Raw genomic sequence first — 57,671 nt, forward strand, 5'->3', positions numbered from 1 at the left:
ACCTTGCCGGCGCCCGCCTTTTCCGAGTGTGTTGTGCCGCTCGGTGTGGTGCCTCCGGCCGTTCACCCGCTGCCCGTGGTGCGGGCGCGTGCGGGCATGCCCGCACGGTGCGGCGCAGCCGTAGGGCGAGCGGGACGTCGGCTCCGGGACGGTCCCCTGCGCCTTGCGCCTGCCGAGAGGAGGCGGCGCGTGGGGCCCCGTCACAGGCGGCCGGCCGCCTTGAGTGCGAGGTAGGCGTCGGCGAGGGCGGGTGCCAGGGCTTCGGGGCCGGCGTCGACGACCGTCGTTCCGTGACGCCGCAGGCGATCGGCCGTGTGGCGGCGTTCCTGCTGGACTCTCGCGGCCGCCGCGGCCTCGTACACGGCGTCCACGGAGCCGCGCGCGCCGGCCATCTCCGCGATGCGCGGGTCGGCGACGGAGGCGACCAGGACGGTGTGCCGCTGCGCGAGCCGCGGCAGCGCGGGCAGCAGGCCGTGTTCGACCGGAGCCGCGTCGAGCCCGGTCAGGAGCACCACGAGCGAGCGTTGGCGAACGTGGTGCAGCACCGCCGAGGCCATGCCCGGGGCGTCCGTCTCCACCAGGCCGGCTTCGAGCGGAGCCATGGCTTCGACCAGGGCGGGCAGCAGGTCGTTGGCCGTGCGTCCCCGCACGCTCGCCCGCACGCGGCGGTCGTAGGCCAGAAAGTCCACCCGGTCCCCGGCGCGCCCGGCGATCGTGGCCAGCAGCAGGGCGGCGTCCATCGCGGCGTCGAGACGGGGCACGTCGCCGACGCGGCCCGCCGCCGTGCGGCCGGTGTCGAGGACCACCAGGATGCGCCGGTCCCGCTCGGGTCGCCAGGTACGGACGGCGAGCGACGACTGGCGTGCCGTGGCCCTCCAGTCGATGGAGCGGGTGTCGTCGCCGGGGATGTAGGCGCGGAGGCTGTCGAACTCGGTGCCCTCGCCGCGGGTGAGCACGCTCGTGCGGCCGTCGAGCTCGCGCAGCCGGGCCAGCTTGGCCGGCACGTGCTTGCGGCTGCGGAAGGCGGGGAGGACCCGTACCGTCCAGGGAGCCAGGTGGTTGCCCTGGCGGGCGGCCAGTCCGAGGGGCCCGTAGGAGCGTACGGTCACGCGGTGTGCGCTGCGGTCGCCGCGGCGGGAGGGCGCGAGCCGGGTGGTGATCCGCCGGCGCTCGCCCGCGGGGATGTCGACGGTGTGGCGGGAGGCGGCGGTGCCGGAGCCGGGGGGCCAGGCACTGGGCGGCCAGGCGTCGCGGACGCGGGCCCGCAGCCGGCGGGCGGCGGGGTTGGCGATCGTGAGGTGCACGGTGGCCTGCTGACCCAGTCGAACTGATGTGTCACCTACACGGGTGAACTGGAGCGTTCGCACTGGCGCGGCGCGCGCGAGGTCGTACAGAATTGCGATGGCGAGGACGAGTTGGACGGTCAGGATGCCGGTCCAACTCGGCAGAAGCAGGCCGACGACGAGCGTGCCCAGGGCAGCGAGGAGTGCCGCGCGTCCGGTGAGAGCCATGGTTACCTCACCGGTCAGCGCGGTACGGGGACACGGGCGAGGATCGAGTTGAGCACGCTGTCGGAGGTGACGCCTTCCATCTCCGCTTCCGGCCGTAGCTGGACGCGGTGGCGGAGGGTGGGAAGCGCCAGGGCTTTGACGTCGTCGGGGATGACGTAGTCGCGGCCGGTGAGCCAGGCCCAGGCGCGGGCGGTGGACAGCAGGGCGGTGGCCCCACGCGGGGAGGCACCGAGGCTCAGGGAGGGGGATTCACGCGTGGCACGGCAGATATCGACGATGTAGCCGGCGATCTCCGAGGAGACGGCGGTTCGGGCGACGGCGTCGCGTGCGGCGTCCAGTTCAGCGGGGCCGGCGACGGCGCGGACGCCCGCCGCGTCGAGGTCGCGCGGGCTGAACCCAGCGGCGTGGCGGGTCAGGACGCTGATCTCGTCCTGCCGTGAGGGCAGGTGCACGGTGAGTTTGAGCAGGAAGCGGTCGAGTTGGGCTTCGGGAAGGGGGTACGTGCCCTCGTACTCGACCGGGTTCTGGGTGGCGGCCACCAGAAAGGGCTCAGGCAGCGTGCGCGGTACGCCGTCGACGGAGACCTGGCGCTCCTCCATCGCCTCCAGGAGCGACGCCTGCGTCTTCGGCGGCGTCCGGTTGATCTCGTCGGCGAGGAGGAGGTTGGTGAAGACCGGTCCGGGCTGGAAGGAGAACTTGGCGCTGCGCGCGTCGTAGACCAGTGAGCCGGTGACGTCACTGGGCATCAGGTCCGGGGTGAACTGCACGCGCTTGGTGTCGAGTTCCAAGCTGGCCGCCAGCGTGCGGACCAGGAGCGTCTTGGCCACCCCGGGTACACCTTCCAACAAGACGTGGCCTCGGCAGAGCAGGGCGACGACCACCCCGGTCACGGCGGCGTCCTGTCCTACGACGGCCTTCGCGATCTCGGCTCGAACGGCCTCCAGGGCCGTGCGCGCGGTGGTTGCTGAGGGGGCGCTCACGAGGTGCCGTCCTTGTCTGTCGGTGCGGTCGTCGGGTCGGTCGGTGCTGTCGTCGGTGGAGGCTGTGCCGAAGTGCCCGGTGGGGCGTCGGTTCGGCCGTGTCCGGGCGGGCGCCCCGCCGGGGCGATCTGCTGTTCCAACCGGTCGAGGTCGTCGGCGAGGCGTACGAGCGCGGCGTCGTCGGTGGGGGCCGGGCCGAAGAGGAGGGCGCGGGTGGCGGCGCTGTCGGCGCCGGCGTACCGGGCGAGGGCGGGAAGGACGGCGTCCTCGGAGTCTGCCAGGGCCGAAGGGAGGCCCAGGGCGGGAGCGAGTCGGCCGCGGGTCGCGGAGCGCAACGCGGCGGCCGCGTGGTCCCGGGCGTTGGCCTGGCGGTACAGCCGGGCCCGGCCTTCGGTGGCCTCCGCGGCGGGCACCGTGACGGGGAGGCGCTCGGGCACGAGGGGGCCGAGGCGGCGGGCTCGCCACAGCGCCGCCAGGCCGAGCGCGATGGCCAGTTGCAGGGACCCGAACAGCCAGCCGTCGGGGAGGAGGTCGGCCAGCCCCTGGTCGCCTTCGCGGTCGGCGGCAGGGTCGGTGGGAGTGGGGAGGTACCAGACGAGGCGGTCGTGGGAGCCGAGGAGTTGCAGTGCCAGCGAGGCGTTGCCCTGCTCGTCGAGGTGCTCGTTGTGCAGAAACTCCGCGGTTCCGGTGATCACCGTGTCGCCGGCGGCGGTCGGTACGCGCAGCAGGGTGGGCAGACCGTCGCTGGGGTAGCAGGCGTCGACGGGCGGGGAGCCGTCCGCCGTCTCGGCGCGGTAGCCGACGCCGCCGAGGCGCGCGGTGCCCGCGCGGCGCGCGTAGTCGGCGTCGCAGCGCGGTGCGAGCGCGTCGGTCGTCGGGGTCGGGCGCACGGCCACGACGCCCGGCGCCAGGTCCGGCACGACGTGTGCGCCGGGGGCGAGCAGCACGGTGCGGCCGGCACCGCCGGACAGCGCGGCGTGCAGCCGGTCGCGCTGGTCGGCGCCGAGCAGCGCGGGGCGGGCGACGAGCACGGTGGTCTCGGCGTCGACCGCCCGGGTCGCCTCGGCCGTGGTGGTGGCCACGGTGACGTGCACACCCCGGTCGCGCAGGAGTTCGGCCACCGCTCGGCTGCCGTTGCGGTCGGCGGAGCGCGGGTCCAGTGCGCCGTGCTGCTCGCCCGAGCGGATCAGGGCGACGGCGGCGGCGGTGAGGAGGAGGATGGTCAGTGCGATCAGAACGCCGCGGGAGCGGAGCCACACCTGCCGGGCGGTGGGCGACACGGACGTGGAGGCGGTGGGGGAGACGCCGTTCACGGGCGGCCTCCCGAGGACGGCGTGGCCAGGTGGGGCCTGGCCCGTTCCAGGGCGGCGTCGAGGTCGGCCAGGTGCCGGTAGGCGGCCGGGGAGGCGGTGCGTTCGGCGTAGGTGACCTCGTCGAAGGCCCGGGCGGCGGCGCGCAGGGCGTCGGCGTGGTGCGGCAGGGCCTGCCCGGCCTCGGCGGCGGCCTCGTCCGCGGTACGGCCGGGGCGGGGTTCGAGCAGGGTGCGCTCCTCCAGCGCCCGTACGACCGCGCGCATGCGCTCCTGCACGGCGGCGTTCCACTGCTCGGCCCCGGCGTGCCGCTCGGCGGCGGCGCGGTGGTCGGCCGCCGAGCGCGGCGCGTCGGGGAAGAGGGTGCCCGTGGCGCCGCGCGCCTCCGGCCGGAGCGCGCCCAGCCGCAGACGCAGCGCCACCACCAGGGCCACGACGAGGCAGACGATGACGACCACCCCGGTCACGCCGCCGGGAGTGAGGTCCACGGCGGAGTTCAGGAGGTCCTCCAGGCGCTCCAGCAGCCACTCCAGCGCCCGCTCCGCCAGGCCCGGCTCATCGGCCTGGTAGCGCGGCTTGGACAGCTCGCGCTCGGCGGCCTCCCGGGCGGCGTCGCGGCCGATGGTGATCGGCACGTCGTCACCGGCGGGCGCCGTACCGGCGTACCACGGTGGGGCCGTCCGCATGGTCACCCCGCCACCCGTCCGTCAGTGCCCCTGGGCGCCGGTGCCCGGCCGGCCCGGGGCGTGGCCGTGGGCGCCGGCGGCGCGGGCGAGTTCGAGGTCGAGTCCCTCGCGGCGGATGCGGGCGTCGATGTAGAGCAGGGCCGTCACTCCGGCGTTGAAGGGGAGCGTGATCGTGGAGGTGAGCACCGAACCGATGCCGAGGACGATCAGGTACGACCAGGTGAGTTCGGTGGGGGCGCCGAACGGTCCGGTCGACGCGCCGCTCACGGCACCCGCGATGAGGGACGTCGGGATGGAGATGACGAAGCCGAGGACCGCGACGATGAGCGCCGCGAGGAGCTGGATGCCGAAGATGCGCCACCACGAGCCGCGCACGAGCCTGGCGGAGCGCTGCAGCGCGGTCAGGACGCCGGAGCGCTCCAGCATGAGCGCGGGCGCGGAGAGGGTGAACCGAATCCACAGCCAGACCACCAGCACCAGGCCGCCCAGCCCGCCCAGCAGGGCCAGGAACGCTCCACCGGCGCCGCCCAGCAGCACGCCGGGCAGCACGCAGACGAGCATCGTGCTGACCAGGATGAGGGTGACCAGCACGGTGAGGCCGAGGAGGCGCAGCAGCCGCGGCCGGGCGTCGTGCCAGGCCTCGCCCATGGTGACCGGGCGGCCGAGCACGGCACGGCTGACCACCATGGTGAGCATGGCGGTGGCGATGACGGTGCCGACCAGGGTGGCGAGTCCACCGACGCCGCTGCTGGCCGCGGTCTGGGTCAGGGCGTCCGAGACCTGGTCCATGCTCGGCGTCGGGTCGTTCTGGAGCTCGACGAGGGCCTGCTGGTCGCTGAACCACAGCCGGGTGAGGACGGTGGTGACGAGCTGGATCACCACGGCCACGCCGAGTGCGATGCCCAGAACGGGCCGCCAGTGGGCCCGCATGGTGGAGATGGCGCCGTCGAGGATCTCGCCGACGCCCAGCGGGCGCAGGGGAATCACGCCGGGCTTGGCGGCCTGCGGAGGGTGCCAGCCCCCGCCCCAGCCGCCGGGCTGCTGCCCGTAGCCGCCCCCGTACTGGTCGTGCTGACCGTACTGGCCGTGGTGTCCTGGCGCTCCCATCTGCGCCGGGCCGCCGGGGTAGGTCGGTGGCGGACCGCCGGGGGCGTTCCAGCCCTGCGGGGGCGGCTGCTGCGCGGCCCAGCCGGTCGGCGGGCGGCCTCCGGGCGGGGGCGGCGCGTCGCCGGACGGCTGCGCGGTGTCGCCGGACGGCGGCCGCTGCTCGTCGCGGTCGCGGTCCTCCCCTCGGGGCTCGCGGTCGCCGGAGGACCCGGGCGAGGCCCAGCCCGGAGCGTCGTTCACGGGTGCTCACCTTCGCTCGCGTGTCACGGTTGTGGCAGCCATCGTGCCATGGGGGTCTTCCCCGTGTGCGGGGCCCTGCCCCTGACCGCCGGCAGCGGGCAGACTGGGCGGATGGCTGATCACGACGCGAACCCGCCTCCCGTCCTGCGCTGGGAGGACTCGCCCGACGGTCCGGTGGTGGTGCTGCTGGACCAGACGCGCCTCCCGCACGAGGAGCGCGAGCACGTCTGTACGGACGTTCCCGCGCTGGTCGGGGCGGTACGCGAGCTGAAGGTGCGCGGGGCGCCGCTGCTGGGCGTCGCGGGCGCCTACGGGGTCGCGCTGGCGGCGGCCCGGGGGTACGACGTGGAGGACGCCGCCGTGCGGCTCGCCCGGGCCCGGCCCACCGCCGTCAACCTCGGCTACGGGGTGCGGCGCGCGCTGGCGGCCCACCGGCGGGCGGTGGCCGCCGGGGCGGACGCGGCGGGGGCCGCCGCCGAGGCGCTGGCGGAGGCCCGCGCGGTGCACCGGCAGGAGATCGCCGCGGGCGCGGCGATGGGCGAGCACGGCTGGGCGCTGCTGCGGGAGCTGCTGCCCGGTGGCGGCCTGCGCGTCCTGACGCACTGCAACACCGGCACCCTGGTCTCCGGCGGCGACGGCACGGCGCTCGCCGTGGTCCGGGCGGCGCACCGGGCGGGTGAGCTGCGCCGCCTGTGGGTGGACGAGACGCGCCCGCTGCTCCAGGGCTCGCGGCTGACGGCGTGGGAGGCGGCCCGCGAGGGCATGGCCTACTCGGTGCTGCCGGACGGTGCGGCCGGTTCGCTGTTCGCGGCCGGCGAGGTGGACGCCGTGCTGATCGGCGCCGACCGCATAGCCGCCGACGGCTCGGTGGCCAACAAGGTCGGGAGTTATCCGCTGGCGGTGCTGGCCCGCTACCATCACGTGCCGTTCGTCGTGGTGGCGCCGCTGAGTACGGTGGACCTGGCCACGGCGGACGGTGCCGGGGTCGAAGTGGAGCAGCGTGCCGGTCACGAGGTGACGGAACTGGCGCCCGGTGCGCCGGCGGCGCCGCTGGGGGCGCAGGTGTACAACCCGGCGTTCGACGTCACTCCGGCGGACCTGGTCACGGCCGTCGTCACGGAGGCGGGCGTGGTCTCCCCGGTGACCGGTGAGGGGCTCGCCGAGCTGTGTTCCCGCTCACGCACCACGGCATCAGGAACGGGTGATGGGATGATGAACGCATGAAAGGACGCGTCCTCGTCGTCGACGACGACACCGCGCTGGCGGAGATGCTCGGCATCGTGCTGCGCGGCGAAGGCTTCGAACCGTCGTTCGTCTCGGACGGCGACAAGGCGCTGGCCGCCTTCCGCGAGACCAAGCCGGACCTGGTCCTGCTGGACCTGATGCTGCCGGGCCGCGACGGCATCGAGGTGTGCCGGCTGATCCGCGCCGAGTCCGGCGTGCCGGTGGTGATGCTGACCGCCAAGAGCGACACGGTCGACGTCGTCGTCGGGCTGGAGTCCGGCGCGGACGACTACATCGTCAAGCCCTTCAAGCCCAAGGAGCTGGTGGCCCGCATCCGGGCGCGGCTGCGCCGTTCGGAGGAACCGGCGCCCGAACAGCTCACCATCGGTGACCTGGTGATCGACGTCGCCGGGCACTCCGTGAAGCGGGAGGGCACCTCCATCGCGCTCACCCCGCTGGAGTTCGACCTGCTCGTCGCGCTGGCCCGCAAGCCGTGGCAGGTCTTCACCCGCGAGGTGCTGCTGGAGCAGGTCTGGGGCTACCGGCACGCGGCCGACACCCGGCTGGTGAACGTGCACGTGCAGCGCCTGCGCTCGAAGGTGGAGAAGGACCCCGAGCGCCCGGAGATCGTGGTGACCGTCCGTGGCGTGGGCTACAAGGCGGGGCCGGGCTGACATGGCCGGCAACGGCGCCGTGCCGCCGGAGACGGAGCCGGAGGCCCAGGCCGACCGGCCCGCCGGGGCCCGGTCCCGTGCCGGTGTCCTCGGCCCCGTCCGGCGGGCCGGCCAGCTCCTGCCCGACGGGCTGATCCCCGAGGGGGCGACGGGGAGCCGGGCGCACCCGCTGTTCCGCATGTTCGTGCGCTGGATCCGGCGTCCGCTGCTGCCGGTGATGCGGCTGTGGCGGCGCAACATCCAGCTCCGCGTGGTGACGGCGACGCTGCTGCTGTCGGTGGGCGTCGTGCTGGTACTGGGCGTGGTGGTCATAGGGCAGGTCCGCAACGGCCTGCTGGACGCCAAGCTCCAGGCCGCGCAGAGCCAGGCCGCGGGCGGTTTCGCGGTGGCCCGGGACGAGGCGGACAACGCGGCGTCCGGCGGTGACTCCGAGAGCGGCCGCAGCGTCCTGGGCGCGGGCGCCTGGCTGACGCAGCTCGTCCAGCAGCTCGCCAGCGGCGGTCAGGGCGTGTACTCGGTGGTGGCGCTCAGCTCGCACGACGCCTCCCCGCCCTCCGGCGCCGACGCCACCGCCAACACCCGCGGGCCCCGCGCGTTCGGCGACGTACAGCCCGAGGCGTCGATCTCGCTGGAGCTGCGCCAGACGCTGGACGCCAGCCCGGAGACGCACCGGCAGTACGGCGAGATCGTCCGCACCGACGGATCGGAGCAGCCCGCGCTGATCATCGGCAAGCGGCTCAACGACGCCGAAGGCAACCCGTACCAGCTCTACTACCTCTTCCCCTTCACGCAGGAGGAGAAGTCGCTCGACTTGGTCAAGGGCACGCTCGCCACGGCCGGGATCTTCCTGGTCGTCCTGCTGGGCGCGATCGCCTGGGTGGTGGTGCGGCAGGTGGTCACGCCGGTGCGGATGGCGGCCGGCATCTCCGAGCGGCTGGCGGCCGGGCGGCTGCAGGAGCGGATGAAGGTCTCCGGCGAGGACGACATCGCCCGCCTCGGAGAGTCGTTCAACAAGATGGCGCAGAGCCTCCAGCTCAAGATCCAGCAGCTCGAGGAGCTGTCGCGCATGCAGCGCCGCTTCGTCTCCGACGTCTCGCACGAGCTGCGCACGCCGCTGACGACGGTGCGGATGGCCGCCGACGTCATCCACGAGGCGCGCGAGGACTTCGACCCGGTGACGGGGCGCTCCGCGGAACTGCTGCTCAGCCAGCTCGACCGCTTCGAGTCGCTGCTCGCCGAGCTGCTGGAGATCAGCCGGTTCGACGCCGGGGCGGCCGCGCTGGAGGCCGCGCCGACGGACCTGCGCGAAGTCGTCCACCGCGTGGTGGAGGGTGCCGAGCCGCTGGCCGACGCCAAGGGCAGCCGCCTGCTGGTGCGCGGTGCCGGACGGGAGGTCGTCGCCGAGGTGGACACCCGCCGGGTCGAGCGGGTGCTGCGCAACCTGGTCGTCAACGCGGTCGAGCACGGTGAGGGGCGGGACGTGGTCATCCGGCTCGCCGAGGCCGACGGCGCGGTGGCCGTGGCCGTGCGGGACTACGGAGTGGGGCTCAGGCCCGGGGAGGCACAGCGCGTGTTCAACCGTTTCTGGCGGGCGGACCCGGCCCGCGCCCGGACCACGGGCGGTACCGGGCTCGGCCTGTCCATAGCCATCGAGGACGCCCGGCTGCACGGCGGCTGGCTCCAGGCCTGGGGTGAGCCGGGCGGCGGCTCCCAGTTCCGCCTGACGCTGCCCGCCGTCGCCGGCGAGGCGCTGCGCGGCTCGCCCATACCCCTGGAGCCCTCCGACTCCCGCCGCCGCCGTGGCACGGGCGGGACGCCGACGGGCCGGGAGAGCGCGCCCGCGGACGCCGGTCGAGAGGCGCTGTCGGCCCCCGGCGCGGGAGAGCGCCATGAGGGCTGACCGCACGACGGCCGGCGCGCTGCTGGCCGCCTGCCTGGCACTGCTCACGGGCTGCGCCTCCATGCCCTCCAACGGCGAGGTCAAGCCGATCGAGGGGCGGCAGCCGACCGAGGCCGACGCACACGTGCGCGTGTTCGGTGTGCCGCCGGACCCCGGGGAGCACCCGCTGCAGATCGTGCGGGGCTTCCTGGAGGCCACCACCAGTGACGAGGCCGAGTTCGAGACCGCCCGCAAGTACCTGACCGAGCAGACCGCGCGGGAGTGGGACCCGTTCGCCGGGACGACCGTCGTCTCGGCCGGTCCCGAGGTGCCGCCCGGCGGCGCGCTGCCGGACACCGACGGCGACGGCTACACCGTCGAGGTCACCGGCGAGCGGACCGCCCGGGTGGACGAGAAGAGCGCCTACACCCCCAAGGACGGCTCCTACCTGGGCAACTTCCACCTCACCCAGGAGGACGGGCAGTGGCGGATCGACCGCCTGCCCGACGGCCTGGTGCTGGGCGAGGCCGACTTCGAGCGCATCTACCGCTCGGTCAACACCTACTACTTCGCCGCGCTCGGCCCCGAGGCGGGGGGCGTGCGCGGGGGGCGCAACCTGCTGGTGGCCGACCCGGTGTACCTGCGGCGGCACGTCGACCCGGTCACCGAGACGGTGCGCGCCCTGCTGCGCGGACCGACCGACTGGCTGCACCCGGTGGTGACCTCCGCGTTCCCCACCGGCGTCCGGCTGGCCCCCAAGCAGCGCCTGGCGCTGGACGACTCCGGCGCCCTGCGGCTCCGGCTGACCGGCGCCGACGCGGAGCGGTCGCTGGGCGTCGAGCGGGCGCAGTGCGTGCGGATGGCGGCGCAGCTCCTGCACACCGTGGACCACCAGTCCTCGTCCCCCGTCAAGTCCGTCACGCTGCGCGACGAGGGCGGCGGCAAGATGTGCGACCTGGGCCGCGAGGCCGCGCAGCGGTTCGCGCCCGGCCTGCTCAACGGCCGTGCGGCCCACTCCTACTACCTCGACGGCGACCGACGCCTGGTCGCGCTCGACGAGGACGAGGAGTCCGGGTCCGCGGTGGACGGCCCGTTCGGCACCGGCCAGCTCCCCCTGCGCGACGTCGCGGTCAGCCGGGACGAGGAGAGCGCCGCGGGAGTCTCGCTGGACGGTGCCGCGCTCTACGTCGCCCCGCTGGACACGAAGGCGCCCTACGACCCGCCGGTGGTCTCCAGTTCCGGGCAGTCCGAGTCCGAGGGGCGGCTGACCGCGCCGAGCTGGGACGGGCTCGGGGACCTGTGGGTCGCCGACCGGAATCCGCGCGACGCCCGGCTGCTGCGGCTGCGCTCCGGCGCCGGGGAGCCCCAGGAGGTGCGGGTGCAGGGCCTGGGGGACGGTCGCATCGAGGCGATCAAGGTGGCCGCCGACGGGGTCCGCGTCGCCCTGCTGGTGCGCGAGGGCGACCGTACGACGCTCCAACTCGGCCGCGTCGAGCGGGAGAGCGACGCGGAGGGCCGCCCCAGCGCCACCGTCACCGGGCTGCGCGGCATCGCGCCGCACATGGAGAACGTCACCACGGTCTCCTGGGCCGGGGGCAGCCGGCTGGTGGTCGTCGGCAAGGAGTTCGGCGGGGTGCAGAAGGTGCGGGTGATGTCCACGGACGGTTCCCCCGGCGCGCCCGCGAAGCTCCCGGGCGTCAACGAGATCGAGAGCATCGCCGCTTCGGAGGACGAGAGCAAGCCGCTGCTGGCGGACTCGGCGGAGGGCATCGTGCGGCTGCCGCCCGACGGTGACTGGCAGGAGGTCGCCGAAGAGGGCTCCGCCCCCGCCTATCCGGGCTGACGCCGCTGTCCGTGGCCCGCGCTACGTTCCGTAGTGATGGGCGCACAGGGAGCGGCGCCCGCGGAGACGGAGCGGATCGGGGTGGCGCGGATGCCGGTGACCGGGTGGTGGCAGGAGCTGGCGGACCTGGTGCTGGCCGCACGGTGCGCGGGCTGCGGCGCCCCGCGCGGCGGGCTGTGCGGCCGGTGCCGAGGGGGACTGGCGGAGCTGCGCGCACGCCGCGCGGACCCGCTGCCGGGGCTGCCGCGCGCGTACGCGGCGGGGGCGTACTCCGACGAGCTGCGCGCCCTGCTGCTGGCGCACAAGGAGCGCGGGGCGCTGCGGCTGGCGCGCCCGCTGGGGCGGGCCCTGGCCGTCGCCGTCCGGGCCGTGCTGGCCGACCCGGGCTCCGCCGCCCGCGCGGGCACGGAGGCCGGGGCCGCGGAGTCCGGCCCGGTCGCCCTGGTGCCGGTGCCCTCGGCGCGGCGCACCGTGGCGGCGCGCGGGCACGACCCCGTGCGCCGCCTGGCCCGCGCCGCGGCGGCCGGACTGTCCCGCGCGGGCGCGCCGACGCGGGCGTCCGCCGTGCTGCGGCAGCGCCGCCCCGTGGCCGACCAGGCCGGGCTTACGCGGCACGAGCGTCACCGCAACCTCGCCGGGGCGCTCGGTGTGGCCCCGGGCGCGGCCCGGCTGCTGGGCGGTGCGAGGGCCGTGGTCGTCGTCGACGACCTGCTGACCACCGGTGCCTCGCTGACCGAGGCCGTACGGGCTCTGGGGGACGCCGGCGTGCGGTGCGCGGGCGCCGCCGTGGTCGCCCTCGCCCCGCGGCCCGGGACCGCGCCGTGGGACGGCGGGGGCGGGCGCCGTGCATGACCGGGCGGAGAACGGGGCAGGGAACCGCTTACCAGCGCGAAACGTTGTGCGGGTGACAACTGGAGAAAGTCTCGCAGAGGGGTACGCATTGGTAGGGGGTGCCGACAGTCCCCCGGTCGGGGTACGTTCGGTAATGAGGGCCCCGCCGGTCATCTCGGGCCGGCGCCCCGGCGAACGGAGTCTGCGCGGCCTGGCCCGCGCACACCGGTCCTCACCGGTCGCCTCTCTGCGCGAGCGGGTGGCGATCTTCCCCCTGGGGAGAAGGAGGTGAAGTCGCAACCCGACGTAGCGCCGGAGAGTGACCGGTCGGTCCGGGTACCTCCGGCTCAGTGCACCAAGGACGCTCCGTCCTCGCCGACGGAGCGATCCGGGAACGGAGTTCTGCGTGGACATCGTCGTCAAGGGCCGAAAGACTCAGGTACCCGAGCGGTTCCGCAAGCACGTGACCGAGAAGCTGAAGCTGGACAAGCTGCAGAAACTCGATGGCAAGGTGACCCGCTTGGACGTTGAGGTGTCCAAGGAGCCCAACCCCCGTCAGGCCGACCGTTCCGACCGAGTGGAGATCACCCTCCGGCACCGTGGCCCGGTCATCCGCGCCGAGGCGGCGGCGGCGGACCCGTACGTGGCGCTCGACCTCGCCACGGAGAAGCTGGAGTCCAGGCTCCGTCGGCGGCACGACAAGAGGATCTCCCGCCGGGGCAGCGCCCGCATCCCCGCCAGCGACGTCGCGGCCTCCGTGCCCGACGCCGCCACGCTCAACGGCAACGGGGAGCTGGGGGCGTTCGACGCGGAAGTGACCGAGGAACCGGCCGTGCGCAAGGTCGGTCCGCTCGAAGTCCAGGGCGAAGGCCCGCTGGTGTGCCGCGAGAAGACGCACCGGGCCGCGCCGATGACGCTTGACCAGGCTCTGTACGAGATGGAGCTGGTCGGGCACGACTTCTACCTCTTCGTCGACTCCGACACCAAGCAGCCGAGCGTCGTCTACCGGCGGCACGCCTACGACTACGGCGTGATCCACCTCGACCCCGACCCGTTCGCGGACGAGACGCCCCCGGACGCGGGCGGCACGCTCGCCGGCTGACCGGCTGACCGGCTGACCGGCTGACCGGCTGACCGGCTGACCGGCTGACCGGCTGACCGGGCCCGGCTCGGCTCCGCCCCCGGATCGTCCCGCCCGGGCACCGCGCGTCGCTGTTCACGGCGCGCGCCGTGGGCAGGGCAGGACCCGGCCGCGGCGTGGGCCCTCGGCCCCGGGCCCGGACGCGAGGCGAGACGCGGCCCGCGCTCCTCGGGCGCGCCCCGACCACGGGATCGCCCGGAGTCGGAGCAGCCTGGCGAGCCAAGCCCGCCCGGCGCCGTGGGGCGGGCCGCGGCCCGGACGCAGCGCCTGCCCCGCCTCCGCCGGCCCGGGCCGGTCGGGGTAGTCGGAGCCGCCGGGCGGGGGCCACGGCGCTTGCTTCGGTCCGGGTGCGGGGCGGGCTGTGCGCTCGTCGGCGGCGGCTTGGTCCTGGGAGGGCTCACTCCCGGCGGGAGCCCCCTTCAAGGCGAGCCGGGCCGACCGAGACGGCGGCACCGGGGCACGTGCCCTCGCCCGGACGCGGGGCGCGGCCCGCACTGGCCGGGGTGGCTTGATCGCGAGGCTGTCCGCCCCCGAGACGGCCCGGCCCCGGGCCCGCCGGGGCAGCCGAGGCCGGGTGCCGCACGGGCGCCGGGGACGCGCCCCGCGGGCAGCGGGCGCGAGGGAGACGGCCGGTTCGCACGGTCGGCGGGGGCGCCCGCTGTCGATACCATGAGCGCCACGACCAACCGGCCTCCTGCCCGACCCGGTTGGTGCTGACCCGGGCATGGCCTGTTGGGGGAGGAACGATGGCGGACAGCTTCGGGCCCACGATGGCCGCCGGCTGGCGCGGCGGCACCGACGCGGCGGCGGAGCCCGGCGAGCGCGGCACCGAGCGGTCGGAGCCGATCCGCGTGCTCGTCGTCGACGACCACGAACTCTTCCGACGGGGCCTGGAGATCGTCCTGCAGTCCGAGGAGGACATCGAGGTCGTCGGTGAGGCCGGGGACGGCTCGGAGGCCGTGGAGAAGGCGGCCGATCTGCTGCCGGACATCGTGTTGATGGACGTGCGCATGCCGCGCCGCGGCGGCATCGAGGCCTGCCGGGCGATCAAGGAGGTCGCCCCCAGCGCGAAGATCATCATGCTGACGATCAGCGACGAGGAGGCCGACCTCTACGACGCCATCAAGGCGGGCGCCACCGGGTATCTGCTCAAGGAGATCTCCACCGACGAGGTGTGCGCGGCCATCCGCGCGGTCGCCGACGGCCAGTCGCAGATCAGCCCCTCGATGGCGGCGAAGCTCCTGACCGAGTTCAAGTCGATGATCCAGCGCACGGACGAGAGCAAGCTCGTGCCCGCTCCGCGCCTGACCGACCGCGAGCTGGAGGTCCTCAAGCTCGTGGCCACCGGCATGAACAACCGGGACATCGCCAAGGCGCTCTACATCAGCGAGAACACCGTGAAGAACCACGTGCGCAACATCCTGGAGAAGCTCCAGCTCCACTCCCGCATGGAGGCCGTGGTCTACGCGATGCGGGAGAAGATCCTGGAGATCCGCTAGCCTGCCGCGCCCAGCTCGGCGCGGAGGGCGGCGGCCAGCGTGGCGTCGTCGCAGCGGTCGACGCGGACCTCCGCGCAGCCCACCCAGGACGCCGCCTCCCGCAGCGCGGTGGCCATGGGGCCCACCGCGGCGGGCCCGGCCATGGAGACCTGCCGCGCCACCAGCGTGCGACCCTCGCGGCCCGGGTCCACCCGGCCCACCAGCCGCCCGCCCGCGAGCAGCGGCATCGCGAAGTACCCGTGCACGCGCTTCGGCTTGGGCACGTACGCCTCCAGCCGGTGGGTGAAGCCGAAGACGCGCTCGGTGCGGGCGCGGTCCCAGACCAGTGAGTCGAACGGCGACAGCAGCGTGGTGCGGTGCCGCCCGCGCGCCGGTGTCGCCAGCGCCGCCGGGTCGGCCCAGGCCGGCTTGCCCCAGCCCTCGACCTCCACCGGGACCAGCGGCGTGTCCGCTATCACGGAGGCCACCTGCTCACCGCGCAGCCGGTGGTAGTCGGCCAGGTCGGCCCGGGTGGCGACGCCGAGCGCGGCCCCGGCCTGCGTCACCAGCCGCCGCAGGCACTCGGCGTCGTCGAGGTCGTCGTGGAACAGCGCGCCGGGCACCGCCCGCTCGGCCAGGTCGTACACCCGTTTCCAGCCACGCCGCTCGGCGCACACCACCTCGCCGACGTCCAGCAGCCACTCCACCGCGATCTTCGTCTCCGACCAGTCCCACCACAGGCCGCCGTTCTTGGCGCCGCCCAGCTCCGAGGCCGTCAGCGGGCCGTCGGCGCGCAGCCGGTCGCGCACCAGGGCGCAGGCGCGCTCCCGGTCTGCCAGGTCGTGCCAGCGGCGGCCCCGCGCGCGCAGGGCCCGGCGGCGGAAGGCGAAGTACGGCCACTCCTCGACGGGCAGGACGCAGGCCGCGTGTGACCAGTACTCGAAAGAGTGGCCTTCGCTCCAGTACGCGGCCTCCACCGCCTCGCGCCCCACGGCGCCGAGCCGGGCGTAGGGGACCAGCTCGTGCGAGCGGGCCAGCACGGAGATGGTGTCCAGTTGGACGGCGCCGAGCCGGCGCAGGACCCCGCGGACGCCGGCCCGGCGGTCCGGGGCGCCCAGGAACCCCTGCGCCCGCAGCGCGATGCGGCGGGCGTCGGCGGCGGACAGGGACAGCGCGGGAGCGGGCGTGGCGGTCATGCGCACACGGTAGGCGTCGCCACTGACAGCGGGGCCCGGGCCGGTGGCGCTCAGGCGGGGGCGCCGGGCGGGCCCCGGCGCGGGCGGACGCCGGGCGGCTCAGGCCCGCGGCGCGGGCGTGTAGGGCGTGGCGCTGTGGCGCCCCCAGTCCGAGGGCAGCAGGGAGGCCGCCCAGGCGTCCACGCGCCGCCCCCGGTGCACGATGCGGGCGCGCTGGACGCCTTCCATGACGAAGCCCACGCGCAGCGCCACCGCCCGGGACGGCTCGTTGCCCACGCCCGCGAACCACTCCAGCCGCTCCGCGCCGAGCGCGCCGAACGCCCAGTCGGCCACCGCGCGGGCGGCCTCGACGGTGTAGCCGCGGCCGCGCTGCTCCCTGGCCGTCCAGTAGCCCAGCTCCGCCTGGCGTTCGGCGGTGTGGAGCTGGTCCACCCGCACCAGGCCCATGGAACCCACCAGCGTGCCCGCGTGGGTGAAGACGCCGAAGTTGTACAGGGTGTCGTCGCGCCAGCCCGCGGGGGCGATGGTGCGCACGAAGTCCTCGGCGTGCTGCCGCTCGTAGGGCGAGGGCACCGTCGTCCAGCGCTGGATGTCCGGGTCCTGGCAGGCGGCGTGGACGGCGGCCGCGTCACGGGGCTCCAGGGGGCGCAGGAGCAGGCGGTCGGTGGTGAGGGTGGCGGGTTCCATGCGCGCATTCTGCCGTCGGCGCGCGGACCGGCACCTTCGAGGGGTCCGGCACGTTGGGGGTACAGGGCTGGACGCCCCTCGCATACGATGACCGGTGCGGCGTGCTTCGGCAGGACGGGCTCTCGGCAGGGAGAGGGCCGGCCGAGGTCGCACCACCGTGCCAGGCCCGACCGGCAAGGAGCCAGCCACTCGTGTCCGTCTTCAACAAGCTCATGCGTGCAGGCGAAGGCAAGATCCTGCGCAAGCTGCACCGCATCGCGGACCAGGTCAATTCCATCGAAGAGGACTTCCTGGACCTCTCGGACGCCGAGCTGCGGGCCCTCACCGACGAGTACAAGGAGCGGTACGCCGGCGGCGAGAGTCTGGACGACCTGCTGCCCGAGGCGTTCGCCACCGTCCGGGAGGCCGCCAAGCGCGTGCTCGGCCAGCGCCACTACGACGTGCAGCTCATGGGCGGCGCCGCGCTGCACATGGGCTACGTCGCCGAGATGAAGACCGGTGAGGGCAAGACGCTCGTCGGCACCCTGCCCGCCTACCTCAACGGTCTGTCGGGCGACGGGGTGCACCTCATCACGGTCAACGACTACCTCGCCCAGCGCGACGCCGAGACCATGGGGCGCGTCCACAAGTTCCTCGGCCTGTCCGTGGGCTGCATCGTGGCGAACATGACGCCCAAGCAGCGCCGCGAGCAGTACGCCTGCGACATCACCTACGGCACGAACAACGAGTTCGGCTTCGACTACCTGCGCGACAACATGGCCTGGTCGAAGAGCGAGCTGGTGCAGCGCGGGCACAACTTCGCGATCGTCGACGAAGTGGACTCGATCCTCGTCGACGAGGCGCGCACCCCGCTGATCATCTCCGGCCCGGCCGACTCGGCGACGAAGTGGTACGGCGACTTCGCCAAGCTGGTCAAGCGGCTGGAGAAGGGCGAGGCCGCCGACCCGCGGCTGCAGAAGCCGGAGACGGGCGACTACGACATCGACGAGAAGAAGCGCACCGTCGGCATCCACGAGTCGGGCGTCGCCCGGGTCGAGGACTGGCTGGGCATCGACAACCTCTACGAGTCCGTCAACACCCCGCTCGTGGGCTACCTGAACAACGCCATCAAGGCCAAGGAGCTCTACAAGAAGGACAAGGACTACGTCGTCATCGACGGCGAGGTCATGATCGTCGACGAGCACACCGGCCGCATCCTGGCCGGGCGCCGCTACAACGAGGGCATGCACCAGGCGATCGAGGCGAAGGAGGGGGTGGACATCAAGGACGAGAACCAGACGCTCGCCACGATCACCCTCCAGAACTTCTTCCGCCTCTACGACAAGCTCTCGGGCATGACCGGTACGGCCATGACCGAGGCCGCCGAGTTCCACCAGATCTACAAGCTCGGCGTCGTGCCGATCCCCACGCACCGGCCGATGGTCCGCAAGGACCAGGCGGACCTCATCTACCGCACCGAGGTCGCCAAGTTCGACGCGGTGGTCGAGGACATCGTCGTCAAGCACGAGAAGGGCCAGCCGATCCTCGTCGGCACCACCTCGGTCGAGAAGTCCGAGTACCTCTCGCAGCAGCTCAAGAAGCGCGGCGTGCAGCACGAGGTGCTGAACGCGAAGAACCACGCGCGGGAGGCGCAGATCGTCGCGGAGGCCGGCCGCAAGGGCTCGGTCACCGTGGCCACCAACATGGCCGGCCGCGGTACCGACATCCAGCTCGGTGGCAACGCCGACGCCATCGCCGAGGCGGAGCTGCGCGGCCAGGGCTTCGACCCGCAGGAGCACATCGAGGAGTGGGCCGCCGCGCTCCCGGCCGCCCTGGAGAAAGCGGAGGCGGCCGTCAAGGCCGAGCACGAGGAGGTCAAGGAGCTCGGCGGGCTCTACGTGCTGGGCACCGAGCGGCACGAGTCGCGCCGCATCGACAACCAGCTCCGCGGCCGCAGCGGCCGCCAGGGCGACCCCGGGGAGTCCCGCTTCTACCTCTCCCTGGGCGACGACCTGATGCGCTTGTTCAAGGCGCAGATGGTCGAGCGCGTCATGGCCATGGCCAACGTGCCCGACGACGTGCCGATCGAGAACAAGATGGTGACGCGGGCCATCGCCTCCGCGCAGTCCCAGGTCGAGCAGCAGAACTTCGAGATCCGCAAGAACGTCCTGAAGTACGACGAGGTGCTCAACCGGCAGCGCGAGGTCATCTACGGCGAGCGCCGCCGCGTGCTGGAGGGCGAGGACCTGCACGAGCAGGTGCGGCACTTCATGGACGACACGATCGAGGCATACGTCGAGGCCGAGACGGTCGAGGGCTTCGCCGAGGAGTGGGACCTGGAGCGGCTGTGGGGCGCCTTCAAGCAGCTCTACCCCGTCTCGGTGACGATCGAGGAGCTGGAGGAGGAGGTCGGCGACCGCGAGGGTCTGACCTCGGAGTTTCTCGTCGAGGCCGTCAAGGAGGACATCCACCGGCAGTACGACGAGCGCGAGAAGGAACTCGGCTCGGAGATCATGCGCGAGCTGGAGCGCCGCGTGGTCCTGTCGGTGCTGGACCGCAAGTGGCGTGAGCACCTCTACGAGATGGACTACCTCCAGGAAGGCATCGGCCTGCGTGCCATGGCCCAGAAGGACCCGCTGGTGGAGTACCAGCGGGAGGGCTTCGACATGTTCCAGGCCATGATGGAGGGCATCAAGGAGGAGTCCGTCGGCTACCTGTTCAACCTGGAGGTGCAGGTCGAGCGGCAGGTCGAGGAGGTTCCGGTGCAGGCCCGGCCGACGCAGGCCACGGGCGCCGGAGCGGCGAAGGAGGAGGAGCCCGTCGCGGCGGGCGCGGGTCGTCCCGCGATCCGGGCCAAGGGCCTGGACGCGCCGCAGCGCCCGGACCGCCTGCACTTCTCCGCGCCCACGGTGGACGGTGAGGGCGGCGTCGTCGAGGGCGACTTCGCCGCCGACGCGGACGGGCCGACGGCCCGGTCCGCCGCGGACGGCATGACGCGCGCGGAGCGGCGCAAGGCCCAGAAGGGCGGCCGCCGCCGCAAGAAGTAACGGCACCCCCCACGGGCGCGTGGCCCGGCGCGCCGACGCCGGGCCACGCGCCCGCGGCAAGCCGCAGCGGGTCCCGGCGTTTCCCCTCGGCCGTATTGCCGCACCGCCACGCGCGGCGAACCGGTGCTCCGGTGCGTGCCGGGCCCGCCCGGTGCTCGGCCACGCGCGGCGGCGGGCGCCCCGGTACGTCGCACGGGCGCGCCCGTGCGTCGGTTGCCGGTGCGGCGCGCGCCCCCGCGGCGGTGGAGGCCCGCCCGTGTCGGCCCCCGGCCCCCCCGCGCCCCGTGGGCGTGCGCTCGGCTGTCCTGCGCCCTCACGGCGGTGGCCTCCGCGCTCCGACGGGTGCCCCTGCCGCGCCGCCTGTTCCGCTCGCCGTGTGCTCCGCTCGCCGTGTGCTCCGCTCGTCTCGTGCTCCGGCGGCGCTCCCGCACGGCGGCGGAGGCGTGGCGGGGGTCGGGTGGTAGGGGCGGAGATCGACGACGTCGGCCACGCGGCGGCGCACCAGGTCGACCGGATCGAGGACGCCACCCGAGAGCCGCGGGTTGCTGGGGCCGGGGGCCGGTCGGTCGCGGCTCCCGCGGCCGGTGACGCCGGGCCGGCTCGTCCGGCCCGGCGTGAACTCCGCCTCGGGACGCCGGCGGTGGCACGGTTGCCCGCCGTCGCGCGGGGTGCGCGCCTGGCGGGTTCCGCGCCGGGGCCGGGAGGCGTGCGCCGGTCGGGGGGATGCACGGCGGCGCGGGGGCCCGGTGGCCGGTGCCGCCGCACGGCGCGCGGTGGGGGCCCGGCACTCCGGCCGCGCGGTGGGGGAGTGGCGCCCCGGTCCGGAGCACCGGGCTCGGGGCGCCGTCCGGTGCTACAGCCGGCGGGTGACGTCGAGTTCGACGGCCACGCAGCGCCAGCGCAGGGTGGCCGCCTGCTCCAGCCGGAACGCCAGCGCGCGGGTGCGCTCGCCGCTGCGTACGCGCGCGTACGCCTCCAGCACCCCCTGCCCCGGCGTCGAGCAGCCCACGTGCGCCAGCTCCGGCCCGCCGCGGCCGGCGGCCTCCGGCCGGAGCGGGGCCAGGGGCGCCAGGCGCACCAGCGTGTCGTAGGCGGTGCCGCCGGCGTGGCCCAGCAGGCTGTGCACCGGCCGCTGCCCGCTGAGCACGAGCAGCAGGCGGTGGGCGAACCAGTAGTGCGGCAGGCGGTCCCGGGCGCCCCTGCGGGCGGCGGCGAGGGCGGAGCGTGCCGGGCGGCGTGCGTCGCCGCGGCCGGGTGGCCGGGTGGTCCCGTGCGTGATGGTCATGGTGTCCCCGTGGTGCGTGGGTGGGAGGAGTCGGGCACGGCGCCCCTGCGGGCGGCCGCGCGTTCGCTACCGAGCGGTAGCTTTGCGTGACCGGTTGTATCGGTGGCGTCACGCCCGTGCAACGGCGGTCGCTCGCCCGGCGCCGCGCGCACGACTTCACCCGTGTGGGTGACGGCGGGGAACGTCGCTGACCCCGCCCCGCGCTGACCTGCGCCGTGCCGTGGGCCGCGGGCGGCCGGGGCGCGCGAGCGGCGCCGTATCCTGGCGGTCAGCCCGTGCCCGGTCTCACACGAAAGCGGCAGTCCATGCGCCTCTACGTCCCCCTGACCCTGCCCCGGCTGGCGGTGGCGCACCGGCAGGGCGAACTGGGTCCCGTCCCGCTCGCGGCCTTCGCCGTCACCCCGGCCCTGCGCGCCTGGTGCGGCCTTGAGGACCTGGAGGAGCTGGAGTACACCGCGCTCGGACGGGCCGCGCTGGCCTCGCTGCGGCTGCTGGCCGACGACGCCGGGGCGCCGTCCCGCCGGGTCGTGGTGGCCGTGGACGTGGCCGACGACGCGGTGCGCGAGGCCGACCACGACCTGGACGACGCGGCGCTCGGGCAGGTGCGGGTGGACGCCGCGGTGCCCTTCGCCAAGGCCGCGGCCGTGCACCTCGACGCACCGGGCGCCGCCGGGGACGTCGCCGCCGCCGCGCGGGCCCTGCACGCCGCCGACGCGGGGGACGGCGCGGCGCGGGCCGCGGTGGAGGCCGCCGAGGACCTGGACCTGCTCTGGTACGCCACGCAGGAGGTCGAGCACCTGCTCGCCGAGGGCTGACCGAGGCGCCGGTGCCGGATGTCACCGGGTCCGCGTACCGTCGGGTGGCATGGGACCGGGTGAGCGGACGATCCACATCGTGTGGGACTGGAACGGCACGCTGCTGCACGACATCCACGCGGTGATCGAGGCGACGAACCTGACCTTCGCGGAGGTCGGGCTTGCCCCGATCACCCTGGAGCGCTACCGCGAGCTGTACTGCGTGCCGGTGCCCCGCTTCTACGAGAAGCTCACCGGGGCGCTTCCCACGGACGAGGAGTTCGCACGGCTGAACGAGCTCTTCCACCGCCACTACTTCGACCGCGCGGACACGGTGGCGCTCACCCTGGGCGCCGCGGAGCTGCTGGCCGCCCGCGCGGCGGCCGGGGCCACGCAGTCGCTGTGCTCGCTGGCCCCGCACGAGCACCTGCTGCCGCTGGTGCGCCGGCACGGCATCGACGGCCACTTCGTGCGGGTGGACGGCCTGGCGACGCCGCTGGACGGGCGCGGCAAGGCGGCGCACATGGCCCGCCACCTGACGTCGCTGGCGGACGTCGACCCCGCCCGCACGGTGGTCATCGGCGACGCGGTGGACGACGCCCGGGCGGCGGCGCACGTCGGCGCGCACGCTGTGCTCTACACGGGCGGCTCGCACAGCCGGCGGAGCCTGGAGGCGGCGGGCGTCCCGGTGGTGGACACCCTGGCCGACGCCGTCGCGGAGGCGGAGCGCATAGCGGGGTGAGGCCGCGCCCCCGCGGTTTCCGGAGTGTGGCGGGGGGAACTCGGGCGGTGGCGCTACCCCGCGCCGGGGAGGCGCCTGGTAGACGGAACGGACAAGTTTCAGCAGTCGTTTTGTACGTCAGTCCAAGGTGACGGGGGCCCGGGACGGAGCGATAGCCTTACGGCGTGATCAGCGCGATAGCCGTGTCAGGGGTCGAAGGCGACGAAGCCCTCCCCGTGCACGGTGCACACCGGACCGCTGGTCCCGCCTCCCGGCAGGCCGCGGCGCGAGAACGGCCCGGGCGGCCGTGCGCGTCCTGCCGTGTGCCATCGGGCACCGCCCGGAAACCGCCATCTGACGTCACGCAACGGCGCGCGACAGGAGCCAGAGGACATGCAGACCAAGCTGGACGAAGCCAAGGCCGATCTGCTCGGGCGAGCCGCCCAGGCCGCCGAGTCGAGTCCCACCGGGAGTCTCCCGGCCCGGGGCCTGGACGCTGAGGCCCTGGACGCCTACCTCCAGCGCTACTACCTGCACACCGCCCCGGAGGACCTCGCCGACCGCGACCCGGTCGACGTGCTCGGGGCCGCCCTCTCGCACCACAAGCTGGCCCAGCAGCGCCCGCAGGGCACGGCGAACGTCCGCGTCTACACGCCGACGGTCGAGGAGAACGGCTGGACCTGCACGCACACCGTCGTGGAGGTCGTCACCGACGACATGCCCTTCCTCGTCGACTCGGTGACCAACGAGCTGACCCGGCAGGACCGCGGCATCCACGTGGTCATCCACCCCCAGGTCATCGTCCGCCGGGACCTGACCGGCAAGCTGCTGGAGGTGCTGGACGCCGGGCGGGACCCGCTGTCCGCCGAGCCCAGCACGCACCGGCCCGAGGAGCTGCCGCCGGACGCCGTCACCGAGTCCTGGATCCACGTCGAGATCGACCGCGAGACCGAGGGCGTCGACCTCCAGCAGATCACCCTGGACCTGCGCCGGGTGCTGTCCGACGTGCGCGAGGCCGTCGAGGACTGGCGCAAGATGCGCGGCGCCGCCCTGGCGATCGCCGAGGGGCTGCCGAAGGAGCACACCGACGACCTCGGCGAGCAGGAGGTCACCGAGGCCCAGGCGCTGCTGCGCTGGCTGGCCGACGACCGCTTCACCTTCCTCGGCTACCGCGAGTACGAGCTGGCGCAGAGCGGCGGCTCGTCCGGCGAGGGCGAGCCCGTGCTGAAGTCGGTGCCCGGCAGCGGGCTCGGCATCCTGCGCGCCGACCCCCCGCACACCACCGACGACGAGGGGCACCCCGTCTCCCCGTCGTTCAACCGGCTCACCCCCGACGCCCGCGCCAAGGCCCGCGAGCCCAAGCTGCTGGTGCTCACCAAGGCCAACAGCCGCGCGACCGTGCACCGCTCCTCCTACCTCGACTACGTCGGGGTGAAGAAGTTCGACGCCGAGGGCAACGTCGTCGGCGAGCGGCGCTTCCTCGGCCTGTTCGCGGCCTCCGCGTTCGTGGAGACCGTGCGGCAGATCCCCGTCATCCGCCGCAAGGTCGAGGCCGTGCTCTCGCACGCGGGCTTCACCCCCGACAGCCACGACGGGCGCGACCTGCTGCAGATCCTGGAGACCTACCCGCGCGACGAGCTGTTCCAGATCCCCGTGGACGAGCTGCGCTCCATCGCGATCTCCGTCCTCTACCTCCAGGAGCGCCGCAAGCTGCGGCTGTTTCTGCGCCAGGACGAGTACGGGCGCTACTACTCCGCCCTCGTCTACCTGCCGCGCGACCGCTACACCACCGGGGTGCGGCTGCGGCTCATCGACATTCTCACCGAGGAACTGGGCGGCACCAGCGTCGACTTCACCGCCTGGAACACCGAGTCGGTGCTCTCGCGGCTGCACTTCGTCGTCCGCGTCGAGCCGGGCACGGAGCTCGAACCCCTCACCGACGACGACGCCGACCGGATCGAGGCGCGGCTGGCGGAGGCCGCCCGCTCCTGGGCCGACGGCTTCGCGGAGGCCCTGGTCGCCGAGTGCGGGGAGGAGCGGGCGGCCGAGCTGTCCCGCCGCTTCGGCGCCACTGCCTTCCCCGAGGGCTACAAGGCCGACTTCCCGCCCCGCGCCGCCGTCGCCGACCTCCAGCGCCTGGTCGAGCTGGAGCGGATGCCCGAGCCGGACACCACCGGCGGCAACTTCGCGCTGAGCCTGTACGAGCCGGTCGGCGCCGCCGCCGGCGAGCGCCGGTTCAAGATCTACCGCACCGGCGAGCCCGTCTCGCTGTCGGCGGTGCTGCCGATCCTCCAGGCGATGGGCGTGGAGGTCGTCGACGAGCGGCCCTACGAGCTGCGCACCGCCGAGGGCGCCCGGGCCTGGATCTACGACTTCGGGCTGCGCCTGCCGGAGTCGGTCGCCCAGCACCTCGGCGAAGACGCCCGGCACCGGTTCCAGGAGACCTTCGCGGCGGTGTGGCGCGGCCAGGCCGAGCACGACGGCATCAACGCCCTCGTCCTGGCCGCCGGGCTGACCTGGCGCCAGGCCATGGTGCTGCGCGCCTACGCCCGCTATCTGTGGCAGGCCGGGGCCAAGTTCGGCCAGGCCACGATGGAGGAGACGCTGCGCCGCAACGTCCACACCACGCGGCTGCTGGTCAGCCTCTTCGAAGCGCGGCTCGCGCCGCAGCGGCAGAGCGCGGGCAACGAGCTGGTCGACGGGCTGCTGGAGGAGCTGGACGGCGCGCTGGACTCGGTGGCCAACCTCGACGAGGACCGCATGCTGCGCTCCTTCCTCACGGTCATCAAGGCCACCTTGCGCACCAACTACTTCCAGTGCACCGACTCCGGCGGGCCGCACGCGTACGTGTCGATGAAGCTGGACCCGCAGGCCATCCCGGAGCTGCCCGCGCCGCGCCCCTCCTACGAGATCTGGGTGTACTCGCCGCACGTGGAGGGCGTGCACCTGCGCTTCGGCAAGGTCGCCCGCGGCGGGCTGCGCTGGTCCGACCGCAAGGAGGACTTCCGCACCGAGATCCTCGGGCTGGTCAAGGCCCAGGAGGTGAAGAACACCGTCATCGTGCCGGTGGGCGCCAAGGGCGGATTCGTCGGCAAGCGGCTGCCCGACCCGGCCGCCGACCGCGACGCCTGGCTGGCCGAGGGCATCGCCTGCTACCGCACGTTCATCTCCGGCATGCTCGACATCACCGACAACCTGGTGAACGGCGAGGTCGTGCCGCCCAAGGACGTCGTGCGGCACGACGAGGACGACACCTACCTCGTGGTGGCCGCCGACAAGGGCACCGCGACCTTCTCCGACATCGCCAACGAGGTCGCCGTCGCCTACGGGTTCTGGCTCGGTGACGCCTTCGCCTCCGGCGGCTCGGCGGGCTACGACCACAAGGGCATGGGCATCACCGCGCGCGGGGCCTGGGAGTCGGTCAAGCGGCACTTCCGCGAGCTGGGCCACGACACCCAGACGCAGGACTTCACGGTCGTCGGCATCGGCGACATGTCCGGCGACGTGTTCGGCAACGGCATGCTGCTGAGCGAGCACATCCGCCTGGTCGCCGCCTTCGACCACCGGCACATCTTCGTCGACCCCGACCCGGACGCCGCCACCTCCTACGCCGAGCGGCGCCGCCTGTTCGACCTGCCGCGCTCCTCGTGGGCCGACTACGACACGGACCTGATCTCGGCCGGTGGCGGAGTCTTCCCGCGCACCGCGAAGTCCGTGCCCGTCAGCCCCCAGATGCGCGAGGCGCTCGGGCTGGAGAGCGGCACGACCAAGCTGACGCCGCCGGAGCTGATGCAGGCCATCCTCCGGGCGCCGGTGGACCTGCTGTGGAACGGCGGCATCGGCACCTACGTGAAGGCCTCCACCGAGTCCCACGCCGACGTGGGCGACAAGGCCAACGACGCCATCCGGGTCGACGGCGACACCCTGCGCGCGCAGGTCGTGGGCGAGGGCGGCAACCTGGGGCTGACCCAGCTCGGGCGCATCGAGTACGCGCTGTGCGGCGGCAAGGTCAACACCGACGCCATCGACAACAGCGCGGGCGTGGACACCTCCGACCACGAGGTGAACATCAAGATCCTGCTCAACGCCGTCGTCGGCAACGGGGACATGACCGTCAAGCAGCGCAACGCTCTGCTCGCGGAGATGACCGACGAGGTCGGTGACATCGTCCTGCGCACCAACTACGCGCAGAACGTCGCGCTGGCCAACGCGCTGGACACGGCCCCCGGGCTGCTCCAGGCCCACGCCCGCTTCATGCGCGGCCTGGGCCACTCCGGCCGCCTGAACCGCTCGCTGGAGGCCCTGCCCACCGACCGGCAGATCCGCGAGCGGCTGGGCAACGGCCAGGGGCTGACGCAGCCGGAGCTGGCGGTGCTGCTGGCGTACGCCAAGATCACCGTCACCGAGGAGCTGCTCGGCACCGCGCTGCCGGAGGACCCCTACCTGGCGGACCTGGCGCACTGCTACTTCCCGCGCCCGCTGCGCGAGCGGTTCGCCGCGGAGATCGACGCGCACGCCCTGCGCCGTCAGATCGTCACCACGGTGCTCGTCAACGACACCGTGAACATGGGCGGCTCGACGTTCCTGCACCGGCTGCGGGAGGAGACCGGCGCCTCCACCGAGGAGATCGTGCGGGCGCACACCGCCGCCCGCGCCATCTTCGGCATGTCCCGGGTGTGGGACGCCCTGGAGGAGCTGGACAACCAGGTCGCCGCCGACGTGCAGACCCGCATCCGGCTCCACTCGCGCCGCCTCGTCGAACGCGCCACGCGCTGGCTGCTGGGCAACCGGCCGCAGCCCCTGCTGCTCGCCGAGACCGTCGAGGTGTTCAGCGAGCGCGTCGAGGCCGTGTGGCAGGAGCTGCCGGAGCTGGTCAAGGGTGAGGACCTGGCCTGGTACGAGCAGATCCACCAGGAGCTCACCGGGGCGGGCGTCCCCGAGGAGCTGGCGCGCCGCGTGGCCGGGTTCTCCTCGGTGTTCCCGGCGCTGGACATCGTCGCCGTCGCCGACCGCACCGACCGGGAGCTGATGGACGTCGCCGAGGTCTACTACGACCTCGCCGACCGGCTCGGCATCACCCAGCTCCAGGACCGGGTCAGCGAGCTGCCGCGCGCCGACCGCTGGCAGTCCACGGCCCGCGCCGCGATCCGCGAGGACCTGTACGCCGCGCACCAGCTCCTGACCGCGGACGTGCTGGCGGGCGGCGACGCCTCGGCCACGCCCGAGCAGCGGTTCAAGGCGTGGGAGGAGAAGAACGCGGCCATCCTGGGACGGGCCCGGGCGACGCTGGAGGAGATCCAGTCCTCCGAGACGTTCGACCTGGCGAACCTGTCCGTGGCGATGCGCACCATGCGCACCCTGCTGCGCAGCAACCGCTGACCGCCCGCGCGGGCGGGGCCGCCCCGCCCGCGCGCGCCGGTGGCCGCCGGGCGGGGGCCGGGCGGGCCGGGTCAGCCCGTGGTCCGCGCGGCGGTCGGCGGGCCGCCGGGCCGCACCACGCGCCCGCGCGGCGCGGCGACGGACGGCAGCGGCGCCGGACGGCGGTGGGCCGGCGGGACGACGGGGGCCAGACCGACGCCGTCGAGGAAGACCGCGCGGGCCACCCGCTCCGCCGCGTGCCCGTCGTCGTACGGGCAGAACCGGGCGCGGAAGGCCGACCGCAGGGCGGTGCTCCGCGGGCCGCACCACGCGCCGCTGTGGAACAGCCGCACCAGGCCCGCCACGTCCCAGGCCACCGGGCCCGGCGGGGTGCCGGGCAGGTCGAGATAGGTGCCGCGGGTGGCCCGGAAGGTCTCCCAGTCGTCGGCGTGCAGGACGATGGGCCGGTCCAGGTTGGCGTAGTCGAAGACCAGGGGCGCGTAGTCGGTCACCAGGGCGTCGGCGGCCAGGCACAGCCGGGCCGCCGAGCGGTGGACGCCGTGGGGCGCGGTGCCGTCCAGGACGACGAAGCCGTGCCCGAGCGCGTGCGCGAGCCGGGTGACGTCCAGCCGGGGCGGCCGGCCGCGCAGGTGGTCGCGCGGCGCGGGCGCGTAGAGCACGGCGACCGCGCCCGCCGGCACCCCCAGCTCGGTGCGGACGCGGGCGACGTCCTCGGCGGTGGCCCGGTAGAGCACGTCGTTGCGCGGGGCGCCGTACTCCAGGGTGGTGTAGCGGCCGGGGTAGGCGCGTTCGCGGGCGAGGGTGGAGTGGCGGTTGGCGGACAGCGAGTAGTCCCAGTCGTCGACGCGGGCGAGCAGCGCCGCGCAGTCGACGCGCAGCCCGGCGACGGGGTGGTCGCCCAGGTCGAGCCCCTCGCGGCCGAGCGGCGAACCGCGGTGGGTCTGCACCAGCACCTGTCCGGGCCGCTTGCGCAGGCCCGCCTCGAAGTCGCCGCTGCTGACGAGGTAGGTGGCCCGGGCCAGCGCGCGCCAGTGGGCGGCGGAGCCGGGCTGGAGGCGGCGCACCGCGCGCGGCAGGCCGGCCGCCTGCGCCTCGGTGCCGACCCACGCCGTCCGCAGGCCGGGGATGAGCCGGCGCGCCGCGGCTTCGACGGCCGCCGGGTCGCCGGTGTAGCCGCCCTCGCCCGGGGCGGCAAACACGGCCAGCGCGGGGTCGAGGCGGCGTCGGCAGTGCACGCGGTAGGCCGCCCGCACGGCCGCGCCGTGCACCGCGCGGCAGGCCGCGCGCAGTCTGCGCCGCAGGCCGCCCGCCGCCCACAGCAGCCGGAAGGTGCGCCGGGCGCCGAGCCGCAGCAGCAGGTACCGCGCGGTGGTGCGGTCCGCCGCCGCCCGGTGCCGCGCGCACAGCCTGCCGCTGCGGCGGAAGAACTCCGCCCGACCGGCCCGGGGCAGCCGCCCGGGGGCGAGGAAGACGGCGGTGAGGTGGTCGGTCATGCGGCGGTAGAGCACCGGGCGCCAGGGGTGCAGGCCGGGCTGCCGGTCGAGGAAGGCGAAGACGCGGTCGTACTGGGCGAAGAGGTCGAAGTGCTTGCGCGGCGCCTGGGCCAGCAGCCCGCCCGAGCGGCGGCGCCGGTGCTGCACGCACACCCGGTCCAGCACGGTGACGGCCTCGGCGGCCAGCAGGACGGACCAACTGAAGGCGACGCCCTCGTAGGCGCCGGGCGGGAAGCGCAGGCCGTGGCGGGTGAGGAACGCGCGGCGGCACGCCTTGTTCCAGGCGACACCCGGCAGCCGCAGCAGCTCCGGCCGGTCCCCGGCGCGGAAGACCTGCGGTTCGCGGTGGGCCAGCAGGCCCGCGGGCGCGCCCCGGTCGGTCCCGCCGTGCCAGAAGGCGCGTTCGTGGTCGAAGAGCAGCAGGTCCGGTTCGGCGGTGTCGAGCAGGCGGTCGGCGATGGCCTGGAGGGCGCCGGGGGACAGGGCGTCGTCGCTGTCGAGGAAGAGCACGTAGTCGCCGCGGGCGTGGGCGAGCCCGGCGTTGCGGGCCGGGCCGGGGCCGGTCGGCTCGGCCAGCCGCAGCACCGTCACCCGCCGGTCGGCCGCCGCGGCGTCGGTCAGGAGCCCGCCGCAGGCGTCGGGGGACCCGTCGTCCACCGCGATGAGCTCCAGGTCGGTGAAGGACTGGGTCAGGACGGACTCCAGGCACTCGGGCACGTAGGCGTGGGCCTGGTGGGCGGGAACGATGACGCTGAAGCGGGGCACGGCACTCTTCCCGGTGGGCGCGGGTCGGTTAAGCCGATGATGCGGCGATGCCTGCCACCTGGCGGTCACCGCCACAGCCGTGGGCTCCGTTCGGCGTACCGGCCGTGCCGCCGTCCGGGGGAACCGGCGCGCCGGGCCGACGGGCCCGACCGCGCGCCCGGAGCCGCGCGTCACGCGGAGGGGGCGCGCCTCCGGGGCGTGCGCCGGGGGCGCGAGGACGGGCCCGCCCCGCTCAGCCGAGCGGCGGCGGCGGGGTCGCGGCGGCCTCCCGGGCGGCGCGCTCCATCGCGCTGGCGAGCAGCGCCAGGTCCGTGGGGCCGTTGCCCAGCTCCCGCACGGGGCGCCGGGCGGGCGGGTCCCCGGCGCGGGCCCAGTCGAGCGGGACGACCGTGGGCCGCTGGGTCGCCGTCCGCGGAATCCGGGCCGTCACCCGCCCCGCCTGGAACGGGACGGCCGCGCCGTCGGGCCGGTGCAGGACGCCGCGCCCCACCGGCACCTCCGCGTCGGCCGGGCCTCCGCCGAGCGCGACGCGCAGCGCGGCGCCCTGGTCGGCGGCGGTGTGCGCGGTGCGGTCGGGGCGGCCGGTGGCGGCGACGAGGTGGACACCGAGCGGCAGGCCGTCCCGGGCCACGGCGTCCAGCGCGCGCACCACCGATCCGGCCGCGGGCCGCCCGGGGTTGCCCAGGGCCGGGTCCACCAGCGCGTCGAGGTCGTCCACGAGCACGACGAGCCGGGGCAGCGCGCAGCCGGGGCCGCGCTCGGCGCGCGGCCGCAGCCGCAGCGTGCCGCGGTCCTCCTCGCCCCACCCCGCGGACTCCCCAGCGGCGTCGTCGACCACGGCACCGGGGGCGGCGGCCGCGCCGTGCCGGAAGTCCTCGAAGGCGGTGCCCGCCAGCAGCCCGGCGCGGCGCTTGAGCTCACCGGTCAGCGCCTGCGCGAAGGCGCGCATGCGCTGCGGGTCGCCCGCGGCCAGGTACGTCGTGGCGTGCGGCAGCTCAGTGGCCGCCCGCAGGCCCCGCCCGACGCCGCCGTCCCGGCCGCCGTCGACGCCGCCGTCCACGAGCAGGAGCGCCAGCCGGTCCGGGCGCTCGTCCGCCGCCAGCGACGCCGCGAGCGAGCACAGCAGCTCCGTCCTGCCGCTGCCCCGAGCGCCGCTGACCAGCAGGTGGCTGCGGGCGGCGACGAGGTCGGCGGCCAGCGGACCGCGCGGCCCGGCGCCCAGGACGCCCCGCGCGCGGGGCGGCTCGGCCGGCTGCGGCCAGCGCGCCAGCAGGGCGGCCGGGGTGGCGCGGGCCAGCCCCAGCGCGTCCAGCAGCCGCGCGGAGTCCGGCAGGGGCGCGGCGTGCCGGGGCGCGGGGACGCCGGTGCCGGGCGGCGGCAGGTGGGCGTCGGCCTCGCGCAGCGGGGCCAGCGACCGGGCCACGCGCTCGGCCCAGGCGGCGGACACCCCGTCCACGGTGGCGGGCTCGCCCATCCGGTCACCGCCGCGCCGCACCAGCCGCAGCGCGGTGGCCACGGCGCCGCTGAGCAGGGCGACGGCACCGCACTCGCGGAAGGCGGGCAGCGTGGCGTAGGCGGCGGCCAGCGTCTCGGCCTGCGGGGAGGAGGGCGTGGCCGGCTCCGTCTCGGCCAGGCACAGCACGTGGACGCCGGCGGCCGCCCCGCACGCGGCGAGCCGGGCGACGGTCTCGCGCAGCGCGGCCGACCCCGGGTCGCCGTCCACGACCAGGACCGTGGCCGGGCCGGTGTGGTGGGCGGCGGCGGTGAGCACGTCGACGCGCTCGGCGTCCGCCCAGGCCGGGCCCAGCGGCCCGTCCTCCAGCCGGCGGGTGAGCTCGGCGGTGCGGGCGGCGGCCTGGTCGCGGTCGAAGGCGAAGAGCAGGCGGCAGTCCTGGCCGCGGGTGGGCCGCAGGTGGGGCAGCCAGCCCAGCCAGGACCAGTCCCGGGTGCGGTGGGCGCCGCGCCCGGAGGCCAGGACGACGATCTCCAGGAAGGCGGGGCCGTGCAGGGTGGCGAGCTGGGCCAGCACCGAACGGGCCAGTGGCAGCAGCCGGGGGCGCGGGCCGGCCAGGCCCAGCGAGCCCGCCTCGCGCAGCGAGACGGTGAGGGGAGTGCCCGGGCGGGCGCCGTGGTGCGCGGTGCCCAGCCGCACCGTCAGCGCGTCCTCGTGCGCGGGGCCGCGCTCCCACAGCCGGGGCCCGGGGCCGAGCGCGGTGAGCAGGACGTCGGCCGGGTCGGGCCAGCGGCCCGGGTCCGGGGCGGGCACCGGGCCGCCGGGGGCCTCGGGGCCCGGGCCGGCGGCGGGGGCGGCCGCGTCGGGTGGGGTTGCGCCGCGGCGGCCCGCCAGGCGGCGCGCCCACGCGCTCAGGCCGCGCGCGCGGTGCTCCGCGGCGTCGGCCGCGCCCGGGCCGGCCTGCGCGGGCGGTCCGGGCGGCGCGGGCGGCGGCGTGGCCGGGACGGCCAGCGCGGCGCCGTGGGTCACGGCGCCGGTGGGTTGCACGGGCACCGTCACCGGTGCGGCATCGGCGGTGCCCTGGCTGGTCGGCCCGTGCGGCCCGGCTCCGTGCGGCCCGGGCGCGTGCGGCCCGGGTGCGTGCGGCCCGGGTTCGTGCCGCCCCGGGTCGTACGGGACGTGCCCGGGTCGGCCGGGGCCCGTCGGCCCGGTGCCCGCCGGCTCGGGCCCGGCCTGCTCGGGGACGTAAGCGAGCGTCGCCCCGCGGGGCCGGGGGAGGGGCGCCGCGGGGGTGCCGGGCGGGTCGGGGGCCAGGCGCACCGGGTCGGTGCGCAGCCGCAGCACGGACTCGCCGACCCGCACGGACGCCCCCGGGCGCAGCGCGGCGGGGCGCTCCCCGACGGGGACGCCGTCGGCGGTGGTGCCGTTCGTCGAGTTCAGGTCGGCGACGGTCACGGAGCCGGACTCCGTCACCGTCACCACGCAGTGCTGGCGGGAGACGTCCGGGTCGTCGAGCACCACGTCGGCGTCGGCCGAGCGGCCGACGCGCACGTGCCCGCCGTGCAGCAGGTGGACGCCGCCCGCGTCCGGCCCGGCGACCACGTGCAGCCGGGGGCCGTCCGCCGGGAGTGCGGCCAGCGGCTCCGCGGGCCGGTACAGCGTCACCACGGCGCCGTCCACCAGGGGCGGTTCGCCCAGCACCTGCCGGACGGCGTCCAGGCGGTGGGCGCCGACGTGGACGGCGGCCGACTCGCCCTCGCGGGACGGCGCGGCGGAGCCGCCGGTGCCCGCGGCGAGCGCTGCGGCCAGGCCGCCCGTCACGGCGGCGAGCACGGTGCCGGGCGGGGCCGAGACCAGGACGTCGCACTCGTCCACGCCCTGTGCCGTGCCGCCGCGCGGCCCACGGACGGTGAGCCGGATCTGATTCGGCATCGGGCCCCTCCCGGTTCAGCCACGTAGCTGCATCCTGCCACCCGCGACTGACTGCGCATGCCACGAGCACGTCCCAATGATCTTGATTGATCGGGGGAACGCGTAAGAGCGATCGCATGTGATCGAGTTCACATCGTATTCGGTGACACTTGGGTCCATTCACCCGCGCACCGGGACCACGCGGGGCCCGGCGGGCCCTGACGGACCGTCGGCGCCCGCGGTCGGAGCGCGGCCGGGGCGCGGCCGGGGCGGCGGGGCCGCGGAGCCCGGCGGACCCAGGGCCCCTCGTGGCACCGCCCTACTACAGTGGTCCGGACGGGCCGCCGCGCGGCGGCGCCCGGGCCGGAGCGGGACCGGACCTGCGTCCGCCCCCGCAGGATGACGAGCAGGGAGCCGATGACGTGCGGCCCGTAGGCAGCAAGTATCTCCTGGAGGAGCCGCTCGGACGCGGCGCCACGGGCACCGTGTGGCGCGGGCGGCAGCGGGAGACGGCCGGTGCCGAGGCCGCCGTCGCGGGCAGTCCGGGCGAGGTCGTCGCGATCAAGGTGCTCAAGGAGGAGCTGGCCGACGACTCCGACGTCGTCATGCGCTTCCTGCGCGAGCGCTCCGCGCTGCTGCGCCTGGCCCACGAGAACATCGTGCGCACCCGGGACCTGGTGGTCGAGGGGAACCTGCTCGCGCTGGTCATGGACCTCGTCGACGGTCCCGACCTGCACCGCTACCTGCGCGACAACGGGCCGCTGTCGCCGGTGGCCGCCGCCCTGCTCACCGCCCAGATCGCCGACGCGCTCGCCGCCAGCCACGCCGACGGCGTCGTGCACCGCGACCTGAAGCCCGCCAACGTGCTGGTCGCCGAGGACGCCCGCGGCATGCGTCCGATGCTCACCGACTTCGGCATCGCCCGGCTCGCCGACTCCCCGGGGCTGACCCGCACGCACGAGTTCGTCGGCACCCCCGCCTACGTCGCTCCGGAGTCCGCCGAGGGGCGGCCGCAGACCTCGGCCGTCGACCTCTACGGCGCGGGCATCCTGCTGTACGAGCTGCTCACCGGCCGCCCGCCGTTCGGCGGCGGGAGCGCGCTGGAGGTGCTCCAGCGGCATCTGAACGAGGAGCCGCGCCGCCCCGAGCAAGTCCCCGACCCGCTGTGGACGGTCATCGAGCACTGCCTGCGCAAGAACCCCGAGGAGCGGCCGAGCGCCACCGCGCTCGCCCGCGGCCTGCGCACCGTCGCCGCCGGGCTGGCCCCGGACGCCACCGCCGCGGAGCGCAGCGCCGCGCTCGGCGTCGCGGGCCTGCTGGCCCCCGACCCCAGCCCCGCGCCCGTGCCCGCCACCGGCGACGCCGCCACACCGACGCAGGTGCTGCCGGGCGGCAGCGGCCCCGGCGCCCCGGCGGCCGGCGACCCGAACGCCGCGACGACGGTCCTGCCGCACTCGGGCGCCGCCGGACACGGCCCGCCGGGCGGCGCCGCCGACCCCACCGCCGTCATGCCGCAGCAGCCGCCCACGCCCCCGCCGCCCGCGCAGCCGCCCGGTGACGGCGCGGCGCACCCGTGGCAGAGCCAGCTCCGCGCGGCGCGCGACCGCAACGAGCAGACCCAGCTCCATCCGGTGGACCCCGGGCAGGACCCGCTGCGCCGCCGCCCCGCCCGCCGTCCGGCCCCGCCGCCGCCCGAGCGCCCCGAGCCTGGGCGGGCGCCCGCGCCGCAGCCGCAGGGGTACGCGCCGCCGCCCCCGCCGCAGCGCTACGAGCCGCAGCCGCAGCCCCAGCCGCAGCGGTACGAGGCCCGGCGGCCCGAGCCGCAGCCGCAGCGGTACGAACCGCAGCCGCAGCGCTACGAGCCCCCGCCGCAGCGGTACGAGCAGCGCCGCCCGGCCCCGCCGCCCCGCGAACCGCGACGCCGCCGGGGCGGGGCCAACCCCATGCGCATCCCCGGCCTGGGCTGTCTCAAGGGCTGCCTGTTCATGATCCTGATCCTGGTCGCCATCGTGGCCCTGATCTGGAACTTCACGCCGGTGCCTGAGTGGGTCGCCGAGGGCCGCAGCTTCTGGCAGACCGTCACCGACTGGTTCACCGAGCTGCGCGAGAGCGTCGGCGCGTACGTGGAGAGCGGCGGCGGGCACGCCGGCCCGAACTGAACTGGAGATTTGTCGACTTCCGGGGGCGGAATTCCCGCGGAGAGGTGACGGTTACCGCCGTATCCGCCGCTCGAACGGCCCAACGCGGCGTACTTTGGTCGCCATGGCACGCAAGATCGGCAGTCGTTACACCGCCCACCGCATCCTGGGCCGGGGCAGCGCCGGCACGGTGTGGCTGGGCTCGGGCCCGGAGGGGCCCGTCGCCATCAAGCTGCTGCGCGAGGACCTGGCGGCCGACCAGGAGCTGGTCGGCCGCTTCGTGCAGGAGCGCGCCGCGCTGGTGAGCCTGTCCCACCCGCACGTGGTGGGCGTGCGGGACCTGGTCGTCGACGGCAACGACCTGGCCCTCGTCATGGACCTGGTGCGCGGCACCGACCTGCGCACCCAGCTCGACCGCGAACGCCGCCTCACCCCGGCCGAGGCGGTCGCCGTCACCGCCGACATCGCCGACGCCCTCGCGGCCGCGCACGCCGCCGGGTACGTGCACCGCGACGTCAAGCCGGAGAACATCCTGCGCGACGAGGCCACCGGGCGCGCCCTGCTCACCGACTTCGGCGTCGCGAAGCTGATCGACGCGCCCCGGCGCGGTGGCGGCAGCCGCGTCGTGGGCACCCCGGACTACGTGGCGCCCGAGATCGTCGAGGGGCTGCCGCCGCGCGCCGCCGTGGACATCTACGCGCTGGCCACCGTGTTGTACGAGGCGCTCGCCGGGTTCACGCCGTTCGGCGGCGGCCACCCCGGCGCCGTCCTGCGGCGGCACGTGACCGAGTCCGTCGCGCCGCTGCCGGGCGTCCCGGACGAGCTGTGGCGGCTGGTCCACCAGTGCCTGTCCAAAGCCCCGGCCTCCCGGCTGCGCGCCGCCGAGCTGGCCGCCCGCCTGGGTGAACTGCGCCCGGCGCTGGAGGGCTACCCCGCGCTCGACATCGACGAGCCCGAGCCCGAGCCCGCCGACCACCGCTCGCCCGAGGCCTACGAGCCGCCGCCCGCCACGCGGCGTGGCGCGGTGCCGCTGGTGCACGGGCAGCCCGCCCCGGACTCCGCCAACCGCGAGACGCACACCAGCATGCGGGTGCCCGGGGCGGACGAGCTCGCCGGGGGCGCGCGGGGCACCGCGCGCGCTCCTCGGGCCCCCGGCCAGCCGCGGGCCGGCTCCGCGCGGCACCGGGCCGCCGAGCGCCGCAGGCGGGTCCGGCTCACCGCCGCCGGCGTGGGCACGGCGGTCCTCCTGGGCGTCGGCGGTTACCTGGCCTTCGCGGACGACGCCTCCACCGACGGCGCCCCGCCCGCGGTCGCCCCGGAGCGCCCGTGAGGCCGCGCGGCGCCCCCGGTGCGGCCCCGCGACCCCGCGCCCCGCGGACGCCGGATTGTCGGCTTCCCACAGCCGGTAGGCTGGAGGCGTGGCAGTCGTCGATGTATCCGAAGCACTGAAGTCCCTCACCTCCACGATGGAGTCGATCGAGGCCGTCCTGGACCTGGAGAAGCTGCGGGCCGACATCGCCGTGCTCGAAGAGCAGGCGGCGGCCCCCTCGCTGTGGGACGACCCCGACAACGCCCAGCGGGTGACGAGCAAGCTCTCCTACCTGCAGGGCCAGCTCCGCAGGGTCGAGGAGCTGCACGGCCGCATCGAGGACGTGGGCGTGCTCTTCGAGCTGGCGGACGCCGAGGACGACGCCGACGCCCGGGCCGAGGCGGAGGGCGAGCTCGCCGCCGTGCAGAAGGCGGTCGACGAGCTGGAGGTGCGCACGCTGCTCTCCGGCGAGTACGACGCGCGCGAGGCCATGGTCAGCATCCGCGCCGAGGCCGGTGGCGTGGACGCCGCCGACTTCGCCGAGCAGCTCCAGCGCATGTACCTGCGCTGGGCCGAGCGCCGCGGCTACCCGACCGAGGTGCTGGACACCTCCTACGCCGAGGAGGCGGGCATCAAGTCCACCACCTTCTCGGTGAAGGCGCCGTACGCCTACGGCACGCTCTCGGTCGAGCAGGGCACCCACCGCATGGTGCGCATCTCACCGTTCGACAACCAGGGCCGCCGGCAGACCTCCTTCGCCGGTGTGGAGGTCATGCCCGTCGTCGAGCAGACCGACCACATCGACATCCCGGAGAACGAGCTGCGGGTGGACGTCTTCCGCTCCTCCGGGCCGGGCGGCCAGTCCGTCAACACCACGGACTCCGCGGTGCGGATGACCCACCTCCCGACCGGCATCGTCGTCTCCTGCCAGAACGAGAAGTCGCAGATCCAAAACCGCGCGGCGGCGCTGCGCGTGATGCAGTCCCGGCTGCTGGCCCACCGGCGGGCGGAGGAGCAGGCCAAGATGGACGCCCTCAAGAGCGACGGGGGCAACTCCTGGGGCAACCAGATGCGTTCCTACGTGCTCCAGCCGTACCAGATGGTCAAGGACCTGCGCACCGAGCACGAGGTCGGCAACCCCCAGGGCGTGCTCGACGGTGACATCGACGGCTTCCTGGAGGCCGGCATCCGCTGGCGCAAGCGGCAGGAGAGCCCGGCGAGCTGACCCCGTCCGGCCCCTGGCCGGTGTGCGGTGGCTCACAGATGTCCGACTTCGTCGGTAAGTGCCCGCTTGTACGCCGCCGTTCGCCCCGTCGTCGCTTGACGCTGGTGTGAAAACTGGGAAAGCTGTCCGCTCAGCAGGTGTGTGCCGGGGACGAGTGCACGTGTGGGGGCGGAATAGGGACGCCCGGTCACCGAAGTGGCCGTGGGCACCCGCGTCGAGATCCCCGGCACCAGAGCGCCCGGTACCGCTGCTCCATCGACAAGACAGCTACTGGGGGTAGTTGGTAGTGACCAATTCCAAGACGCGGGTGCGCGTCGCGCGGATCGTCGCGGGCACCGTGTTCGCAGCGGGGGCTTCGCTGACCGTCGCGGGGGTCGCCCAGGCGGCCACGGGCGGTAAGGCCGGCGACGAGATCACCACGCAGGACGCCGACAGCGGCGGCCTCTCCGACGGCGGCCTCCTGACGGGCGGCGACACCGACGGCGGCGACAACGGCGGCGGTGGCGACCAGGGTGGTGCCCAGGGCGGTGGCGACCAGGGTGGCGGCGACCAGGGTGGTGCCCAGGGTGGCGGCGACCAGGGTGGTGCCCAGGGTGGCGGCGACCAGGGTGGTGCCCAGGGTGGCGGCGACCAGGGTGGTGCTCAGGGTGGCGGCGACCAGGGTGGTGCTCAGGGTGGCGGCGACCAGGGTGGTGCTCAGGGTGGCGGCGACCAGGGTGGTGCCCAGGGTGGCGGCGACCAGGGTGGTGCCCAGGGTGGCGGCGACCAGGGTGGTGCCCAGGGTGGCGGCGACCAGGGTGGTGCCCAGGGCGGTGGCGACCAGGGTGGTGCCCAGGGCGGTGGCGACCAGGGTGGCGGCGACCAGGGTGGCGCTCAGGGTGGCGGCGACCAGGGCGGTGCCCAGGGCGGTGGCGACCAGGGTGGCGCTCAGGGCGGTGGCGACCAGGGCGGTGCCCAGGGTGGCGTCCAGGGTGGCGCGACCGGTGGCGGCGACGGCGGCCTCGACCCCGACGGCTCCGGCGAGGACCCGCAGGGCGGCGCCAAGGAGCAGATCACCACGCCCGAGCAGAAGCCCCAGCAGCCGGCGGCCCCGCAGGGCGGCGGCGAGGAGCTGGCCGAGACCGGCGCGACCGAGACGGCGTTCCTGCTCGTCGGCGCGGCGACCATGATCGCCGGAGGCGTGGGCTTCCGCATGCTGCCCCGCCTGATGAGCCGCGACGGCGCCGCCGCGGCCTGAGCCACGGTGCGCGACAACGCGTGAGCGAGGGCCCGGACACTCTGGGTGTCCGGGCCCTCGCGATGCGTCAGTACGGGGGTGGGTGCCGGTCAGAACGCCATCTGGCGCGCCACGAACACCACCGAGAGCAGCGCCAGCAGCAGCGCCAGCAGGGCGGGGGGCGTCAGCGCGGCCAACGGCCCCTGCCGGTGCAGCCGGTTCCGCTGGGCGCGGCACACGGTGCAGCGGGCCTCGCTCACGGGCCCCGCGCAGTTGGCGCACACCAGTCGGTCGCACGTCATGCGATCTCCTCCTTTACCGCGCCAACGCCCTCGCGGAGTGATTCGTTCCCCAAGGGTTCTCCTGGTTCCACTCTGCCAGGCTGCACGCCGGGGCGCATACGTGCGCACTTACCGGACGCCGACTGCGCGGCGTCGTACGCGTCGCGTAGTGTCACTGCACCGAACCAGGAGCCGCGCCGCGGCTTCCGTTCCCCCTACCCAGGCCGACGTGGTGTAAATCAGTGATCCGATTCGACAGCGTCTCCAAGACGTATCCGAGGCAGAACCGCCCGGCGCTCCGCGACGTCTCGTTGGAGATCGAGCGCGGTGAGTTCGTCTTCCTCGTGGGGTCCTCGGGCTCCGGCAAGTCCACCTTCCTGCGCCTGGTGCTGCGGGAAGAGCGGGCCAGCCACGGCCAGGTCCACGTGCTCGGCAAGGACCTGGGCCGGCTGTCCCACTGGAAGGTGCCGCACATGCGGCGCCAGTTGGGCACCGTCTTCCAGGACTTCCGGCTGCTGCCCAACAAGACGGTGGGCGAGAACGTCGCCTTCGCCCTGGAGGTCATCGGCAAGCCGCGCGGGCAGATCCGCAAGACGGTGCCCGAGGTGCTGGACCTGGTGGGCCTCGGCGGCAAGGAGGGCCGGATGCCCGGCGAGCTGTCCGGAGGTGAGCAGCAGCGCGTCGCCATCGCCCGGGCGTTCGTCAACCGGCCGATGCTGCTCATCGCGGACGAGCCCACCGGCAACCTCGACCCGCAGACGTCGGTCGGCATCATGAAGCTGCTCGACCGCATCAACCGGACCGGTACGACGGTCATCATGGCCACCCACGACCAGCAGATCGTCGACCAGATGCGCAAGCGTGTGATCGAACTCGAACAGGGCCGTCTCGTGCGTGACCAGTCGCGCGGCGTCTACGGCTATCAGCACTGAAAGGACGCCATGCGCGGCCAGTTCGTTCTGTCGGAGATCGCCACGGGTCTCCGGCGCAATCTCACGATGACGTTCGCGGTCATCATCTCCGTGGCCATCTCCCTCGCGCTGCTCGGCGGCGCGCTGCTGGCCAACCAGCAGGTCAACTCGATGAAGGGGTACTGGTACGACAAGGTCCAGGTGTCGATCTACCTGTGCAACAAGAACGACGCCGAGATCGACCCGAACTGCGACCGGGGCGCCGTCACCGGCCAGCAGAAGCGCGAGATCAAGGCCGACCTGGAGAAGCTGGACGTCGTCGAGAAGGTCTACTACGAGTCCGCGGAGCAGGCCTTCGAGCAGTACCAGAAGCAGTTCAAGGACTCGCCGCTGGCCTCGTCGCTCACGCCCGAGCAGATGCAGGAGTCCTACCGGGTCAAGCTGAAGGACCCCACCAAGTACGACGTCATCGCCACCGCGTTCGCGGGCCGGGCCGGCGTGCAGGAGGTCCAGGACCAGCGCGGCCTGTTGGACAATCTGTTCAGTCTGCTGGACGGGCTGCGGATGGCGGCCCTGTTCGTCATGGGCCTGATGCTGGTCGTCGCGATGCTGCTCATCGTCAACACCGTGCGCGTCTCGGCGTTCAGCCGTCGGCGCGAGACGGGGATCATGCGCCTGGTGGGCGCGTCCAGCTTCTACATCCAGATCCCGTTCATCCTGGAGGCCGCTATCGCCGGGATGATCGGCGGGGTGTTCGCCGGGCTGCTGCTCGTTGTGGGCAAGCTCACCCTCGTCGACAACTTCCTGGCCCAGAAGGTCGAGTTGATCAGCTTCATCGGCTACGACGCGGTGTGGAAGGTCATCCCGTTGGTGCTGGCCGTGGGCGTGTTGATGCCCGCTCTCGCCGCCTTCCTGACGCTGCGCAAGTACCTGAAGGTGTGAACCCGGAGCGCGGCAGATCGCGGGCGCCGTACCGTCGCACCTCCGTGCGGCGCCCCGCGCTGTCCTAGACTCCGCAGCATGTCGGGCTCGTGGATGTTCGTCCAGCCTCGCCGCATCGGCCGCGGGGCCGCACTGCCCCTCGTGTTCGCCGGGGCCCTGCTGACGGGGTTCGCCGGTGGTGCCTGGACGCCGGAGGCCGACGCCTCCGTCGACGCCCCGCCGGGCGCCGGGGCGCCGGGGCCCGCGGCGGCGGCCGCCGACCCGCATGCGGGGGGCCCGGAGGCGGGTGACGGCCGCGGGGCGCGCGGCGGCAGCGACGCCCACGAGGCCGTCAGCCGCAGCGGCGACCGCTGGTCGGCGGCGTACACGGCCCGGGAGTTCGCGGAGTTCCAGCGGACGCTGGAGGGCGGTTACGTCGGCGTCGGCCTCACCGTGCGCGGTGGCGGCGGCGGGCCCGTGGAGATCGTCAGCGTCACCGAGGGCAGCCCCGCCGGGCGCGCCGGGCTCCACGCCGGTGACTTACTGCACACGGTCGACGGCGCCGACGTGCGCGGCCTCCCCGTCACCGAGGTCGTGGCGCTGCTGCGCGGGGACGCCGGCCGCGCCGGGCGGGAGATGTCCGCCGGGACGCCCGTGGAACTCGGGGTGAGCCGCGAGGGTCGGACGTGGACGCCGGTGCTGGAGCGCGCGCGGCTGGACAGCGGCGACGTCACCGTCGAGCGGGTCGCCGACGACGCCACCCGCATCGCCGTCACCGCCTTCAGCTCCGGCTCGGGCGCGCGGCTGCGGGAGGCCGTCGCGGCCGTCCCGGCCGACCACGGCATCCTGCTCGACCTGCGCGGCAACCCCGGCGGACTGGTCCGGGAGGCCACCGCGGCCGCCTCCGTCTTCCTCGACGGCGGCCTGGTCGCCACGTACGGGGACGGCGCGCGGCAGCGGGCGCTGTACGCGGAGCCGGGTGGCGACACCGAGAGCCCGCTCGTCGTCCTGGTCGACGGCGGCTCGATGAGCGCCGCCGAACTGCTGGCCGGTGCGCTCCAGGACCGGGGCCGGGCCCTCGTCGTGGGCACCGAGACCTTCGGCAAGGGCTCGGTGCAGCTCCCGCACGTCCAGCCCGACGGCTCGGTCGCCGAGCTCACCGTGGGCCAGTACGCCACCCCCGGCGGCCGCAGGCTGGAGGGCACCGGGCTGGCCCCGGACGTCGTCGTGGACGCCGACGAGGACGCGCGGGACAAGGCCCGCACGGTATTGAGTGGCCTCGCCGCCCGCGAGTGAGGAACAATGGCCCGGCTATGGCAAAAGAGACCGGTCGCAAACTCATCGCGCAGCACAAGAAGGCCCGGCACGACTACGTCATCCTCGACACCTACGAGTGCGGTCTCGTCCTGACCGGGACCGAGGTGAAGTCGTTGCGGCAGGGGCGCGCCTCGCTGGTGGACGGGTTCGCCCACCTCGACGGCGGCGAGATGTGGCTGCACAACGTGCACATCCCCGAGTACAGCCAGGGCACGTGGACCAACCACAGCGCCCGGCGCAAGCGGAAGCTGCTGCTGCACCGCGAGGAGATCGACAAGCTCACCGGCAAGGTGCAGGAGACCGGTCTGACGCTGGTGCCGCTGGCGCTGTACTTCAAGGACGGACGCGCCAAGGTGGAGCTGGCGCTCGCCCGGGGCAAGCGGGAGTACGACAAGCGGCAGACGCTGCGGGAGAAGCAGGACCGGCGCGAGGCCGAGCGGGCCATCTCGGCCGCGCGGCGCCGGGCGCGCCGCTGAGCGTCGTCACGCCCGGTACCCCTGCCGGGCACCGGGTGTGACGGCGGGTGCGCCGCAGCGCCGTTCCCCCGGGGGCGGGAATAGGTTGGCGCGGTTCCCGGTTGGTCCTTTATGATGGACCCAGCGCCGTTCGGCTCCGGTCGGGCGGGTTGTCAACTCAACACGGGGATGATCGGTTTCGACAGCGGATGTCGAAGCAGGGGAAGCGAGCCGAGGAACGCGGCAATGATCTCGTTAACCATGTGCCGCAAAAAAATAATCGCCAACACTAAGCGCGATTCCTTCGCCCTCGCTGCCTGAGCAGCGACTCGCGGAGTGTCAGCCCGGGTGCGTTCCCGACCCGGTGCCTGGCATCAGCTAGGGAACTCACCGCGTAGGCCTGGTCACGGGGCCTGCCGGGACATCTCACAGTGACTGAGCCCGTCGGCAGCTTGTCTGCGTGACTGCCGGGGCTGAGAAAAGCACAGCAGACTGCGCTCGGAGAAGCCCTCCTTCCACTTCGCTGGACGCGGGTTCGATTCCCGCCATCTCCACTCATGCACCGTCGACGGCGGCGTTCCCTCGGGAGCGCCGCCGTCGACGTGCGTGCGGGGGGCACGGGCGGTGCCCCCCCGGGCCGGTGCCCGGCGGTGGGCGTGGCTCGGGCGGGGCGGCCTCACCCCGGCCCCACCCCGGCCTTACTCCGCGCGCGCCGGACGCCCTTCCGGGCGGCGCAGGCGCAGCTCGCCGACCGTCTGATCCCCGCTGGTCTCTCCGGTCGGGCGGAACCCGAGGCCGAGGTAGAAGCCCTCCGGGCCGTCCGCACCCGGGTGCCAGGTGGTGGTGAGCCGGGTGCCGCCGCGGCGGCGTATCTCGTCGGCCACGGCCTCGACCGCGAACCGCCCGTACCCCCGCCCCTGCTCCCCGGCCGCGACGGTGAGCCGCCAGAGGCCGGAGCGCAGGTCGGTGCCCCGGCCGTCGCCCGCCCAGTCGATGTCGAAGAACGCCATGAGGAAGCCGACCGGACGGTCGCCGTCCAGAACGAGCCGGGGCCAGGCCGTGCGGGGGTGGACGTACGCCTCGGCCAGCGACCGCACGACCGGCGCCACCAGGTGCTCCTGATCCGGTCGGGGCCGCAGCGCGAGTGCGGCGTCGAGGTTGCCGGCGGTGATCGTCTCCAGACGCGGTGCGCTTGTCATGAGCGCACCCTAGGTGGGCCGCGCGGTCAGCCGCTGTCCTTTTTCCGGCGGTCGGTCGACGCGACGACCGAGCGTGGGCTTCGGGGGCGTGGACGCCTCGTGGCCGGGACGGGGCCGCCCGTGCGGCCCCGCTGGTTGGAGACGCCGCCCGGTGGCTCGGTGCGCCGCGCGGGGCCGCCCGACCGCCCCGCCGGGCCCGTTCGTCCCGCCAGGCGCGTCCGCTTCGTGGGGCGCGTCCGTCCCGTCGAGCCCGGCCGCCCCGTTGGGCCCGGCCGCCCCGTTGGGCCCTTTCGCTCCGTCGGGCCCGGGCCGCGGGGCGTTTCGGCTGGTGGTGGGGGAGTGGTGGGGGCGCTGACCGTGGTCGTTCCGGTCTGGTGCCGTGGGGCCGGACGGCTGAGTTGGCGTCAAAAATGGTCTATACCTTGACTGGTGCAGACCAAGCCCTCTTGACTGGTTCCTGTCACATTCGGGGGGCGACAGGAAAAGGGTGATCCAGTGGTAAGGCAACGCATCCTCGCCTTCCTGGCCATGACCGGGCTCGTCGGCGCCCTCGCCGTGCTCGCGCCGGGGTACACGGCGAGCGCGGTACCGGCCTGCGTGACGCCGTGGCAGGCCGGGACCGTCTACCTGGGCGGCGACACCGCCTCCCACAGCGGGCACAACTGGCGGGCCAAGTGGTGGACCCAGGGCGAGGCGCCGAGCTCCGGCGGCTCGGGCGTCTGGGAGAACCAGGGCACCTGTGGCGACGGCGACAGCCCCGGCGACCCGGGCGACCCCGGTGACCCGGGTGACGGCGACTTCCTCGTCTCCGAGGCGCAGTTCCAGCAGATGTTCCCGAACCGGAACCCCTTCTACACCTACCAGGGCCTGACGGCCGCGCTCAGCGCGTACCCCGGGTTCGCCAACACCGGGGACGAGACGACCCGCAAGCGGGAGGCCGCCGCGTTCCTGGCCAACGTCAGCCACGAGACGGGCGGCCTGGTCCACATCGTGGAGCAGAACGAGGCCAACTACCCGCACTACTGCGACGCCTCCCAGCCCTACGGCTGCCCCGCCGGACAGGCGGCCTACTACGGGCGCGGCCCCATCCAGCTCAGCTGGAACTTCAACTACAAGGCGGCCGGTGACGCCCTCGGCCTGGACCTGCTGCGCAACCCGCACCTGGTGCAGAACGACTCGGCCGTCGCCTGGAAGACGGCGCTGTGGTACTGGAACACCCAGTCCGGTCCCGGCACCATGACCGGTCACCAGGCCATGGTGAACGGGCACGGCTTCGGCGAGACGATCCGCAGCATCAACGGCGCCCTGGAGTGCGACGGCCGCAACCCGCGCCAGGTGCAGAGCCGGATCGACAACTACCAGCGCTTCACCCAGCTCCTCGGGACGACGCCGGGCTCCAACCTGAGCTGCTGACGCCCTCCCCGCACCTCCCGCGCGCCCGGCCGGCGTGCCAGGCGGTGGCCGCAGCGCCCGCTGCGGCCACCGCCGACGTGTGCGACCACCGCGAGCGCCGCGCTCGCCGCCCGCCGGGCCTGCCGCCCCTCGCTCGCCGCGCCTGCGGCCCGCCGCGTTGGCCCGGTGCGCCCGCGCCTCGCCTTCTCGCCACTCCGCCGCGCGTGCGGCTCCGCGCGCACCGGGCTGGTTCCAGGGGGCGTCGCAACACCCCGGAGCGGGGATGCGACGGAACGCGAGATCCGGGAGGGCCGGGGCAGGCGCCCGGCCGTAAGGCCCTGTCCCGCTAGCGGGAGGGGCGCCTCCGGCTCACGGGCCGGGGCCTCAGCGTCCTGGAGGCACGCGGGATCGTCGGCCTCGACATCGTCGGCCTCGACCGGCGCGCCGGGATGCGGTGGCGCGGTGGCTGCCGGGCCACGGGAAGCGTCGCGCGGTGTGCGGGGCCGCCGCTGCCCGGGCCGGTCGCCGTCCAGTGCCCACGCCGCCTCCGAGCCGGCCGTCCGTGCCCGATCGCCGCCTGACGCCGCCCGGGGGGCGGTTCGTCCGGTGTGTCGGGGGTGGCCGGATACGCCCGGTGCGGAGTCGACGTCAGCACAAATTCATCACATTGTCGGCCGGGGGCAGGGTCCGATGGGTGAAAGGTCGCACTTGTGTGTGGGGAGGGTGCGGTAGATTTCGGCCGACGCGGTGTTGGAGGGGCGGACGTCCCGGAGGAGTCCGGAGGGAGACGTGTGACGCGCCTCGGCGCAAGCGCTCGGTACTTCGAGGGGTGCACACAGACATGAGCCTCAACTCACCCGTCTTCGTCGACGGCAGCGGACGGCGCAGACGGCTGCTGCGGCGGGTCGGCTGGCTGCTCGGGCTGGCCTGTGCCGGGTACGCCGCGGTGCTGGGCGTCAGCCTGTCCGGCGGGAGCTCGAACGCCCCGTGGCTGCCGATATCGGGGCAGGCCGAGCCGCCAGCCGAGCAGGTCCGGCCCGCGTCCGAGCCCAGCCCCAGCGAGACGGCGCCCGAGCCGGAAGCCGTGGAGCCCCCGGCGCCGGAGACCGCGCCGACGCGGGTGGCGGAGCGTCCGGTGAGCGACGCCGTGCCCGTGCCCCGGTCCACCAGCGCGCCCGCGCCCCGGCCCACGGACTCCGGGCCCGCCACCGAGCCGGAGCCCTCGAAGACGTCGGTGACCCCGCCGGCGTCGCCCAGCCCGCCCGACCGGCCCACCGTGGAGCCGGGCCCCGACGGCCCCGCCCCGCCGGACACCCAGGGCGGCGGCGACGGCGACGAGGGGGACGCACCCGGCGCCGGTGACGAGGACGAGGACACCCCGGACGGCGACGCCGCGGACGAGGGCGCCGTCCGCCGATGAGCACCCCCGCCCACAAGCGGCAGCGCGGTCCCCGCCGCCTGCCCCTGCGCTACCTGCTGCCCTCGCTCGTCCTGGTCGCCGTCACGGTGATGCTGCTGCTGCGCGGCTACGTGCACAGCGAGTTCCTCGCCGACCACCGCGTCAGCCCGCCCACCGCGCAGAACGAGGTGCCGGACGAGATCCTGGAGGGCGGCCCGGTCATCGACGTCCGGGACGGCGAGCCGGTGACCTACGACGTGCCGGACCACAGGATCGTGCTCACCTTCGACGACGGCCCCGACCCCACGTGGACGCCGAAGGTGCTGGACGAGCTGGCCCGCTACGACGCGCACGGCGTCTTCTTCATCACCGGGGCGATGGCCGCGCGCCACCCGGACCTGGTGCGGCGCATGGTGGACGAGGGCCACGAGATCGGCCTGCACACCTTCAACCACCCCGACCTCTCCTTGCAGTCGCACGCCCGGGTGGACTGGGAGCTGGCGCAGAACCAGCTCTCGCTGGCCGGGGCGGCGGGCATCCGCACCTCGCTGTTCCGGCCGCCCTACTCCTCGCACTCCTACGCGCTGGACAACACGAGCTGGCCGGTGTCGGAGTACATCGGCCGGGAGCTGGGCTACCTCACCGTGCTCAACGACACCGACAGCAAGGACTGGGCCCGTCCCGGAGTCGACGCGATCGTCGACAACGCCATGCCGGACGTGCCCGGCGAGGGCGCGATCGTCCTCATGCACGACGCGGGCGGCGACCGCTCGCAGACGGTCGCCGCGCTCGGCCGGATGCTGCCGGAGCTGAGCGAGCGCGGGTACGAGTTCACCAATCTCACCGAGGCGCTGGACGCGCCGAGCGCGCACACCGAGGTCACCGGCTTCACGCTGTGGCAGGGCAGGGCGTTCGTCGGCGCGGTCACGGTGTCGCAGAACGCGATGAGCGTCCTCGTCGTCGCGCTCGCCGTCATCGGCACGCTGGTGTTCGCGCGGTTCGGCCTGATGCTGGTGCTGTCCTTCGTGCACGCCCGCCGGGTGCGCCGGCCCGGGTTCTCCTGGGGCCCGCCGGTCACCGAGCCGGTGACCGTGCTCGTCCCGGCGTACAACGAGCGCAAGTGCATCGCCAACACCGTGCGGTCGCTGGCCGCCAGCGACCATCCGATCGAGGTCATCGTCATCGACGACGGCTCCCGGGACGGCACCGCCGACATCGTCGAGGACCTCGCGCTGCCCGGGGTGCGCGTCGTGCGGCAGCCCAACGGCGGCAAGCCGGCCGCGCTCAACAACGGCATCGCGCACGCCTCCCACGACATCGTGGTGATGATGGACGGCGACACCGTGTTCGAACCGACCACGGTGCGGGAACTGGTGCGGCCCTTCGGCGACCCGACCGTCGGCGCGGTCGCCGGGAACGCCAAGGTGGGCAACCGGGACACCCTCATCGGGGCCTGGCAGCACATCGAGTACGTCATGGGCTTCAACCTCGACCGGCGCCTGTACGACGTGCTGCGCTGCATGCCCACCATCCCCGGGGCGGTCGGCGCCTTCCGCCGCACCGCGCTGGAGCGCGTCGGCGGGATGAGCGACGACACGCTGGCCGAGGACACCGACATCACCATGGCGCTGCACCGCGACGGCTGGCGCGTCGTCTACGCCGAGAACGCGCGGGCCTGGACAGAGGCGCCGGAGACGGTGCAGCAACTGTGGTCCCAGCGCTACCGCTGGTCCTACGGCACGATGCAGGCCATCTGGAAGCACCGCAGGTCCCTGATCGAGCGCGGGCCCTCCGGCCGCTTCGGGCGCGTCGGCCTGCCGCTGGTGTCGCTGTTCATGGTGCTCGCCCCGCTGCTCGCCCCGCTCATCGACGTCTTCCTGCTGTACGGCATCATCTTCGGGCCGACGGGGAAGACGGTCGGCGCCTGGCTGGGCGTGCTGGGCGTCCAGGCGCTGTGCGCGGCCTACGCCTTCCGACTGGACCGGGAGAAGCCGACGCACCTGCTGTCCCTGCCGCTCCAGCAGATCCTCTACCGGCAACTGATGTACGTCGTGCTGCTGCAGTCCTGGATCACCGCGCTGACCGGTGGCCGGCTGCGCTGGCAGAAGCTGCGCCGCACCGGCGCGGTGGAGTCCGCGCCGACGGCCGACTCCCGCCGCCCGTCGCCGCCGGACCGCGAGGCCCGGGAAAGGACGCCCGCCGCATGACGCACGCCGCACCGGTGCCCCCTGCCGTACCGTCCCCCGCCGGACCGCCCCCTGCCGTACCGTCCCCCGCCGGACCGCTTCCCGCCCGTCCGGCGTCCGCCGCCACCGCCGCGCCGCTCCCCGGGGCCGCGGAACCGACCGGGGCCCCGGCGCCGGCCGCCCCCGCGGCACCCGGCCGGGACCGGTACCTGGACCTCCTGCGCGCCCTCGCGCTCCTGCGCGTCGTCGTCTACCACACCTTCGGGTGGGCCTGGCTGACGTTCCTCTTCCCGTCCATGGGCGTGATGTTCGCCCTCGCCGGGTCGCTGATGGCCCGCTCGCTGCGCCGGCCGGCGCGGGGCGTCATCAAGCAGCGCGTGCGGCGGCTGCTGCTGCCGCTGTGGCTGTACGGCGTCCTCGTCCTCGGCATGCTGTTCTTCCAGGGCTGGGGGCCGGCCAAGGGGGAGGAGGTCTGGTTCTGGCTGCGCCTGCTGTGCTGGGTGGTGCCGGTCGGCTCGCCGCCCTTCCCGTGGCACATCGGTGACGAGGGCGGCGTCCTCTCCGACACCTGGGCCGTGCAGGCCGCCGCGCCCCTGTGGTACCTGCGCGCCTACTTCTGGTTCGTGCTGCTCTCCCCGCTGCTGCTGTGGTGCTTCCGGCGGCTGCCGTGGGTGACGCTGCTCGCCCCGCTCGGCCTGACCGCGCTGCTCGGCACCGGCCTGGTCGACATCCCGGGCCAGACCGGCAACGCCGTGGTCGACTTCGTCACCTTCGGCTCCTGCTGGGTGCTCGGCTTCGCCCACCACGACGGGCTGCTGCGCCGCATCCCGGCCTACGTCGCGCCGTCCCTCGCCCCGCTGTTCATGGCGCTCGGCCTGTGGTGGGCCACCGGACACCCCGGGCCCGACGGGCTGGACCTCAACGACATCCCGCTCGCGCAGGCCCTGTGGTCCTTCGGCTTCTGCGTGCTGCTGCTGCGCGTCAGCCCCTCCTGGGAGCGGCTGCCCGGGCGCCTGGCCCGCTACGAGCGGCTGGTGACGCTCGCCAACAGCCGCGCGGTGACGCTGTACCTGTGGCACGAGATCGCGCTCATCGCCACCATTCCGCTGCTGGACCCGCTGTGGAGCATCCCCGGCGTGTGGCCCACCCACGCGGACCTGCTGACCAGTCTGTACCCCCCGATGATGTTCGTGCTCGTCTGGCCCCTGGTGGCGGTGTTCATCGTCGCGGTGGGCTGGGCCGAGGACGTCGCCGCGCGGCGCCGCGTCCGGCTGTGGCCCACCGGCGGCCGGACGGCCACCGCACGGGCGGGGGAGGCCGGACGGCGGCAGGCCGGGCGGCGGCGGCCGGGGGCCGGTGGCCCGGGGTGACGGCCGTTCGCGGACCCTCCTCGGGCTGACGCCGGTCCGCTCCTGCGGCGCGGTACCCGCCACCGCCGCGCGCCGGGCCCTACCGTGCGAGTCCGGGGCGGCGCACCGCCGCCCTCCGGCGGACCGGACGAGGTGGCGATGGACGGCAGGCGCGACGGTCACGGCCCGGCGCGGCCCGGCTTCTGGCGCAGTCCGCTGCGCGGCCCGTGGCTGACGTCCGCCCTCGGTGGCGTCCTGCTCCTCGGCGTCCCCGTGCTCCTCCTGACGGGGCTGCTCTCCTACGCCGCCTACAACCCCGACCTGCCCGGCAACGACACGACCCCCGACCGGGGCCTGCTGGGCTTCTACCTCTTCCCCTGGCCCACCGACCCGCACTGGCTGTACCGGCTGACCCAGGGCGTCCACGTCACCCTGGGCATCGCGCTGATCCCCGTGCTGCTGGCGAAGCTGTGGTCGGTCGTCCCGCGGTTGTTCACCTGGCCGCCGGTGCGCTCGCCCGCGCACGCCCTGGAGCGCCTCTCGCTGCTGCTGCTCGTCGGCGGCGTGCTGTTCGTGTTCGCCACCGGCGTGCTCAACGTGCAGCTCGAGTACGTCTTCCCCGGGTCCTTCTACCCGCTGCACCTCTACGGCTCCTGGGTGTTCGCCGGTGCCTTCGCGGTGCACGTCGCCACGCGCGCCCCCGCCGCCCTGCGCACGCTGCGCGGCCGCTCCCCCGACGGTGGTACGGCGCCGGGGGACGGCGGTCCAGCGGACGCGGCCGGGCTCGCCACCCCGCGCCCGGCCGCGCCGACGGTCTCCCGGCGCGGCGCGCTGGCCACGGTGGGCGGCGGCTCGCTGCTGCTGTTCGGCGTCACCGTGGGGCAGAGCGTCGGGGGACCGCTGCGCTCCACGGCGCTGCTCGCCCCGCGCGGCCAGGACGCCGGGCCCGGCCCGAACGGCTTCCAGGTCAACAAGACGGCCGCCGCGGTGGGCGTCGGGGAGCGGGACGTCGGCCCCGACTGGCGCCTGGTCGTCCGCGGTGGCGGCCGCGAACGCGTGCTGAGCAGGGCGCAGTTGCTCGCCCTGCCGCAGCACCGGGCGGCGCTGCCGATCGCCTGCGTGGAGGGGTGGTCCACGACCGACCAGGAGTGGAGCGGGGTGCGGCTGGCCGACCTCGCCGCGCTCGTCGGACTCGGCGCGCGGCCGCCGTGGGTGTTCGTCGACTCCGTGCAGGCGGCGGGCGCGTTCCGCTCGGCGGCGCTGCGCGAGAACCAGGTGCGCGACCCGCGCTCGCTCCTCGCGCTGCGCGTCAACGGCGCGGACCTCTCCCTGGACCACGGCTACCCCGCACGCGTCATCGTCCCGGCCAACCCCGGAGTGCACAACACCAAGTGGGTGGGCGCGCTCGCGTTCGGAGAGCGCGGGTGAGCGCCCGGCGCCGCACGCGGTACGGAGCGTCACCGGCGCACCTGCTGCTCGTGCTGTGCTCCCTCGCCCTCGCCGGGTACGCCGGGGTCCGGCTGCTGGGCGGCCGCGAGCCGTGGCTGGTGGCCGCCTGGTTCGTCGGCGCCGCCCTCGTGCACGACCTGGTGCTGCTGCCCCTCTACACGGTGACGGACCGCGCCGCGCAGGCGCTGTTCGGCCACCGCCCCGGCACGCGCCGCCTCGTCGGCCACGTGCGGGTGCCGGTGCTCCTCTCCGGCCTGCTGCTGCTCACCTACCACCCGCTCATCCTCGGCCGTGTGGAGGCGTACCCGGCGACCACCGGGCTCTCCGGCGACGTCTACCTCGGCCGCTGGCTGCTCATCACGGCCACGCTGTTCGCGGCCTCGGCGCTGGTGCTGGTGGTCCGCCTGTGGCGCGCCCGGGCGCGCGGTGAGACCCCGGCCTGAGCGCCGCCCCGCGCCGCGGCCACCCGTTCGCCGCGTTCGGCGGCGCGGGGCGCGGTCGCCCGGCCTATCGTGCGAGCGTGGCCCCCGCCGAGCTGATCCGCATCGCCACCCGTTCGTCCCCGATGGCGCTCGCCCAGGTGGAGCGGGTGCGCCGGGAGCTGGCCGGGCACTACCCGCGGCTGGCCACCGAGGTGGTGCCCGTGAGCGCCTACGGCGACCGGTGGACCGGCAACCTGGCCCCGCTGGGCGGGAAGGCGGCCTTCACCCGGGAGGTGGACGCCGCGCTGGCGGACGGCGCGGCCGACATCGCGGTGCACTGCCTGAAGGACGTGCCCGGGGACCAACCGCTGCCCGAGGGAACCCGGTTCGCCGCGTTCCTGCGCCGCGACGACGTGCGCGACGCCCTGGTCCATCCCGAAGGGCGCACCCTGGACGAGCTGCCCCGGTGCACCCGCGTCGGCACCTCGTCGGTGCGCCGCGCCGCCCAGCTCGCCGTGTCCCATCCGCACCTGCGCTGCGTCCCGTTGCGCGGCAACGTCGGGCGGCGACTGGAGAAGCTGGCCGAGGGCCGCGTCGACGCGCTGGTCCTCGCGGTGTGCGGCCTGGCCCGCATCCGCGCCGTGGACCGGGTCGCCCAGGTGCTGCCCGTGGAGGTCATGTGCCCGCCCGTGGGCGCGGGGGTGCTCGCCCTGCGCTGCCGGACCCGGGACGCCGCCGCGCTGCGCTACGCGGCGGCCCTCAACGACGCCGCCACCGAGCGCGCGGTGCGGGCCGAGCGCGCGCTGCTGGGCACCCTGCGCGGCCACTGCAACAGCCCGCTCGCGGGGTACGCCCGGACGGCGCCCGACGGCACGCTCACCCTCACCGCGCGCGTCTTCTCACCCGACGGCGCCACCGTCCTCGCCGCGACCGCCGCGACCGCCGCGACCGCCGCGACCGCCGTCGGCGAAGGCGCCGCGGACCCGGAGGCGCTCGGGCGCCTGGTCGCCGGTGAGCTGCTCGCCCAGGGCGCCCGCGCCGTCATCGACGCCATCGCGCACTGAACCTCAGTTATTTGACCGATCGTTCTGCATACGGCTAGGGTCTCGTCGCGTGGCCAGAACCAGGGAATTCGATCCGGACGCCGTGCTCCAGGCCGCGTTGGAGCTCTTCTGGCGGCGCGGCTACGCGGCGACGTCGATGGCCGACCTCGTCGAGCACCTCGGCATCGGGCGCGCCAGCCTCTACGCCACCTTCGGCAACAAGCGCGAGCTGTACCTGAAGGCGCTGGAGCGCTACACCGAGGCGCGCGACCCGGTGCTGGTGGCCGAGCTGTCCCAGCCCGGCCCCGTGCTGCCCGCGGTGCGCGCGCTGGTGCGCCGCTACGCCGCCGAGGCCGCCTGCCCCGAGCGGCGGCTGGACGGCTGCTTCGTCACCAACACGGCGGCCGAGCTGGCCCCGCACGACCCGGTCGCGGCCCGCCGGGTCGAGGCGAGCTGGGACCACGTGGAGACGCCGCTGCACGCCGCGCTGATCCGGGCGCGGGCGCAGGGCGAACTGCCCGCCGAGCGCGACCCGCGGGGGCTGGCCCGCATGCTGCTGGTACTGCTCCAGGGGCTGCGCGTGGTGGGCAAGGCGTCCAGCGACCCCGCCCGCGTGCGCGAGGCGGCCGAACAGGCGCTGACGCTGCTGGACTGAGCGCGGCCCGGCGCCGTCACGGGTGCGCCGCGTCCCGGGTTCCCCGCCGCCCCCCGGGCGCCGCGCGCTCCGCTCGGCGCGCGGGCGTTCCGTGCCGCGTGCGGGCGCGGGTGCGTGCCGCACCTCCGGCGCCTGTGCCGGGGGCGCGTCCCGGTCGCGCGGCCCCGGGGTCGCGCGAGGCCCCGGGCCCGCCCGCGCTGTGCCGTGCTCCGCCCTGCCCCGCGTCCACGCTGTCCACGCTGACGCTGTTCCACGTGGTGCCGTGCCCGTGCGGCGTCACAGGTCGTCGGGTGCGGTTTTCTCTGCCACTGAAATGGACCGAACGGTCCAGAAAGAGGGGGGTCACATGGCCGATCAGACAGCCGTCACCGCGCCCGGGGGCAGCCGCCCTGGGCGCGCCCGTCCGCCCGGCCGGACGCTGGCGCTGCTGGGCGCCGTGCAGGTCACGCTGATCTACACGCTCGCCGTCATCGTGGTGCCCCTGCCGGACATCGCCGCGGAGTTCGGGCTGCGCCGCGCCGACGTGCTGCTGCTCAGCGCGGCCTACGGGCTGACCTTCGCCGGGCTGCTCCTCTTCGGCGGCCGGCTGGCCGACCGGTACGGCGGCCGTCCCGTCCTCACCGGCGGGCTCGCCCTGTTCACGCTCGCCGCCGCGGCGGCGGCCCTCGCCCCCGGGTACGCCGTCCTGCTGGGCGCCCGCTTCGCCCAGGGCGCGGGTGCGGCGCTCGTCGCGCCCGCCGCGATGGCCGTGCTGCGCACCGTCTTCCCGGACCCCGCCGCGTACGGGCGGGCGATGGCCACCTGGGGCGGCCTGTCCGTCCTGGGCGCGACGATCGGCAACCTGCTCTCCGGCCCCCTCGCCGCCCTCGCCTCCTGGCGTCTGGCCCTGGCCCTCCCGGCCGCCGCCGCCCTCGCCGCGCTGGCCTGCGCCCCGCGCCTGCTGCCCGCCGGTGTCCCGCCCGGCTCCGGTATGCCCGCCGCCGGTCCCGCCGGTCCCGCCGGTCCTGCCGGTCCCGCCGGTCCGCCCGTCACCGGTCCGCCCGCCGCCCGGCGCCTGGACCTGCCCGGCGCCCTGCTCGCCACCACCGGCGTCACGCTCGCCAGCTACGGCCTGGTCGGCGTCGAGGCCCACGCCTGGGGATCGGCCGCCGTGCTCGTCCCCCTGCTCGCCGGGGCCGTGCTGCTGGTCGCGTTCCGCTACGCCGAACACCGCGCCCCCGACCCGCTGCTGCCCCCCGGCTTCCTGCGCGGCCGCGCCCGTGCGCTGGGCCTGGCCGCGGTCGCCCTCAGCGCCTGTGCCACCGCGCTCACCTTCATCGCGCTCTCGCTCCACCTGCAACAAGACCGGGGCTGGAGCGGGCCGCAGACCTCCGCCGCCTTCGTCCCCTACGCCGCCGTGCTCATCGGCTCCGGGCGCCTGGCCGGGCGGCTCATCGCGCGGCACGGCGCCGGGCGCACCACCGCCGCGGGGCTCGGCGCGGCCGGGCTCGGCGTCGCCCTGCTCGCGCTCACCGGGCTCCACGGCCAGGCCGCGTACCCGGTCGGGGTGCTGCCCGGGCTCCTGCTGCTGGCCGCGGGCACCGGGTGCTCGTTCGCGGGCGCCGCCGTCCTGACCACCGACCGGGTGCCGCCCGCGCAGGCCGGGCTCGCCGGGGGCGTGTTCAACACCGCCATGGAGCTCGGGCCGACCGTGCTCTTCGCCGTCCTGCTCACACTCGGCAGCGACGCCGTCTCGCTGGCCGCGACGGGCGCCCTGCTCGCCCTCGTCGCCCTGACCTCCCACCGCCACACCAGGTGATCACCTACCCGTCTCCCGAAGGAGCTCCCATGCACCGCTTCACCGACACCGCCGTGCTCGTCACCGGCGCGGGCTCCGGCCTCGGCCGGGCCATCGCGCTCGCCTTCGCGGCGGAGGGCGCCCGCGTGGCCGTCGCCGGCCGCACCGCCGCCACCCTGCGCGAGACGGTCGCACTGATCGAGGACGCGGGCGGCACGGCCGCCGCCGTCCCCGCCGACGTCACCGACTCCAGCCAGCTCCGCGACCTCGTGCGCGCCACCGTCGACCGGTTCGGCGGCCTGCACGTCGCCGTCAACAACGCCGGGGTCTTCGGCGGTGGCGCGCCCACGGCCGAGGTGCGTGAGGAGGACTGGGAGGCGGTGCTGCGCACCAACGTGACCGGGGTCTTCCTCGCCATGAAGCACCAGATCGCCCACATGGCGGCCCACGGCGGTGGCGCGATCGTGAACGTCTCCTCCAACCTCGGCACCCACCTGCGCGTCCCGCACGCCGCGCCCTACCTCACCTCCAAGGCCGCCGTCACCACCCTCACCCGGGCCGCCGCCCTGGACCACGTCCACCAGGGCGTGCGGATCAACGCCGTCAGCCCCGGCGCCGCCGAGGGGCCGATGTCCCTGCGCCCCGGCGAGAGCGAGGCCGAGCGCGCCGAGCGCATGAAGTCCGAGAACCCGCTCGGCCGCCTCGCCTCGGCCGACGAGGTGGCCGCCGCCGTCCTCTACCTCGCCTCCCCGGCGGCCGGTGCCGTCGTCGGCTCCGACCTCGTCATCGACAGCGGCTCCGCCGCCTGACCCGCCACCGGACCGTCTTCCGGCCCCCAGGGGCCGGAAGACGGGTCCGCTACCGGTGTGAGACGCGGCTGATACGGCCACCGGCTACCATCGCCGCGACCGCCTTTGCCGGCTTCACGTACGTCAACGGGCGGTGTTGTGCCAGCGCTTCAGCTCCACTCTAGGGTGTGCCCATGCGAATACCGAAGATCGTCACGGCGGTTGCGGCCGCCGCACTGCTCACCGCCGGCTGCGGCGGCGACGACGGCGGCGGTGACGGTGGCGGGGGGACCCGGGCGGACGCCGCCGCCGGAGCCGAGGAGACGCCGACCCCGGCCGAACCGCTCGCCGTGGAGATCACCGGGCCCCAGCAGGACGTCGTCGAGTCCCACGACGACCTCGTCGCGCCCTCGCCGGAGCCCGGCAGCGGCGCGGAGTTCACCGAGAAGGTCGAGTACAAGCTGCGCGAGAAACTGCTCCGCCAGGCCAAGGTGAACGGCGAGACCACCGCGGACTGCCCCGACGGCATCACCCGCGAGGCCGGCGCGACCAGCACGTGCACCGCCACCTACGAGGGCGTGGAGATCCCCTTCGAGGTGACGATCAGCGACCGCTACGAGGAGGG

At 75.0% G+C, this 57,671-nt stretch carries 42 protein-coding genes and 1 other RNA gene (1 of these 43 running past the window's edge); 31 read left to right on the forward strand and 12 right to left on the reverse strand.

The window, feature by feature from the left end; genetic code table 11:
• Positions 1–200: 200 nt before the first annotated feature.
• Genes OSB71_RS18340 through OSB71_RS18360 form a run of 5 tightly spaced genes read right to left on the reverse strand, consistent with a single transcriptional unit; the run spans position 201 to position 5,834 of the window.
• A complete protein-coding gene (locus tag OSB71_RS18340; RefSeq protein WP_265949375.1) occupies positions 201–1,511 on the reverse strand; it encodes a DUF58 domain-containing protein in 1,311 nt (436 codons plus the stop codon).
• 14 nt (positions 1,512–1,525) lie between these two features.
• Positions 1,526–2,491 (reverse strand): AAA family ATPase, encoded by a 966-nt coding sequence (locus OSB71_RS18345; RefSeq protein ID WP_265949377.1) that lies wholly within the window; start codon positions 2,489–2,491, stop codon positions 1,526–1,528.
• The gene (locus OSB71_RS18350) at positions 2,488–3,804 is read right to left on the reverse strand and encodes a DUF4350 domain-containing protein (protein WP_265949379.1); all 1,317 of its coding nucleotides are present in this window, start codon (positions 3,802–3,804) and stop codon (positions 2,488–2,490) included. Before OSB71_RS18350 ends, OSB71_RS18345 begins: the two co-directional genes overlap by 4 nt.
• Positions 3,801–4,487, reverse strand: coding sequence for a DUF4129 domain-containing protein (locus OSB71_RS18355; RefSeq protein ID WP_265949473.1), 687 nt, complete (start codon positions 4,485–4,487; stop codon positions 3,801–3,803). The genes OSB71_RS18350 and OSB71_RS18355 overlap by 4 nt, the downstream gene beginning before the upstream one ends.
• A 21-nt stretch (positions 4,488–4,508) precedes the next feature.
• Positions 4,509–5,834, reverse strand: a complete 1,326-nt coding sequence (locus OSB71_RS18360) for a DUF7847 domain-containing protein (RefSeq protein WP_265949380.1) — start codon at positions 5,832–5,834, stop codon at positions 4,509–4,511.
• 111 nt (positions 5,835–5,945) lie between these two features.
• On the opposite strand from OSB71_RS18360, the gene mtnA reads away from it, so the two are divergent.
• The 7 genes from mtnA (at position 5,946) to OSB71_RS18395 (ending at position 14,925) form a co-directional block, all read left to right on the forward strand.
• On the forward strand, positions 5,946–7,058 hold the full coding sequence (gene mtnA, locus OSB71_RS18365; protein ID WP_265949382.1) for an S-methyl-5-thioribose-1-phosphate isomerase: 1,113 nt from the start codon (positions 5,946–5,948) through the stop codon (positions 7,056–7,058).
• Positions 7,055–7,732: a two-component system response regulator MtrA gene (mtrA, locus tag OSB71_RS18370; protein WP_265949384.1), complete on the forward strand. Its 678-nt coding sequence runs from the start codon at positions 7,055–7,057 to the stop codon at positions 7,730–7,732. The genes mtnA and mtrA overlap by 4 nt, the downstream gene beginning before the upstream one ends.
• A gap of 1 nt (position 7,733) precedes the next feature.
• Complete coding sequence (mtrB, locus tag OSB71_RS18375; protein ID WP_416237292.1) at positions 7,734–9,632, forward strand: MtrAB system histidine kinase MtrB; 1,899 nt, start codon at positions 7,734–7,736, stop codon at positions 9,630–9,632.
• Positions 9,622–11,454, forward strand: a complete 1,833-nt coding sequence (locus tag OSB71_RS18380) for an LpqB family beta-propeller domain-containing protein (RefSeq protein ID WP_265949386.1) — start codon at positions 9,622–9,624, stop codon at positions 11,452–11,454. Before mtrB ends, OSB71_RS18380 begins: the two co-directional genes overlap by 11 nt.
• A gap of 36 nt (positions 11,455–11,490) precedes the next feature.
• Positions 11,491–12,306 (forward strand): ComF family protein, encoded by an 816-nt coding sequence (locus OSB71_RS18385; protein WP_265949388.1) that lies wholly within the window; start codon positions 11,491–11,493, stop codon positions 12,304–12,306.
• 385 nt (positions 12,307–12,691) lie between these two features.
• Complete coding sequence (gene hpf / locus OSB71_RS18390) at positions 12,692–13,387, forward strand: ribosome hibernation-promoting factor, HPF/YfiA family (protein WP_265949390.1); 696 nt, start codon at positions 12,692–12,694, stop codon at positions 13,385–13,387.
• A 785-nt stretch (positions 13,388–14,172) separates the two neighbouring features.
• On the forward strand, positions 14,173–14,925 hold the full coding sequence (locus OSB71_RS18395; RefSeq protein ID WP_265949391.1) for a response regulator: 753 nt from the start codon (positions 14,173–14,175) through the stop codon (positions 14,923–14,925).
• Here the strand turns inward: OSB71_RS18395 and OSB71_RS18400 are convergent.
• Positions 14,922–16,100, reverse strand: coding sequence for a winged helix-turn-helix domain-containing protein (locus OSB71_RS18400; RefSeq protein ID WP_265949393.1), 1,179 nt, complete (start codon positions 16,098–16,100; stop codon positions 14,922–14,924). The genes OSB71_RS18395 and OSB71_RS18400 overlap by 4 nt on opposite strands.
• A gap of 99 nt (positions 16,101–16,199) precedes the next feature.
• Positions 16,200–16,787 (reverse strand): GNAT family N-acetyltransferase, encoded by a 588-nt coding sequence (locus OSB71_RS18405; RefSeq protein ID WP_265949394.1) that lies wholly within the window; start codon positions 16,785–16,787, stop codon positions 16,200–16,202.
• A 191-nt stretch (positions 16,788–16,978) separates the two neighbouring features.
• Here OSB71_RS18405 and secA point away from each other — a divergent pair, with 191 nt between their 5' ends.
• Entirely contained in the window at positions 16,979–19,813 is a 2,835-nt protein-coding gene (gene secA, locus OSB71_RS18410; RefSeq protein ID WP_265949396.1) for a preprotein translocase subunit SecA, read from the forward strand.
• An 853-nt stretch (positions 19,814–20,666) separates the two neighbouring features.
• On the opposite strand, the gene OSB71_RS18415 is transcribed toward secA, so the two are convergent.
• On the reverse strand, positions 20,667–21,098 hold the full coding sequence (locus tag OSB71_RS18415) for an Rv3235 family protein (protein WP_265949397.1): 432 nt from the start codon (positions 21,096–21,098) through the stop codon (positions 20,667–20,669).
• A 305-nt stretch (positions 21,099–21,403) separates the two neighbouring features.
• On the opposite strand from OSB71_RS18415, the gene OSB71_RS18420 reads away from it, so the two are divergent.
• The 3 genes from OSB71_RS18420 to OSB71_RS18430 all read left to right on the forward strand — a co-directional run bounded on the left by OSB71_RS18420 (position 21,404) and on the right by OSB71_RS18430 (position 27,992).
• A complete protein-coding gene (locus tag OSB71_RS18420) occupies positions 21,404–21,913 on the forward strand; it encodes a DUF6912 family protein (RefSeq protein ID WP_265949399.1) in 510 nt (169 codons plus the stop codon).
• A gap of 49 nt (positions 21,914–21,962) precedes the next feature.
• Positions 21,963–22,634, forward strand: coding sequence for an HAD family hydrolase (locus tag OSB71_RS18425; protein ID WP_265949400.1), 672 nt, complete (start codon positions 21,963–21,965; stop codon positions 22,632–22,634).
• A gap of 372 nt (positions 22,635–23,006) precedes the next feature.
• Positions 23,007–27,992, forward strand: coding sequence for an NAD-glutamate dehydrogenase (locus OSB71_RS18430; RefSeq protein ID WP_265949402.1), 4,986 nt, complete (start codon positions 23,007–23,009; stop codon positions 27,990–27,992).
• Between the two features lie 71 nt (positions 27,993–28,063).
• Here the strand turns inward: OSB71_RS18430 and OSB71_RS18435 are convergent, their stop codons facing one another.
• Together OSB71_RS18435 and OSB71_RS18440 are read right to left on the reverse strand one after the other, a co-directional pair.
• On the reverse strand, positions 28,064–30,250 hold the full coding sequence (locus tag OSB71_RS18435; protein ID WP_265949403.1) for a bifunctional glycosyltransferase/CDP-glycerol:glycerophosphate glycerophosphotransferase: 2,187 nt from the start codon (positions 30,248–30,250) through the stop codon (positions 28,064–28,066).
• A gap of 232 nt (positions 30,251–30,482) precedes the next feature.
• Positions 30,483–33,635, reverse strand: coding sequence for an FHA domain-containing protein (locus tag OSB71_RS18440; RefSeq protein ID WP_265949405.1), 3,153 nt, complete (start codon positions 33,633–33,635; stop codon positions 30,483–30,485).
• Positions 33,636–34,036: 401 nt separating this feature from the next.
• On the opposite strand from OSB71_RS18440, the gene OSB71_RS18445 reads away from it, so the two are divergent.
• The 4 genes from OSB71_RS18445 to OSB71_RS18460 all read left to right on the forward strand — a co-directional run bounded on the left by OSB71_RS18445 (position 34,037) and on the right by OSB71_RS18460 (position 39,523).
• On the forward strand, positions 34,037–35,773 hold the full coding sequence (locus OSB71_RS18445; RefSeq protein ID WP_265949406.1) for a serine/threonine-protein kinase: 1,737 nt from the start codon (positions 34,037–34,039) through the stop codon (positions 35,771–35,773).
• A 103-nt stretch (positions 35,774–35,876) separates the two neighbouring features.
• Entirely contained in the window at positions 35,877–37,082 is a 1,206-nt protein-coding gene (locus OSB71_RS18450) for a serine/threonine-protein kinase (RefSeq protein WP_265949408.1), read from the forward strand.
• Between the two features lie 88 nt (positions 37,083–37,170).
• The gene (gene prfB, locus OSB71_RS18455; protein WP_265949409.1) at positions 37,171–38,286 is read left to right on the forward strand and encodes a peptide chain release factor 2; all 1,116 of its coding nucleotides are present in this window, start codon (positions 37,171–37,173) and stop codon (positions 38,284–38,286) included.
• A gap of 286 nt (positions 38,287–38,572) precedes the next feature.
• Entirely contained in the window at positions 38,573–39,523 is a 951-nt protein-coding gene (locus OSB71_RS18460; protein WP_265949411.1) for a hypothetical protein, read from the forward strand.
• Between the two features lie 89 nt (positions 39,524–39,612).
• On the opposite strand, the gene OSB71_RS18465 is transcribed toward OSB71_RS18460, so the two are convergent.
• The gene (locus tag OSB71_RS18465) at positions 39,613–39,804 is read right to left on the reverse strand and encodes a hypothetical protein (protein WP_265949413.1); all 192 of its coding nucleotides are present in this window, start codon (positions 39,802–39,804) and stop codon (positions 39,613–39,615) included.
• 221 nt (positions 39,805–40,025) lie between these two features.
• On the opposite strand from OSB71_RS18465, the gene ftsE reads away from it, so the two are divergent.
• The 5 genes from ftsE to ssrA all read left to right on the forward strand — a co-directional run bounded on the left by ftsE (position 40,026) and on the right by ssrA (position 43,944).
• Entirely contained in the window at positions 40,026–40,715 is a 690-nt protein-coding gene (ftsE, locus tag OSB71_RS18470; RefSeq protein WP_265949414.1) for a cell division ATP-binding protein FtsE, read from the forward strand.
• 9 nt (positions 40,716–40,724) lie between these two features.
• Positions 40,725–41,636, forward strand: coding sequence for a permease-like cell division protein FtsX (gene ftsX / locus OSB71_RS18475; RefSeq protein ID WP_265949416.1), 912 nt, complete (start codon positions 40,725–40,727; stop codon positions 41,634–41,636).
• 78 nt (positions 41,637–41,714) lie between these two features.
• A complete protein-coding gene (locus tag OSB71_RS18480; protein ID WP_265949418.1) occupies positions 41,715–42,911 on the forward strand; it encodes a S41 family peptidase in 1,197 nt (398 codons plus the stop codon).
• Positions 42,912–42,928: 17 nt separating this feature from the next.
• The gene (smpB, locus tag OSB71_RS18485; RefSeq protein ID WP_265949420.1) at positions 42,929–43,408 is read left to right on the forward strand and encodes an SsrA-binding protein SmpB; all 480 of its coding nucleotides are present in this window, start codon (positions 42,929–42,931) and stop codon (positions 43,406–43,408) included.
• Between the two features lie 164 nt (positions 43,409–43,572).
• Positions 43,573–43,944, forward strand: a transfer-messenger RNA (tmRNA) gene (gene ssrA / locus OSB71_RS18490).
• A 141-nt stretch (positions 43,945–44,085) separates the two neighbouring features.
• Here ssrA and OSB71_RS18495 read toward each other — a convergent pair.
• Positions 44,086–44,586, reverse strand: a complete 501-nt coding sequence (locus OSB71_RS18495; RefSeq protein ID WP_265949422.1) for a GNAT family N-acetyltransferase — start codon at positions 44,584–44,586, stop codon at positions 44,086–44,088.
• Between the two features lie 528 nt (positions 44,587–45,114).
• Here OSB71_RS18495 and OSB71_RS18500 point away from each other — a divergent pair.
• The 11 genes from OSB71_RS18500 to OSB71_RS18550 all read left to right on the forward strand — a co-directional run.
• Complete coding sequence (locus OSB71_RS18500) at positions 45,115–45,999, forward strand: glycoside hydrolase family 19 protein (RefSeq protein WP_265949476.1); 885 nt, start codon at positions 45,115–45,117, stop codon at positions 45,997–45,999.
• 820 nt (positions 46,000–46,819) lie between these two features.
• Positions 46,820–47,398, forward strand: a complete 579-nt coding sequence (locus OSB71_RS18505; protein ID WP_265949423.1) for a hypothetical protein — start codon at positions 46,820–46,822, stop codon at positions 47,396–47,398.
• Positions 47,395–49,584: a bifunctional polysaccharide deacetylase/glycosyltransferase family 2 protein gene (locus OSB71_RS18510; RefSeq protein ID WP_265949425.1), complete on the forward strand. Its 2,190-nt coding sequence runs from the start codon at positions 47,395–47,397 to the stop codon at positions 49,582–49,584. The genes OSB71_RS18505 and OSB71_RS18510 overlap by 4 nt, the downstream gene beginning before the upstream one ends.
• Positions 49,581–50,933, forward strand: a complete 1,353-nt coding sequence (locus OSB71_RS18515; protein WP_265949426.1) for an acyltransferase family protein — start codon at positions 49,581–49,583, stop codon at positions 50,931–50,933. The genes OSB71_RS18510 and OSB71_RS18515 overlap by 4 nt, the downstream gene beginning before the upstream one ends.
• A 138-nt stretch (positions 50,934–51,071) precedes the next feature.
• The gene (locus tag OSB71_RS18520; RefSeq protein ID WP_265949428.1) at positions 51,072–52,340 is read left to right on the forward strand and encodes a molybdopterin-dependent oxidoreductase; all 1,269 of its coding nucleotides are present in this window, start codon (positions 51,072–51,074) and stop codon (positions 52,338–52,340) included.
• Positions 52,337–52,804, forward strand: a complete 468-nt coding sequence (locus OSB71_RS18525) for a hypothetical protein (RefSeq protein WP_265949430.1) — start codon at positions 52,337–52,339, stop codon at positions 52,802–52,804. The genes OSB71_RS18520 and OSB71_RS18525 overlap by 4 nt, the downstream gene beginning before the upstream one ends.
• A gap of 77 nt (positions 52,805–52,881) precedes the next feature.
• Positions 52,882–53,847, forward strand: a complete 966-nt coding sequence (hemC, locus tag OSB71_RS18530; protein ID WP_265949431.1) for a hydroxymethylbilane synthase — start codon at positions 52,882–52,884, stop codon at positions 53,845–53,847.
• A 49-nt stretch (positions 53,848–53,896) separates the two neighbouring features.
• Entirely contained in the window at positions 53,897–54,481 is a 585-nt protein-coding gene (locus tag OSB71_RS18535) for a TetR/AcrR family transcriptional regulator (RefSeq protein WP_265949433.1), read from the forward strand.
• Between the two features lie 346 nt (positions 54,482–54,827).
• Positions 54,828–56,279 carry an MFS transporter gene (locus OSB71_RS18540; RefSeq protein ID WP_265949435.1) on the forward strand — a complete coding sequence of 484 codons (1,452 nt, stop codon included), beginning with the start codon at positions 54,828–54,830 and terminating at the stop codon, positions 56,277–56,279.
• A 29-nt stretch (positions 56,280–56,308) separates the two neighbouring features.
• The gene (locus tag OSB71_RS18545) at positions 56,309–57,067 is read left to right on the forward strand and encodes an SDR family NAD(P)-dependent oxidoreductase (protein WP_265949436.1); all 759 of its coding nucleotides are present in this window, start codon (positions 56,309–56,311) and stop codon (positions 57,065–57,067) included.
• Between the two features lie 173 nt (positions 57,068–57,240).
• Positions 57,241–57,671, forward strand: the 5' portion of a protein-coding gene (locus OSB71_RS18550) for a DUF4333 domain-containing protein (RefSeq protein WP_265949438.1). 268 nt of this gene lie beyond the right edge of the window; only the first 431 of its 699 coding nucleotides appear in the window; the start codon lies at positions 57,241–57,243; its stop codon lies off the right edge, out of view.

The organism is Streptomyces marinisediminis (assembly GCF_026262575.1).
In the GTDB taxonomy this organism is placed as follows: Bacteria; Actinomycetota; Actinomycetes; order Streptomycetales; family Streptomycetaceae; genus Streptomyces; species Streptomyces marinisediminis.

Coding starts and splice junctions, on each gene's coding strand:
- OSB71_RS18395 (WP_265949391.1), top strand. CDS start 14,173: ATGGCGGACAGCTTCGGGCCCACGATGGCCGCCGGCTGGCGCGGCGGC.
- OSB71_RS18520 (WP_265949428.1), top strand. CDS start 51,072: ATGGACGGCAGGCGCGACGGTCACGGCCCGGCGCGGCCCGGCTTCTGG.
- mtrA (WP_265949384.1), top strand. CDS start 7,055: ATGAAAGGACGCGTCCTCGTCGTCGACGACGACACCGCGCTGGCGGAG.
- OSB71_RS18495 (WP_265949422.1), bottom strand. CDS start 44,586: ATGACAAGCGCACCGCGTCTGGAGACGATCACCGCCGGCAACCTCGAC.
- OSB71_RS18500 (WP_265949476.1), top strand. CDS start 45,115: ATGACCGGGCTCGTCGGCGCCCTCGCCGTGCTCGCGCCGGGGTACACG.
- OSB71_RS18415 (WP_265949397.1), bottom strand. CDS start 21,098: ATGACCATCACGCACGGGACCACCCGGCCACCCGGCCGCGGCGACGCA.
- smpB (WP_265949420.1), top strand. CDS start 42,929: ATGGCAAAAGAGACCGGTCGCAAACTCATCGCGCAGCACAAGAAGGCC.
- ftsX (WP_265949416.1), top strand. CDS start 40,725: ATGCGCGGCCAGTTCGTTCTGTCGGAGATCGCCACGGGTCTCCGGCGC.
- mtnA (WP_265949382.1), top strand. CDS start 5,946: ATGGCTGATCACGACGCGAACCCGCCTCCCGTCCTGCGCTGGGAGGAC.
- OSB71_RS18380 (WP_265949386.1), top strand. CDS start 9,622: ATGAGGGCTGACCGCACGACGGCCGGCGCGCTGCTGGCCGCCTGCCTG.
- OSB71_RS18515 (WP_265949426.1), top strand. CDS start 49,581: ATGACGCACGCCGCACCGGTGCCCCCTGCCGTACCGTCCCCCGCCGGA.
- OSB71_RS18420 (WP_265949399.1), top strand. CDS start 21,404: ATGCGCCTCTACGTCCCCCTGACCCTGCCCCGGCTGGCGGTGGCGCAC.
- OSB71_RS18385 (WP_265949388.1), top strand. CDS start 11,491: ATGGGCGCACAGGGAGCGGCGCCCGCGGAGACGGAGCGGATCGGGGTG.
- OSB71_RS18450 (WP_265949408.1), top strand. CDS start 35,877: ATGGCACGCAAGATCGGCAGTCGTTACACCGCCCACCGCATCCTGGGC.
- OSB71_RS18480 (WP_265949418.1), top strand. CDS start 41,715: ATGTCGGGCTCGTGGATGTTCGTCCAGCCTCGCCGCATCGGCCGCGGG.
- OSB71_RS18400 (WP_265949393.1), bottom strand. CDS start 16,100: ATGACCGCCACGCCCGCTCCCGCGCTGTCCCTGTCCGCCGCCGACGCC.
- OSB71_RS18505 (WP_265949423.1), top strand. CDS start 46,820: ATGAGCCTCAACTCACCCGTCTTCGTCGACGGCAGCGGACGGCGCAGA.
- OSB71_RS18425 (WP_265949400.1), top strand. CDS start 21,963: ATGGGACCGGGTGAGCGGACGATCCACATCGTGTGGGACTGGAACGGC.
- OSB71_RS18430 (WP_265949402.1), top strand. CDS start 23,007: ATGCAGACCAAGCTGGACGAAGCCAAGGCCGATCTGCTCGGGCGAGCC.
- OSB71_RS18540 (WP_265949435.1), top strand. CDS start 54,828: ATGGCCGATCAGACAGCCGTCACCGCGCCCGGGGGCAGCCGCCCTGGG.
- OSB71_RS18510 (WP_265949425.1), top strand. CDS start 47,395: ATGAGCACCCCCGCCCACAAGCGGCAGCGCGGTCCCCGCCGCCTGCCC.
- OSB71_RS18355 (WP_265949473.1), bottom strand. CDS start 4,487: ATGCGGACGGCCCCACCGTGGTACGCCGGTACGGCGCCCGCCGGTGAC.
- OSB71_RS18340 (WP_265949375.1), bottom strand. CDS start 1,511: ATGGCTCTCACCGGACGCGCGGCACTCCTCGCTGCCCTGGGCACGCTC.
- OSB71_RS18465 (WP_265949413.1), bottom strand. CDS start 39,804: ATGACGTGCGACCGACTGGTGTGCGCCAACTGCGCGGGGCCCGTGAGC.
- OSB71_RS18405 (WP_265949394.1), bottom strand. CDS start 16,787: ATGGAACCCGCCACCCTCACCACCGACCGCCTGCTCCTGCGCCCCCTG.
- mtrB (WP_416237292.1), top strand. CDS start 7,734: ATGGCCGGCAACGGCGCCGTGCCGCCGGAGACGGAGCCGGAGGCCCAG.
- OSB71_RS18440 (WP_265949405.1), bottom strand. CDS start 33,635: ATGCCGAATCAGATCCGGCTCACCGTCCGTGGGCCGCGCGGCGGCACG.
- OSB71_RS18545 (WP_265949436.1), top strand. CDS start 56,309: ATGCACCGCTTCACCGACACCGCCGTGCTCGTCACCGGCGCGGGCTCC.